Raw genomic sequence first — 57,671 nt, 5'->3', positions numbered from 1 at the left:
CTGCGGACCATCAAGCTGTTCGAAATGGACCTGACGGTTCTGGCCATGAGCAAGGAGGTGGATCTGGCCTACAACACGGTCTACAAGGCCGTGACCACCATCCGCTGCGCCATCGCCGCCAACGCCATCGACGCCAGGGACTTTTTCGGGGCGGAGCGTAGCATCGAGCTGAAAACCTCCGGCCGGGTCCTGAACGTGGTTCCGTCCTCCAAACTGGCCACGCCGGTTTTCGGCGTCATCGAGCACTCCGGAGTAGCCTTCGTCGACCTCGTTCCCGGCCTGCGGCCTGAAACGGTATTCCATTTTCACCAGAGCTTTGGCCTGGAACTTGGCCACTGGGGCAAAACCTACTACAGCGCCCCCTATCAACGCTACCATACCCTGCTATTCTGTACTACCGCCCCTCCACCCCGTTTCATGGAATTCACCCTCCCCTCGCAAACGCCCTCCTCCGGATCTTCCCCCGACTTCCTCACCTATCTCCTGGACAAGATCCGCCGCTACCGCGGCCTTTCTCCGGAAAAATTTCCCCTGTACGTCAAGGAACTGGAGTTTCGCTACAACCATCGCGACGCCTGCATCTTCTCCGAGACCGCCGACCTACTCTGCCGATTTGTGCCAAAATTTGGGTAATCAGCTTTTTTATTGACCGCTTTTGCGATTTCTTCCATGAGGTGGCTAACGGATCGAATCTAGAAAAAGTCTCATGGAGATCGTCATGTCCCAACTCGCTTCTTTTGCGAGTCTTCCCTTCGCCGGGCTCGGATTCCGGATCAGGCCGTTCGCGGCCCAAGTCCTGGACCGACTCCGGAAAGCCATGCTCTTGGCGTTCCGAAGCACTCTGGCTGGTTGCCGTTTGGGAAGCGAGCGCGAGACGGACATCCCCCGTGCCTCTGGATACGATCTGTTGGTTATGCAGGCTCGTGAGATCCGCGGTCAGTGATTTTTTCATCAACCGACTTTAGGCTAAGGAGGCCGTATGCAAATTAACCGCAGGAATTTTCTTAAATTTTCAGCCGTGGCCGGCTCTGCGCTGGCGTTCGGGGGGTTGGGGTTCGACCTCAAGCCCACCGTGGCTAAGGCGCAATTGCTCCAATTGAAGGAGGCCAAGGAAACAACCTCCATCTGTTGCTACTGTTCCGTGGGCTGTGGGCTGATCGTGCACACGGCCCAGAGCGGTCCCAACAAGGACCGGGCCGTGAACATCGAGGGCGACCCGGACCATCCCATCAACGAGGGTTCCCTGTGCGCCAAGGGTGCTTCCCTGTGGCAGCTCGTCGAAAATGACGACAGGATGACCAAGGTTCTCTACCGTGCTCCCAACTCCGACAAATTCGAGGAAAAGACCTGGGATTGGGCTCTGGATCAAATCGCCCGCAAGGTCAAAGACGCTCGGGACGCCACTTTCGTCGCCAAGAACGCCCAGGGCCAAGTGGTCAACCGCACCGACGGCATCGCCCACACCGGCTCCGCCGCCCTGGATAACGAAGAGTGCTGGTATCTTTCATCATTGATGCGTTGCTTCGGCTTGGTGTACATAGAGCACCAAGCCCGGATCTGACACAGCGCCACTGTAGCGGCTCTGGGAGAGTCGTTCGGACGCGGTGTGATGACCAATCACTACATCGACCTGATGAACAGTGATTGCATTTTGATGATGGGCGCCAACCCGGCGGAAAACCATCCGATCTCTTTTAAATGGGTTATGAAGGCCAAGGAAAAGGGCGCGACCCTGGTCAACGTGGATCCTCGCTTCAACAGGACATCCTCCAAGTCCGACCTGTACGTGACCATGCGTTCGGGAACGGACATCCCGATCCTGGGCGGCATGATCAAGTACATCCTGGACAACGAGTTGTACTTCAAGGACTACGTCCTTAATTACACCAACGCCAGCTTCCTGGTGAACCCTGATTTCGGCTTTGACGACGGGTTGTTCACCGGCTTCAAACCCGAGACGGCCTCCTACGACAAGACCACTTGGTCCTTCCAGATGGACGAACAGGGTATCCCCAAAAAGGATCCCAGCCTGAAGGATCCCAACTGCGTCTTCCAGTTGATGAAAAAGCATTACGAACGGTACGACCTGGACCGGATCGAGAAAACCTCGGGCACGCCCAAGGACCAGCTTCTGGCCCTGTACAAGACCTATACGGCCACAGGCGCTCCGGACAAGTCCGGGACCATCATGTACGCCATGGGCTGGACCCAGCACACCACCGGTGCGCAGATCATCCGAACCATGGCCATGATCCAGCTATTGCTGGGCAACATGGGCGTGGCCGGCGGCGGAGTGAACGCCCTGCGCGGCGAGTCCAACGTCCAGGGGTCCACGGACCAGGCCCTGCTGTTCCACATCATCCCCGGCTACAACCCCACTCCCCGAGCGGCCATGGCCACCTTTGATGACTATCAGAAGGCCACGACGCCGGTAAGCAACGACCCCAAGAGCGCCAACTGGTGGCAGAACCGGCCCAAGTACGTGGCCAGCCTGCTCAAGGCCATGTACCCGGGCAAGGATCCGGCCGAAAGTTACACCTACATGCCCAAGCTGGACGCCGGACAGAACGCTTCCTGGCTGGTGCTCTTCGACCACATGCTCCAGGGCAAGTTCAAAGGCTATTTCGCCTGGGGCCAGAACCCGGCTGCCTGCGGCGCGGACTCCAACAAGACCAGAAACGCCCTGGCCCAGCTGGACTGGTTGGTGGTAGTCAACCTGTTCGACAATGAAACCGCATCCTTCTGGCGTGGCCCGAACATGGACCCGGCCAAGGTCAAGACCGAAGTCTTCGTCCTGCCTCCGGCGGTCTGGTGCGAAAAGGAAGGCTCCATTTCCAACTCCGGACGCTGGGTCCAGTGGCGCTATGCCGGTCCCAAGCCCATGGGCGACTGCATCCCGGACGGCGACATGGCCCTGGAGCTGTGGCGCAGGGTCCGCGCCCTGTATGAAAAGGAAGGCGGCGCGTTCCCGGATCCGATCCTGAACTTCAACAGCAAAGACATCGTCAATCCGGACAAGAAGTTCCCCCATGACTTTGACCCGCACCGGGTGGCCAAGCTGCTCAACGGCTACTTCGTCAAAGACGTGAAGATCGGCGACACCACACACAAGGCCGGAACCCAGGTGCCCAACTTCACCGCACTCCAGGCCGACGGCTCCACGGCCTGCGGCAACTGGGTCTACAGCGGCTGCTACACCGAGGCCGGGAACATGATGGCCCGCCGCGACAAGACCCAGACTGAAATGCAGGCCAACATCGGCATCTTCCCGGCTTGGTCCTGGGCTTGGCCGTTGAACCGCCGCATCGTGTACAACCGGGCCTCCTGCGATCCGCAGGGCAAGCCGTACGCACCGAACAAGGCGGTCGTCGCCTGGGACGGCTCCAAGTGGGTCGGCGACGTACCGGACGGCGGATGGGCTCCCAGCGAGCGGCACCCCTTCATCATGACCGCCGAAGGCTACGGTCGTCTGTTCGGTCCGGGCATGGCCGACGGCCCGTTCCCAGAGCACTTCGAGGCCATGGAATGCCCCTTTGAGGAACATCCCTTCTCCAGCCAACTGCACAACCCCACGGCCCTGGAGTTCGTGGGCGAGGCCATCAAACGCGCCGTGTGCGATCCCCGGTACCCCTTCGTGGGCACCACCTACCGGGTCACCGAGCACTGGCAGTCCGGGGTAATGACCCGCTGGACGCCTTGGCTGACGGAGTGCATGCCGCAGAACTTCGTGGAAATTGATCCCGAGTTGGGTAAGTTGCGAGGCATTGAAAGCGGCGACAAAGTCATCGTGGAAAACATGCGCGGCAAAATCGAAGCCGTGGCCATTGTCACGCCTCGCCTGCAACCGATCAAGTCCATGGGCCAGACCATCCACATGGTCGGCACCACATGGCACTACGGATGGGTCCATCCCAAGAATGGAGGCGATTCGGCCAACCTGCTGACACCTTCCGTAGGCGACCCGAACACCTTCATTCCCGAGACCAAGACGTTCATGGTCAACATCCGCAAGGCCTAAGGAGGAGTGCGATATGCAAGGTAAAAGCTTTTTTATCGATCTGACAAAGTGCACGGCCTGCCGAGGCTGCCAGGTGGCTTGCAAGCAATGGAAGAAACTGCCCGCGGAGGAAACCCGAAACTGGGGTTCCTTCCAGAATCCCAAGGACCTCTCAGCCATCACCTATAAGCTGGTGCGGATGACCGAGGCCATGGAAGGCGAGAAGTTCAAGCAGTGGTATTTCTTTCCTGACCAGTGTCGGCACTGCGTCTACCCGCCCTGCAAAATGGTCGGCGACTATGACGACGACCAAGCCATTCTCCATGACGAGGAGACTGGGGCAATCCTGTTCACGGAACGGACCAAGAACCTGGATGGACAGCAGATCAGGGAATCGTGTCCCTACGACATCCCTCGCTGGAACGAGGAAACCAAGATTCAAACCAAGTGCGACATGTGTATTGACCGGGTTCAGAACGGCTTGCTCCCGGCCTGTGTGCTGAGCTGTCCCACGGGAACCATGCAGTTCGGGGACTCGGATGAAATCCTGGAAATCGCAAAAAAACGGTTGGAGGAAGTCAAGAAGTATAAGCCCAACGCCGCGCTGACCGATCCCAATGATGTCCGGGTGATCTTCCTGACCGAGGACAATCCCCGGGAATACTTCCGGTATGCCGTGGCTTCCGCGGATATTCCCAAGTACAGCCGTAAAGCCGCCCTGGCCAAGGTGACCTCGCCAGCCAAGCGGATTTTCGGATAGTCTCTTTTCTCTCACCCTCCTTCGTCTTGACCGGGGCCCTGTGGGCCCCGGTCGTTTTTTATTGCCTTTCCAGCACGATCACCCCGACTCCGGGAAGATCCACCTTCAGTCGGGTCGTCTCCACGATATCCCCGGTGATCACGCCTCCAGTCCGGGTATGCAGCCAGATCTCCTGCCCTCGCTGCTTCCAGCGAAACGAAACCACGTCGAAATCCGTCTCCCAGGTCCCCTGACCATTGGGTTGCAAGTCCAGCAACACAAAATGCTCCTCCTCAGGTGGACTTTGGTACTTGCCCACCAAGTGGGAAGGATCGGAGCAGGCAGTGGCCAACACAAAGGCCCAGCCCAATAGGCCGAGCAATAAAAACCTGCGCATCAGAAACCTCGCCATGAGTCAGGGATCAGAAGACAGAGGAATAGAATCAGGCAATTTTCTCGATCCTGGAGGTGAAATGGTTCTCCAGGTGCAAAATCTTGTCGAAGTAATAGATGTGGACCGTCATGCCCACCCAGATCAAGTCGCGAACAACCGTCCACCAGGATATCGGGTCTTCAACGCTGCTGAAGCAGCCACAGGGGATAGGCGAGTCGCGAAACAGGTTGATCACCACGGCAATGGTGAACATCACCAGCATCCCGCCGATGAGCACCACCGCGGACTTGGCCCGGAAGCCGATAATCAACAAAACGCCGCAAACCAACTCGAACCAAGGCATGAACACGGACAGGACATTCACCGCCCAGTAGGGAACTAACTGGTAGCTGGCGATGGTCTCGGCAAATTCAGCGGTATAGCTGATCTTGTACATGCTCGCGTAGATAAACAGCCCGCCAATGTACAATCGCAGCGCCAGGGCCACGTACTCATGGGTCAGCAGTCTGACCAGCGGATTTTTCGTCATGGCTCCACCGGAAGCCCGTTGCGTTGCCATTGCCGCAGACCTCCCTCCATGACCCGGACATTGACCATGCCGCGCTCCTTGAGCTTGGCCGCCACCTGCTCGTCATATCTTCTGCTGATGTTGCGGCCGTAGACGATGACGTCCTTTTCCGGGTCCAACATGGCGAAACGCATGGAATAGACGAAGTCGAACAGGTTCAAGGGCAGATTTTCCGCGCCGGCGATATGCGACTGGTTGAAAAACTCCGTTGGCCGGGCGTCTAAAAACAACGCGCCCTGCGACTCATGCTTGAGCCGGGCCCAGGCCACGTCGATATAATCGGGCCGAGGCTGAGCCCAGGTTTCCGGCAACAACGAAATCCCGCCGGGGCTGGAGGCGTTGAAGACCAACGCCAGAACCAGACTGACCAAGGCCAAGGCCAGGCAGTCGAAAAGGTTCACCTGTTTGATGCGCAAAGTTTCGGTGCGCAGCAGGGAACTGAAGCGATTGGCGGCTGCCTCCAGCAGGCTGATGGTCTGGCGGCTTTGTCGCAGTTCGTCGAGGGTTTGCTGTAGCTCAGCGTTTTTGCGCAGCAGGTCGCTGTTCAAATTTTCGATGGTTTCAAAAGCCAGAGCATTGTCCAGGCTGACCAGAAAACCCTGGAGCAGGGCGGGCAAAAGTTCCCGCTCCGCCTGGTCGTCCTCGGATCGGGCAAGACAGTTACCGATTCCCGCGAGCCCATACCAATTTTCGTCCACCAGAAAGGCGGCGCCGACTTGGGGCGTTTCGGCCAATTCCAGGGACTGAAGTTCGTCGTAGGTCAGGACCTGATAGTGCTTTTCTCCCTGAGCCGGAACAAAAGGGGGATGCAGCAGGGAACGGAAGACGGCGTCCAAGCGCTGAGCGTCGAAGGAGGGAGCGGCACCGTCGCTGAACCCACGAGTCGCGATCTCGAGACGGTCCTCCCGTCGATCCCACAGCACGATAAACCCACGTTGGGCGCTGAACGTGCCCATGACCGACAGAAGAAACGAGGAAAGAAGGGTCTTGGCGTGCAGGTTCCCGCTGAGTTCCCGAGTGGTGTCGCAGATGGACTTGAAGTGAAAGTAACGGCGGTCCAGCCGGGCTTGAATATCCTGGGAATCCAGCAGCGCGCGCTGAAGCTCGGTGTTTCTCGCTTGCAATTTCTCATTCAGGCCGCGAATGGTCTCATTCACGCTTGCGGAGGCCAGGGCGTCCATGAATGCCGTGACCAGTTGCAGCACGAAATCTTCATCCTGGTGGTCGTACGCCGAGCCGTTGACCTTGGAACCATAGCCCAGGACCCCGAAACGATGCTCGTCCAGATACCACTCCACCACGACGCGCAACGGCTCGGGCAGGCCGGGCTTTTCGGGAGACTCGTTGATCACCACGACCAGCACCTGCCGGGAAAGCATCCCGCCCTCGTCTCGGACTTTGGCGGACACGGACTGAACCGCCTCGGGCAGCCGCTCCTTGTCGGACTCGGGTAGGCCGCGCAAGACGAGATGCTGCCGGCCTGAACGGCGATCCTGGGCAACGAGCAATCCCTGGGCTGTTCCCAGGGCCCCCATGCTCATCAGGACGAAGGCCTCCATGACCTCCACCGGGTCGGTCAATCGACTCAGTTCACTGACCGTCTCGAACAGGGCGTCCAATTGAAAGGCGCGACGGTTTCCGAAAGACTCTCCAAAAGAGTCACGGGAGACCTCGGCTGAGGCCTCTATAGAGGCCTGTAAAGGCGGTCCAACTGAGAGATTCGGAGCCCGACGCTGATCCATGTGGTATCCTCGACCGTATCCCCGGCATCAAGCGCTGGGGAGGCCGATGGGCTGCAAGCAGGAAAATGAGATCAGGGCAACTGTTTGAGCCTGTTGAAGAGATTGTCGATATCCGTGCGGCCCAAGTGAGCGAAAAGAATGGAGCCGTCCCGATCCACGAGCAAGGTATACGGAGTGTCCGGTTCACCGATCATTTTGTGCAGGGCGTAATCCCCATCCTGAAGAATAGGGAAGGGAAAACGCCATGTCCGGTGGAGATGCTCGATTTCCATCGGGGTGGCCCCCGCGGCCACGGCGACCATGGCCACCTTGCCCGCAAGGTCCGCGTCACGCTGGATACGTTGATACAGGCGCAGCATGTCCGGAGCCTGATTATGGCAGACGGGACAGTAAACGCCGACGATCTCGATCAGAAAGAAGTCCTTGTCCATGTCCGCCAAAGCCACGCTGCCCTTACCTTCTCCGAGGCTCAGATAAGCTCGATGAGCCGGAACCTCCGGAGTGGGAAACGCAAAGGCCAAAATTTCCGGGTGTCGCTCTCCAACCCCCAGAGGCCCCATGGCGGAGGCCTGGCCGACGACCAAAGCCAGCGACAACCAGACCAGAACAAAAAAACTTCCCGCAAGTCCTCGCATATCCGTATTCTCCGATGCTTATGATGAAAGGCGATTTCAAGCCGACATACCGCTCAACACGGAGCGCGCCTCGGTTTCGTCCTGAACGATCCGAGCCAGTTTGGTCACCCCGACCATTTCGAACACTTTGCGAAAATTCTCGGCCAGTCCGGTGAGGATCACAGCTTGGCCGCGCTGCTTGCTTTCCGTAAGGAGCTGGATCAGCACGGCGATGCCGGCGCCGTTGATTGAGGCGTTCTCGTTAAAACGAAAGAGAATTTTGGGGACGCTCCACGTCGAGATCTGCCCGTAAGCCTCCAACAGCACCGGTTCGGAAGCGGCGTTGACGTTGCCGCGGATGTCGATGCAGGCCATGTCGTCCTCCTGGACCCAGGAAATTTCCTTTTCCTCGTTTTCGGCCATGGTCAGCCGCTCCTCGGCGCGCCGCAAGGCTTGGTCCAGGGCGGCTTTCTGAATCGGCTTGTTGATGAAATCCGTGGCGTTCATGTTCAACGCACGAATGGCCAGATCCAGGTCTCCGTGCCCGGTGATGATGATCACCTCGGCCAGAGGATTGAGTTCCTTGATGCGTTTGAGAACCTCCAGGCCGTCCATCCCAGGCATCTTGATGTCCGTGATCACGATGGCCGGTTGCTCTTTCTGAAAAACGACCAACCCGTCTTCCCCATTTTCCGCGGTGAACACCGTAAAGCCATAGGCGTTCAAAAAAAGGCGAAACATGGACAAGGTCGGTTTCTCATCGTCGATAACGAGTATCTTGCGCATCAGTCCAGCCTCCAATTATTCCTGAGCAATGGGGAATGAAAGGACGAAAATCGTCCCTTCGCCCTCTTCACTCTTGATATCGATGGTCCCATCATAGTCCTTGATGATGCCGTAGGAAATGGACAAACCAAGTCCCATGCCCATCCCTGTCTGCTTGGTTGTGTAAAACGGGTCGAAAATTTTCTCCGCCACGGAAGGACTCATCCCGCACCCGGTATCCGCCACGCTGAGACAAACCCGATCATGGTCCAGGAAGGAGCGAATCACAATCTCCCGGTGCCCTTCCTCTTCCAGGGTCTTGTAGCGGTCTTGAATCGCATCCCTGGCGTTGGTGACCAGATTGAACAAAACCTGCTCCAAACGATTCACATGAGCCGACACCGGAGGAATGCTTTCATCCAGGTCGAGGGTAACAACGATGTTTTGCAGGCTCAACTGATGGGCCATGATGGACATTACCCCACGCACCGGCTTGTTGATGTCGATGGGCTCCTTGGAAAAATCCGACTTGCGTCCGAATTCACGCAAATGATTGATGATCTCCGTTGCCCGATCCACCTGGGTGCTCATTTCGTTGCTGATCTCCCGCAAACTTTCATTAGAAAGCGGCATCTGCTCGTTTACCGCCATGTCCAGGAATTCGCTGCCCATCTTGATCATGTTCAACGGTTGATTCAACTCATGGGCGATCCCCGCGGAGAGCTGGCCCAGACTGGTCATTTTGCTGGCCTGGATCAACTGGGCGTCCTTTTCCAGCATTTCCGTGATGTCCGAAGTGGAAACGATAATGGCGTCGCGTTCCAGGTAGCGCGTTTTACAGGCCACCACGTTCACGTAAAAGGGAGATTCCCCTTTCTTGAAATGCATGGCCTTGGGATAAATAAAGCTCTCGGACTCCGGATTGTCACGGAAAAAAGCGGTGAAGCGGTTCTTGAACTCAGGCGCCAGCTCCAAAAACGACGTCTTCAGCATCTCCTCCTTGGAGTAGTCATAGGTGGCCAAAGCGCTGGGATTGGCGTCCAGAATCCGGAACGTGCGGGTGCTGAGCACGAAAATCGGGGCGGGGCCGCTTCGGAAGAGGGAGCGGTATTTTTCCTCGGACTCGCGCACCCGATTGCGATAGAGCTTGATACTGCGGACCATGTGCTTGAAGGAGTCCGCCAGTTGCTCCACCTCGTCGCCGGACTTTTTCTTTTTGACCACGCAGTCCGTGCAGTAGGCAGGCTTCTCAGGGGTATAATCCGGACTGAACCGGCCCAAGGTTTTATCCACGTACCAACAGGGCAGATCCATGTTGTAGTAAGCCGGACAATGCTCTTCCTTGTCCGACTCCTCCAAAGCCATGGGCTTCAGGTCCAGGTTGCCGCGGGTGATGTCGTCGGCCAGTTTGGTCAACTGCGTCAACGACCTGGTCACGTACTTGGAGAGTTTGTGGCTGACCAGGAAAATAATGATGATAATGGCGCTGATAAATCCGAGAAACGTGATGCGCAGCTTGCCGATGAGTTGATCGATGTGTTTTTGCTTCAACCCGACGTGAACGGTGCCGATGGGGTAGATGCCTTCCCAGATCGGTACGGCGATGTCGTAGACCGAGGCGTCGTCGATGATCAACCGGGCCACGCTGTACTGCTTGTCCGCTGGAATAGGGTTGGCGGAACTTAATGGTTCCGGAAACGGACGGATGAAGGTATGCGACAGGACGTTGCGTTCATCGTCCAGAATAAAGATGTACTCCACGAGCATCCGCCGCTCGCCGAGCTGTGCGTTGTCGAAGAGCAGGCTGACCAGGTTCGGGTGGTCCCGGGTCAACACGTAGCCGCGACCCTGGTCGGCGATGCTTTGGGCGATGGCAATGCCGCGCCCGGTCAGCTCATTGACCAAGCTGGAGATCAGAATCCATCTCGCCAACAGGGCGATGGTCGCGCTGATAACCAACACCATGGCCAGAGTGGAGAAAAAAATCTTGTTCTTAAGGCTGGCTTCTCGCAGGGAACTCATCATGCTCCTTGAAGTCGCGCCAAGCCCTCTGGTATTTTGCACGATTCCTACTCCGGACAAGCAGCCGGCGGGTCATGCTTGGCTTCCGCCGTGAGACGGTTCCAGTCGGTCAGGATCACCAGACGTCCGTTTTGGATGATCGTGAAGTAAACCCGCTCCAGCCCCTGATGATTCGTCGGTCCGAAAGACAAGGTGTTGGCGATGCCCAGGGAGTAATTCTGAATGGACTGAATGGCGTCGATAAAACGCGTCCTGCTCAGGTTGCGTCCGGCCCGGCGCAGCCCCTCCACCAAAACTTTGGCGTTGATGTAGCCTTCCAGGGCCACAAGGTTGGGCAGATCCTCCGGAAAGGCCCGTTTATGCCGTTCCAGATACTCCACCACTCCCCACAGCAAGGCCTGAGATTCCAGCGAGTCCGGAGGAGGAACCACCTGGGAGATGATTACCCCGTCCCCGTCCTTGCCCAGAATGCGGGCCAATTCCTCTGATCCCACGAACGAAACGTTGTGAAACAGTGGAGAAAACCCGCGAGAACGGGCCTGCTTGATGAACTTCGCGCAGGCGTCGTAGGTCCCGACCATGATCACGGCCTCGGCCTTGGATTCAATGATGGCTTCCAAGCCTTCCTCAATGTCCTGGGTGCCGCGGGTGTAACTGCTCCTGGCCACCGGCGCCAGATCATACGTCCTCAACGCCAGCTCGGTTCCCTTCAAGCCATCAAAACCATACGCGTCGTATTGATAAAATACGGCGATTTTCGTCAGGCCGAGATCCTCGACGAAATGGCGAACAACTTCATTTGTTTCCTGGTAGTACGAGGCCCGAATATTCACGATATTCCGGTTGAACGGCTCCCGAAACGCGTTCGCTCCACTAAAGATTCCCAGAAGGGGTACCTGGGCCTGCTCGATCAACGGGAGAATCTTGACAGTGGTCGGAGTGCCGACGTAACTGAAGAGCGCGAAAACTTGGTCGTCAACGATCAGCTTCTGCGTGTTCGCCAGGCACCGGGGCGGATCATATCCGTCATCATAGGCGATCACCCGAATCCTGCGCCCATGCACCCCGCCCTGCTCGTTGACATGGTTGATGTAGGACAAGGCCCCGTTCAGGGTCTGCGTTCCCAAAAAACCCGCATGTCCGCTAAGCGCCAACGACGAACCGATCAGGATTTCCGTCTCGCTCACCCCCGGAACCTCGTTCAGCGTCGGGTCGTCATGGACGCTCTGGGTGCAGGAGAGGAGAAGGCCGACCACGGCAACCATGAAAAAAATCCGGTGAATTCTCACGAACCTGATCTCCTTGAAGATGTTCGCAATTTGCTCTCGATATAATTGGCAAAATGAGTGAACCGCTTGTCGACGGGCAAATTTTCTCATAACTTAGTAATCCTGTAACTCATTCACCATATGTCTGACAACAACTTTCGAGAGGCACAATGATGATTTTACATCTATTTCGCGCGTTTTTTTTCATTTTCGCCACCCTGCTTCTGATTTCCTGCGGCGGGGGGAGTACGGTTACTTCGGTGACATTGAGTTCAGATCCCGCGGACGTACCCGTGGGCGGCAGGACCACCCTCATCGCCGAAGCCACGAACAGTGTAACCGGTGACGCCCTCGGCGAAAAGGTAACCTTTACCATCCGGCACAATGAAAGCGGCTCTCACTTGGACGTCGTCAACGATCGACTGGACGCCAATAACCAAGCACGGGCGATTTTTCACGCCGGTTCAAAAAGCGGCACGGATATCGTTGAGGCCTCCTTTGCCAGCGGTGCACGGGCCACGACGACCATCAAGGTCGGCGATGGCGTGGTCATTGGCGATATTCGGCTGGAAGCCTTCAGCCAGTCTGGAGGAGGCGTCTCTCAAGCTTGGCGAATTCGAGCCACGGTCACGGACACTCGAGGATTTCCGGCCCCTGGAATAACCGTTCTTTTCAGTACAAACAATGGGAACCTCGGACTCACAGGAGTGCCGACGAATAGCGCCGGCCTTGCGGAGACTATTCTTACACTGGCAGACGATACTCAAGGTGCCAGGGTTTGGGCCACCGCCGGAGGAATTTCTGTTTCCATAAATGTCGGCCCCAGAAACTAGCAATGATTTCATTGCAACCATCTTTATTTGCGAAACAAATACAAAATCAACTTATTGCAACAAATCAGAGCTTGCAGATTTTTTAGCTAAATGACTTGCTGGAATTGACTGCCTGGGCAAGTACCGTTTGTGGGCGAGGTGTTGCCACACGCCCCCATCGACACTATTCTGCCGACATGGTTGACTACGGATAGCAGTCCCTCAACCATGTCGGCAATCTTTTTTTCAGGAGGATTATGTTTATGTTTTTACTACGAGACGCATTACTTGCCTTGGTGCTTCTTTTTTTGTTCACCGCTCCGACTCAAGCCCGCCTACCCGAATTCACCGAACTGGCCGAAAAATCCGCCCCAGCAGTGGTGAACATCAGTTCAGTCCGGGTTGTGTCCGGCGAGAATCCCATGCGGCAGTTTTTCTCTCCCTTCCAACGCAGAGGGGGGCCTTTTGACGACTTTTTTGAACAGTTTGAGCGTTTTTTCGGGGAACAGGCTCCGACTAGGCGTTCCCAGTCCCTGGGGTCCGGGTTCATCATCTCCGCCGACGGGTACATTGTGACCAACAACCATGTAATCCGTGACGCTACGGAGATCACTGTCAACCTGTTGGACAACGACAACTCCTACACGGCCGAGGTGGTCGGACGGGACGCGGAGACGGACTTGGCCTTGCTGAAGATCGAGGCGGATCGGCCTCTGCCCGTATTGGAGTTCGGGGATTCAGAACAGGCCAAAGTCGGTCAGTGGGTGGTGGCCATTGGGAATCCTTTTGGCTTGGCCCATACGGTGACCGCCGGGATCGTCAGTGCCAAGGGCCGAATCATCGGCTCCGGCCCCTACGACGACTTCATCCAGACCGACGCCTCCATCAACCCCGGCAACAGCGGCGGTCCGTTGCTGGACATGCAAGGCCGGGTGATCGGAATCAACACGGCCATTGTCGCTTCCGGGCAGGGGATCGGCTTTGCCATTCCCAGCAACATGGCCCGCGGAATCATCGTCCAGCTGCAGGAAAACAAGATGGTTCAACGTGGGTGGCTGGGCGTGACCATTCAAGATTTGGACGATAACTCGGCCAGAGCCCTGGGTCTGACGTCCACTCGGGGCGCGTTGATCGCCGAGGTGATCCCGGATGAACCCGCCGCCAAAGCGGGATTGCGATCCGGGGACGTGGTGATTTCCATCAACGGGCAGGCGGTGGTTGATTCCAGTTCTCTGCTGCGGGTCGTGGCCCAACAGACTCCCGGCGAATCGGTCAAGGTCGATGTCATGCGTCAAGGCAAAAAGCAGTCGATCACCGTCGTTCTGGGCACCAGGGATCCGGAGCGTCTGGCCCAACGCGACGCACCGTCTCCCAGGGCGGGGGACCAGGAAACGTCCCTGGGCATTTCCCTGCGCCCCATCGACGACCGTGAGGCCAGGGCCATGGGCATGACCCGCCCGCAAGGCCTGCTGGTCACCGCCGTGGAGGCCGACTCCGAAGCCGCCCGGGCCGATGTTCGCGCCGGAGACATCGTCATGGAGGCCAACCAGCAGCCCGTCAATTCCATAGACGAATTTCAAAGGGTGCTGCGTGAAGACGCCACGGAAAAAGGCGTGATCATGTTGCTCATCCGCCGACAGGCCCAGACCATCTTTCGGACCATTCCCTTGGAATAGACTCTCTCGCTTCAAGCAACCTCATCAAAAGGGCGACGCGCCGAAGCGCCGCCCTTTTTTATTGTGATTTCTCCGTGGATCGACTATGCGGCGTGGTCATGTCCACGCATCATTGTTTGCCGACGAGACTGCTCGCGGGCTGCAAAGTCAATATTTTTCTGGAAATCCTCGGTCTTCGGGACGATGGATACCACGACTTGGCGACGTTGTTCCTGCCCCTGCCGACTCCGCACGACATTTTGACCGTTACCCAGGGCGCGCCCGGCACCGGACTGACGCTGACCTGCTCCGAGGATGCGGTGCCCCACGAAGAGAACATTCTCGCCAGGTGCTATGAGCATTTTGGAGGAACGACGGGTTTTCGCCCGGATGTGAACGTTCACCTGCAAAAAGAAATCCCCATGGGCGCCGGGCTTGGAGGTGGCAGCAGCGACGCGGCGGCCTTCCTGAGATACCTGAACAACGCAGCCGGCGCCTTCCGTTTAAATGACGCCGACCTCATTTCCTTGGCTGGCGACCTCGGAGCGGATGTTCCGTTTTTTTTGTTCAACCGCCCGGCATGGGCCACCGGACGAGGCGATCGCTTGACTCCGATCCGCCTTCCATTGGACGGCCTGACCGTGGTATTGGCCTGTCCCCGCGTCCATATTTCCACGGCCTGGGCCTACAAGGCCTGGGACGAAACCTGCGTGGGAAAAACACCACCTTCCTTTCCCTTGACACCGCAAATCGCTCCGGATATGTTTCCCGCTTTGCCAATTTCCGTCTTTCACAACAGCTTTGAGTTGCCGGTATTCACGACGCACCCTCAATTGCGGCTCGTCAAAGAAGCGCTATTGTCCTGCGGTGCAAGCGGCGCGGTCATGAGTGGAAGTGGAGCAAGCTTGTTCGCCGTGTTCCGCGCACCCGCCCAGGCGGAAAAAGCGGCCGGCCGCGTCCGGGAGTGGGACATTCCTACGTATGTCTATCCTCTCTAGCCCTCGAAACTCGGCAAAGTGATCAATTGGGGTGTCGCCAAGCGGTAAGGCACGGGTCTTTGGAATCCGCACTCGGAGGTTCGAATCCTCCCACCCCAGCCATTTTTTTCAAGGAATCTCTTCATGGCTCTCCATGGTGAATTAAAAATCCTCTCCGGTTCCGCGAACCCTCCCCTGGCCAAAGCCATCTGTGACCACCTGGGCACAAGATTGACGCCTTGCCTGGTTGAAACTTTCAGCGACGGAGAGATTCGCGTCGAGATCGGGGACAATGTCCGCGGGGATGATGTTTTCGTCGTGCAGCCCACCTGCGCCCCCGTCAACTACAACCTGATGGAACTGTGTCTTGTGCTGGACGCTCTGAAGCGAGCCAGCGCCAAGCGGGTTACCGCCGTGATTCCATATTACGGTTACGCCCGGCAAGACCGCAAGGTGGTTCCCCGTGCGCCCATCAGCGCGAAACTCGTGGCCGACTTCCTGACCGTGGCCGGCGTACATCGCCTGTTGACCATTGATCTCCATGCCGGGCAAATTCAGGGTTTTTTCAACATACCCGTGGACAATCTCTACGCGGCCCCGATTCTGCTCGACAATATCAAGAAATTGACCGACGGCCCCGACGATCTGGTTATCGTTTCACCCGACGCCGGCGGTACGGAGCGAGCCCGTGCCTACGCCAAACGTCTTTGCGCGGGCTTGGCTATCATCGATAAACGCAGGGTCTGCCCCAATCAGGCTGAAGCCATGAACGTCATCGGCGACGTGGAAAACAAGGTCGCGGTGGTGCTCGACGACATGATCGACACGGCCGGGACCATGGTCCAGGCCGCCAAGGTGCTCATGGACAAGGGCGCAAAAAGCGTCGTGGCCTGCGCCACGCATGGCGTTCTTTCCGGTCCCGCCGTGAAACGCTTACAGGATTCGGCCTTTAACCAAGTTTACGTCACGGACACGATTCCCTTGAAAAGCGAGGCCCAGGCCTGCGAGAAGATCCATGCGCTGTCCGTGGCCAGCATCCTGGCCAAGGCAGTGCACAACATCCACACCGAATCCTCGGTCAGCGTCCTTTTTGTCTAATCAATTCCCTTAAGGAGATACAGGCATGTCCAATCAATCAACCCTTAGCGTCGACGTCCGTTCTGAAACTGGTACGGGGCAATGTCGCAGGCTGCGCAACAAGGCTTTTGTACCGGGCATTTTTTACAATGCTCAAGGAGCGAACGTGCTCTTTTCCGCTGAGCGGACACCGCTTCAAAAACTGTACAACAAAGTCGGGCTTTCGCAAGTCTTTCAACTGGAAATCACGCAAGACGGAGAAGCCCGGCAACATCCGGCTATCATCCGTGATATTCAGTACCACCCCGTTAAGGGCTCCATCACCCATGTCGACTTTTTCGGAGTGGACTTGACCAAGAAGATCAATGTCTACATTCCCGTTGAAGTCACCGGTAAACCCAAAGGCGTTGTCCTCGGCGGCATGCTGGAGATCTTTCGGGACGAACTCGAAGTCGTTGGCCTGCCAATGTCCATCCCGGAGAAGATCGTCATCGACGTCACGGCGTTGGAAATCAACCACAACGTGCATGTTCAGGACCTGAAGCTCCCCGATAACGTGGAGTTCGTTTTTGAAGACAACTTCGCGGTGGTCGGCGTTGTCAGCCCCTCGGCCGGCGATTCCGAAACCGAGGAAAGCGAAGCCGAAAAAAGCGAGTAACCATTCTCCCGCCTTGGCCGAACTTTTTATCCTTTGGCCAAGGCGGTTTTTATCTCTCCGGGCGTCGCCGCCCTCTCTTTTTCCGGCAATTATCGTTACGGCAAACGAATTTCGCATAACGCCGCACTATACCCCACGGGTAAAGCCGCCAGAAATCCTTTCGCTCCTTTCTCCCTAGCTCCACATGCAAAGCCGAGGTTTTCACGGGCTCATCGTTGGTCTGGGCAATCCCGGTCCGGAATACGAGCGCACTCCGCACAACATGGGTTTTTTGGCCCTGGATGCCCTTTTTTCTGCTTCTCCAGGCGCATGGGGGGTTGTAAAGGCTCCCGTGGGGAAGTGCGAACTCCATCGGGGAGGGTTCAACGGCTCAACTTGGCTGGCCGTCAAACCCTTGACCTACATGAATCGCAGCGGAGACGCAGTTGGCACGCTGGCCCGATGGTACCGCATCCCTGCTGAGCAAATCCTCGTGGTTCATGATGAACTCGACCTCCCTCCCGGCACCCTGCGCTTTAAAATGGGAGGAGGCGCCGCCGGGCACAAGGGGATCTTGTCCATCGTTCAATCGTTGGGAACAAACGCTTTCCCCAGGCTGCGCATCGGCATAGGCCGCCCTCCGTCCGGCCATGACCCGGCGGGTTATGTCCTGCGCCCTTTTCATGCGGAAGGACTGACCGCCCTTCCAGATACGCTGACGACGGCGATCACGGCGATCACGCTGTTTTGCGCCAAGGGGTTGACCTTGGGAATGCAGGAATTACACGGCAGCCAACGAAAAAGCCTGGTTCCGGGCCAAGCTGATTAACCCCCTTTTGTTTTCTCATGAGAGAAAACCATGGACTCTTCGTCGATTTCAGGATATTGTGAAAAAAGTCATTAGGGGATTATGCTTGATCAGTACCTCATATCAGGAGTGGTGAACGTGTTCTCGGTTAACGATTTAGTAGTTTACCCGGCACAAGGTGTTGGAAAAATCGAGAAAATCGAAAATCAGGAAATCGGCGGTTGTCCGACGAACCTGTATATTATTCGTATCTTGAACAACAATGTCATGGTCATGGTTCCCGTGCACAATGCCGCGAACGTCGGCCTTCGCGCCTTATGCACCAGCGAGCAAGGCGAAGACATGTTGGAATACATCCGGGACCGATCCGACTTTACCGGCTACACTGGTCAAAACTGGAACCGAAGATACCGGGAATACTCTGAAAAACTAAAAAGCGAAAACCTTCGGGATGTCGCTTATGTTCTCAAGGAACTGATCCTGATCGGCAAGGACAAGGAGCTGTCCTTCGGAGAACGACGCTTACTGGAACAAGCTTTGCATTTAATTACCACGGAGCTTGGTTTTTGCCTGGACAGCACTCCTGCCGACATCCGCACCAAGATCTACTCTTTTTTTGAAGACATTCTCAAGCCCGCTGAAGATGATCAAAACACCGAGACGGAGCAGGAGGAAAAGTGATGCTTTGTCGTTCGGCAACACTACTCGACTCCCGGCCAAGGCCATTTTTACTCACGACGACGGCATTTCCCGGCTTCGTCCCGTCATGAGCCGGGTCTCGATCATCAGTAGCAATCCTAATCGGCTTTTTTTCACACCGAACGAAATGCTTCACGGGAGCTTGGGAAAAATCTTGCCAAAACATGCTGTTGTTCGGTAAGTTAAAGAATGCAGCATTTGGTTTCGAACTGTCCTGGTTTTTCATTTCCATTCCTTTCCGTCCACGCAATTTTTGATTCATCGCCTGCCCTTTTGCACCGACCACTTGTCATTTTTTTTTTTTCCATATAAGGCAATCTTCCATCCACGCATGACCACCTTCATACTTGGTTTCTCCGGCGCATAAGTCCGGGACACCGTGCAACGTCAAACGTTGATTTCACACGATTTACTATACTAGCGAAACATATCCGCTTTTTTCGCATATCACAATATCGTTGCCTATTTTCGACACACCACTCTTTTTTGTTTAAGGCCATTTCTTCTTTCCGGTGTTTTTGGATTAACACTGGTTATCCAGTCGTATTGCGACATGCTCCATGCTATGTCTAATATTTTTTTGTTCTTGTTTTGAGTAGATCAGCAATACGTTTTACTGAAACTTTTTGCGGGAGATGAGAGCGAAGGTACGAACTATGAACTTGTCCGAATTAAAAACCAAGTCCATGTATGAATTGACTGAACTGGCGAACCAGTTCAAGGTGGAGAACCCGAGCAACTTGCGGAAACAGGAGCTTATTTTCGCGCTTTTGCAAGCCTGCTCATCACAAAACGGCTCCATATTCGGAGAAGGTGTATTGGAGATCCTCCCAGACGGGTTCGGCTTTCTTCGTTCGCAGATGTACAGCTACATGCCGGGGCCGGATGACATCTATATATCTCCATCTCAAATTCGACGATTTGGCTTGCGTACAGGCGACGTCATCTCCGGTCAAATCCGTCCACCAAAAGACGGTGAGCGATATTTCGCCTTGCTTAAGGTCAAGGAAATCGGCTTTGCCCCTCCGGAAAAGTCCAAACAACTGGTCCTATTCGACAATTTGACTCCCATTTATCCGGACAAGCGCTTTGTCATCGAAAACGGCAAGGAAAACTACGCCTCGCGCATCATCGATCTGCTCACGCCCATCGGCATGGGGCAACGCGGCCTGATCGTCGCTCCGCCGCGAACCGGGAAAACCGTTCTGCTGCAAACCATCGCCAACTCCATCAGCGCCAACCATCCGGACATCTACCTGATCGTTCTCTTGATCGACGAACGCCCGGAAGAGGTCACGGACATGGCGAGGACCGTCAATGCGGAGGTTGTCAGCTCCACCTTCGACGAACCTCCGACCAGACATGTGCAGGTCGCCGAAATGGTTCTGGAAAAAGCCAAACGTTTGGTGGAACGCAAATACGACGTGGTGATCCTCCTCGACAGCATCACCCGCCTGGGACGCGCGTACAACACGGTCACCCCCTCTTCCGGCCGCGTCCTTTCCGGCGGTCTGGACGCCAATGCCCTCCAGCGCCCGAAACGATTTTTCGGTGCCGCGCGCAACATCGAGCAAGGTGGAAGCCTGAGCATCATAGCCACGGCATTGATCGACACGGGGTCGCGCATGGACGAGGTCATATTCGAAGAGTTTAAGGGAACCGGCAACATGGAGATATATCTGGACAGGCACCTGGCCGACAAACGCATGTTCCCGGCCATCGACATCAATCGCTCCGGGACCCGCAAAGAGGAACTCCTGCTCAGCGAGGACGTCCTGAATCGCGTCTGGATTTTACGCAAGGTGCTTTCTCCCATGAATACCCACGATTCCATGGACTTTCTGCTTGGCAAGATGCGCGGCAGCAAAGGCAACCGCGAGTTTTTGGACATGATGAACAAATAGCTTTCAGCGGCGTTCCGGTTAAACGTGCCAAAGGCGATACCGGTCGCCTTGCTCGCCGCCTTTTCATGACTATATCCGGAGGATGCCTCCGTTGCTCCCCCATCGCCTCCGAAAGGGCTTCCTAGCCCGACACCCGGCAATTCGGCCATCCACTGGAACCATCCGACGGTTTGATCATTTCCACGTCGCGTTCATCGGAATCGTCGTCCTGCTGGTGCTGGTCTTTTCCGCGATACGACCCTCCACTGCTATAGCCCAATTATCGTTGGGCCGTTTCACCATCTCCGATGAAATTGAATTGGGCCGGAAATTCAACATCCTGATCCGGTCCCGGATGCCCCTGGTCGAGGATCCGGAAATCCTCGCCTATGTCGAGGGCGTCGTGGAACGCCTTCGGGTCCATATGCCGCCGCAGCCATTTCCCATTCGGGTCGGGGTGATCCGGCATAGCGCGCTCAACGCCTTCGCCGGCCCCGGCGGCCACATCTTCGTCCATACCGGACTGTTGCAACATCTGGATAACGAATCGGAATTCGCCGGGGTCGTCGCCCACGAACTGGCCCACGTTTCCCAGCGCCACATCGCCAGCCGCATCGAAAAGGCCCAACTCGTCAATCTCGCGACCTTGCTTGGAATTCTAGCCGGTGTTTTCCTGGGAGGAGACGCCCAGTCCGCCTTGGTTTATGGGTCGGCGGCCGCCGGACAGAGCGCCATGCTCGCCTACAGCCGAGAGGACGAGAGAGAAGCCGACCAAGTCGGGATGAACTATCTCGTAGCCGCTGGTTTTCCGCCGCAAGGCATGGTCCAATCCTTCGAAACCATCCGAAAGCTCCGCTGGCTCGGCGGCTCGTTTCCTTTGTATCTGAGCACCCACCCCGGAGTTGAAGAGCGAATTTCCTATCTCAAGGATCGCGTGGACAGAATGCCCCCGGAAGTCAGGAACCGCCAGGATAACAACACCGCCTACCAGCGAGCTCGGATGCTGGTCATGGCTCGTTACACGGAACCGGACAAAGCCTTGGCCTTTTTCCGGGACGAAAAAATTGCCTCCTGTCTGAACACTCTCGGAAAAGCCATTGCCTTGGATCGAGCCAATCAAATCCATGAAGCCCGATCCGCTTTTGACCAGGCCTTGACCTGTGCCTCCGGGGATTCCCTGGTTCTGCGGGAAGCAGGCGATTTTTTTCTGCGTCAGGGGGATTTCGACGAAGCGGCCCGCAACCTCCAGGATGCGGTCTTGCGCAACCCCAGGGACCAAATGGCGCTCTACCACTACGCCAGAGCTCGAATAGCCCTCGGTCAACCCGCCGAGGCCATTCCCCTTTTGGAACGCATCCTGACCCAGCTTCCCGAACAGTCCGCGGTTCACGCCCTGTTGGGCAGAGTCTTGGGACAGGAAGGGCGTCTTTTTTCCGCGCATCTCCACCTCGCCTATGCCGCTCTCTACTCCAGGGACAAGCGTCAATACCAATTCCACCTGTCCCAGTCCCAGGAGCATTCACGTACCGCTCGAGACGAAGCCGATCTGAACAAACTTCGGGAGGCGTTCAAGGAACGTGAAGAGTTTTTGTAAGACGCCTTGAGGGGACCGGCAATAAAAAACGGCCGGGCGGCACCATTGCCGTCCGGCCGTTTTTGCGAGAAGGATGAAAGCCTAGATGGTTATTTTCGGGAGACCCCGGATCCGCTGAATTCCGGGTAGGCTTCCAGGCCGCACTCAGCCAAGTCCATGCCCTGGTATTCCATTTCCTCGTCCACGCGGATCCCCATGGTCGCCTTCAGGATCATCCAGATAATCAAGCTGGCGACGAATACGAACCCGAAGATGCATACGATACCGGCCAGCTGGCCCATCAGAGTCGCATCATCGTTGGAGAGGAGCACCGCAAGCAGCCCCCAGATACCGACCACGCCGTGCACGGAAATCGCGCCCACCGGGTCGTCGATGCGCAACTTGTCCAAGCCGACGATGGAGAAGACCACGATGACTCCGCCAATACCGCCGATAATGGTCGCCAGGAGCATGGAAGGCGTATCCGGCCCCGCGGTGATGGCCACCAGACCGGCCAAGGCTCCGTTCAGTCCCATGGTCAAGTCCGCCTTGCCGAAAAGTATTCGCGCGGTAAGCAGGCCGGCGACAACCCCGGCTGCAGCGGCCAAGTTGGTATTCGCGAAAACCATGGCCACGGCATTGGCCGACTCCACATCGGACACCTTCAACTCGGAACCGCCGTTGAACCCGAACCAACCCATCCAGAGGATGAACGTTCCCAAGGTTGCCAAAGGCATGTTCGCTCCAGGGATCGGATTGATCTGCCCATCAGGGCCGTACTTCCCCTTACGTGCTCCCAGCAATAGGACAGCGGCCAAGGCTGCGCTCGCGCCGGCCATGTGCACGATACCTGACCCGGCGTAATCCGAGTATCCCAGGCCGTCGAGAAAGCCTCCGCCCCAGCTCCAGTAACCCTGAATGGGATAAATGAAGCCAGTCAGGACCACGGCGAAGACGAAGAACGACCAGAGCTTCATCCGCTCAGCCACGGCGCCGGAAATGATCGACATGGCCGTGGCCACGAAAACGACCTGAAAGAAAAAGTCGGCGATGTTCGAATAATATGGAGCGTCCTCGCCACCAGCGACGACATCGGCGACGGAGTTGTCACCGCCGACCAGAAAACTCAGGCCGGGGATGATCGAACTGGAAGAGTCTCCATACATGATGTTGTAGCCCACAAGCATGTACATGATGCAGGCGATGGAATAGAGGCCGATGTTTTTGGTCAAGATTTCCACGGTATTTTTGGAGCGGACCAGTCCGGACTCCAGCATGGTGAACCCGGCGGCCATCCACATGACCAACATCCCGGACATCAGGAAATAAAAGGTATCCAGGGCGTAACTGACTTCAAGCAACATTTCCACGGTATATTCCCTCCACTTATAGCGAAAGCGTTACGTAACGACGAATCGATTCCCGCTTCTACTGATTACAGGGCTTCCGTTCCGGTTTCCCCGGTCCGAATCCGCAAGCACTTTTCCAGGTCAAAGACAAAAACCTTGCCGTCGCCTATTTTTCCGGTATGGGCGGCTTTCTGAATGGCCTGAATCACCTTGTCCAGTTGATCGTCGGCGATCGCCGCCTCCAACTTGAGCTTTGGCCGGAAGTCCACGACATACTCCGCCCCGCGATACACTTCCGTGTGCCCCTTCTGTCGCCCGAACCCTTTGACCTCGGTCACGGTCAACCCCTGAACGCCGATTTCCATGAGCGCGGTCCGGACATCGTCCAGCTTGAACGGCTTGATGACTGCTGTGATCCATTTCATAATCAAGTGCCTCCCTTACGTATGATAAAAATTTACAAAAACCGCATGACACATGCAAAAAGCAAACTCAGTAAACAGTCACTGAACTCGCCATGTTCGGAGGCAAAGCAAAGCGCGGACCAATATCTTTATTACGCTGAAATAAAACAAATTCTCCTGATTACCCGCGTTCAGCCACGCCTCGTGCGCAACATTTTTGTAATTTTACATGCACTCCACAACCGCCCACAGGCCAAACATGACGTTTTTGTATTTTTAGCTCCTTCCTGGATCGCAAAGACCGAGGAAGACACCTGAAGCCTTTCTCCCAGCACGGCATTTCCAGACAGACTGACATTATACACCTGACGCGAGCAACAAAATTTTCTTACGCGCATCTCCGACATGACGGGAGATGACCTCGACCAACCTTTACATTATTGTAGCAAAGTCCACCGAGGCGCGTTCGCGTTCACGATCGATCGACGCATCTTTGAACGAGTCGTGTTTCCACGCGAAACAAAAACCCTGTACATCCGCCATGATGTCATGTAGGAATTTGCCCGTTCAGGCACGCGGCAAACCAATTCAACGACTGGTCCGCGCGAAAAAGCCTCACTGGAAAGCCTGGAAGAGATTTATCCACATCAAGAACATTTAAGGAGTGCACGATGATTTTTGAACCAAGCCTGGCCTATGCCATGGGGGCCTCCGGGGCCGAAGCTCAAGGCAATCCGATCACCGCGTTCGTTCCGTTGATCGTCATGTTCGCGATCTTTTATTTTTTGCTGATCCGTCCTCAACAGAAAAAAGCCAAACAGCACCGCGAAGTCCTCTCCAACCTCAAGAAAGGCGACCGCGTCCTGACCGCCGGAGGTCTTTACGGACGCATCCATTCCATCAACGATGACGTGCTGACCCTTGAAATCGCCGACAACGTCAAGATCCAGGCCAACCGCAACTACATCGCCGGCCTTGCGGAGTCGGACGTCAAACCTGTCAGTCGGGACCCCAAATAACACTTCCCTACAACTCGTAGAGAGCGTCTCCGCGGCGACGCGCCGGACCATTCCGCGCGCTTTCCACGCCGGGAACGCTTGCCTGCCTGCTTGGAATCACTCTGAGGAACAACCATGAAGATGAGCTTGCGAATACGGATCGCCCTGGCCTTGATCGGCCTCTTGTTGGGCGGCCTGTATGCTTTGCCCGCCCTGACCAACCTCCAGGGCACGTTCTTGGGAAAAGTCCTGCCGGAAAGCGAGATCCGGCTCGGCCTGGACCTGCGGGGAGGGATGCATTTGACGCTGGGCGTGGACATCCCCAGAGGCGTGGCCAACACCATGGCCCAGTTCGGGCAGGACATCCGCTCAGAGGCCCAGGATGACGACATTTTCATCCTTCGGCCGCAGGTGGTGAACGACGTTAAATTGGAGTTCACGTTGGCCCGCGGTGCGCAGCAGGACCAGTTGGAGCGACTGCTCCGCAACCGCTTCGATAACTTGCAGATTCTTTCCAAGGAGACGCAGGAGGCGGGGCAGGTTCGCTACACTGTGGGCATGACCCAGGCATACCGGGCCCATGTCGAGGATCTGCTCGTGGAGCAGGCCATCAAGACCATCCGTAACCGCATCGACCAGTTCGGCGTGGCTGAACCGGACATCCGCCGCCAAGCCGAAGGACGGATTCAGGTCCAACTTCCCGGCCTTCAGGATCCGGAACGGGCCGTGGCCATCATCGGACAAACCGCGCACCTGGAATTCAAGCTGGTGGACGACCAGGCGGACATCGACCGCGCACTGCGCGGTATTTTGCCCCCGGACGCGGAACTGGCCTCCATGCATACCCGCAACCCGGACGGTTCGGTTTCTCAAACCCCCATCGTCATCAAGCGGGACACCCTGATGACCGGGGAATTCATCACCGACGCCCGGGTCAGCTTTGATCAGTTCAACCAGGCCTACGTCGGACTGAACTTCAATGCGCGAGGATCCAGGCTGTTCGAGCGGATCACCGGAGAGAACACCGGACGCCGGCTGGCCATCGTCCTGGACGGCAACGTCCATTCCGCGCCGGTGATCCAGGAACGCATCGCCGGAGGGCGGGCCAGCATCACCGGGCGCTTCACTACCGAGGAAGCCACGGACTTGGCCCTGGTGCTCCGGGCCGGGGCCCTGCCCGCTCCCGTGCACATAATGGAAGAGCGCACCGTTGGCCCTTCCCTGGGTCGGGAATCCATCGAGCGCGGCCTGCAAGCGGCCCTGATCGGCGGGGCGCTGATCCTTATCTTCATGCTTGTCTATTACAGCATGTCCGGCATCGTGGCCAACGCGGTCCTGTGTTTGAACATTCTGCTGGTCATGGCCGGCTTGGCGGCTTTCGGGGCCACGCTGACCCTGCCCGGCATCGCGGGCATCATCCTGACCATTGGTATCGCCGTGGACGCCAACGTGCTCATCTTCGAGCGCATTCGGGAAGAAATACGACGCGGCCTTACTCCGGCCATCGCCATCGACGAAGGCTACAAGCGTGCGCTGAAGGCCATCCTGGACGCCAATATCACCACCATCATCGCGGCCATCGTCCTGTACCAGTTCGGCACCGGACCGATCAGAGGCTTTGCCGTAACCCTATCCCTGGGTATTTTGGCCTCCATGTTCACCGCGATTTTCGTCTCGCGGATCTTCTTCGACTTCTGGCTGAAATGGCGCAAGCCCGGCACGCCGTTGAGCATATAAGGAACAGGTGACAGCATGGGACTGCAAATCATTCGTCCGGACACCCGGATCAACTTCTTGAAAATGCGGTATGGGGCCTTCCTCATATCCGGATTGCTGATTCTGGCCGGCCTCCTTTCCCTGGTCGTCAAGGGCGGGCCCCAACTGGGCATCGATTTTTCCGGCGGCATGATCATCCAGATCAAGTTCGACCAACCGGTGGAGTTGAGCCGCGTCCAGCAGGCCCTCCAAGGTGCCGACCTCCCCGGTCTCGGGGTCCAGCGCTTCGGCACGGCCCAGGACAATGAATTCCTCGTGCGGACCTCGTCCTCGGATCTTGTTTCCGACGAGGTCCGCCGGGATATCCAAAACAATCTGGATCAGAATTTGGCTGGCATCGGATTCGATATCCAGCGCCTGGAAATGGTCGGCCCACGAGTTGGCGCTGATCTCCGCGCCCAGGCCATGGAAGCGCTCTTCTACGCCATTTTGCTGATCGCGATCTACATCTCAGGCAGATTCGAACAACGCTGGTTCCCGGCCGTGATCATGGCCGCCGGCCTGACCGGGGGTATCGCGGCCTTGCGCTGGCTTGGCCTGCCCATGGAACTGCTGGTGGTGGCCGCGCTGCTGATCACCATCGGCCTTTGCTGGAAGCTCAAACTCTCCTACGCCCTGGGGGCCGTGGTCGCACTGGTCCACGACGTGTTCATCACCCTGGGAATGTTTTCCCTGCTGAACAAGGATTTGGATCTGGCCATCATTGCCGCCTTTTTGACCATCATCGGCTATTCCCTCAACGATACGATCATCGTCTATGACCGCATCCGGGAGAATATCCGAGACAAGGTGGACATGACCCTGCCCAAGGTGATCAACCTGAGCATCAACCAGACTCTGAGCAGAACCATCCTCACCTCCGGAACCACCCTGATGGTCGTGCTTTGCCTAGTCTTGCTGGGTGGCGGCGTGATCCACGACTTCGCCCTGGCCCTGCTCATCGGCATCGGTGTCGGGACCTTCTCCTCCATCTTCATCGCCAGCCCGATCCTGCTGGGCCTGTCCAAGATCGCGGATGTGGACCTGGAGGCCGAGGCCGGTCGGGAGGCGGATACCGTCGCCGTATAAACCACCGTAAGCATTGCACAGGCTTTCTCTTTATCGTTGAACGGCCCGGCGGATATCCGCCGGGCCGTTTTTTTTTTCGGCAAACAAAATCGCTCGAACTATGCACGAAATCCCGCCACCCTTTCTCATTAGCAATTGACCATGGCTGATCAGGACTTATTACTGACCGGAAGAAGACCTCCGCCACCCTTCAAAAAAGGATGCAGCCATGCTCAAACATACCCCGGAAATCAGCGCCCGCCTTTCCGGTGCGGTTTATGGATTCCTTATCGCCGACGCCCTGTCCATGCCGGTGCACTGGTATTATGATCGACTTTCCCTGCACAAGGATTACGGTCTGGTCCGGGACTACCAGCAGCCCCGGAATCCCCATCCGGACAGCATCCTCTGGCGCTCCCGCTACCGCCCGGCCGGTCCGGAGGCGGACATCCTGCACAATCAAGCCATGTTTTGGGGCGAACGGGGCGTACACTACCATCAATTTTTGCAGGCCGGTGAAAACACCCTGAACATCAAGCTGAGCCGGTTGCTCATGGACCACCTCCTGGAGTCCGAGGACTACGACCCTGACCGCTATCTCGCCAAATATGTCGCGTTCATGACCACCCCCGGCAAACATCACGATACCTACATTGAGGAATGTCACAGGGAGTTCTTCAAGGCCTGGGTCGTGCGCAAGAAAGGCATGGCGGCAACCGCACCGGAAGAGAAACACATCGGCGGACTGTGCCTGCCGATCCCGATCCTGCTTTTCTTCCACGACCAACCGAACAGAAGCCTCCTGCTCGGCCAACGCCACCTGGAACTGACCCACCCCGGCCGGCTCATGAGCGATGCCTTCACAGCTTTCAGCCTGACCCTGCAATCCGTTCTGGACGGCATGGACATCCGCCAAGCTCTGGAACAGGAACTTTCCGGAAAGCCGGGCTTTTTCACCGACCATCCCTTTGAGGACCTGGCGGATCGCGACGATGTGGACGTGGCGCTCAACGTCTTCAGCACGGCCTGTTACGTCCAGCAAGCCCTTCCGCTGGCATTTTATCTGGCTTGGAAATATCAGGACGATCCGGAGCAGGCCCTGATCGTGAACACCAACCTTGGCGGTGACAACTGCCACCGGGGCGCGGTGCTCGGGGCCCTGTTAGGGGCCATGCATGGAGAACGGGCCTGGCCAGAGCGTTGGCTTGACGGCTTACTGGTCCCCCCGACTCGATTCATGACCTACCTGACCGACGACGCCCGAATCCTCGCCTAGCAGCCAAAGTCGCGCGCCCAACATCGCTGGAACCAACGGGGGCTGAAGCCGCGCACGGCTCCAGCCCCCGTTTTTATGAAGACCGTTTTAAGCGACCCTGCTCACGTAAACGATCTTCTTATCCAGCCAAAGTGGGTCCCTTTTCAGGGGAGAGTGTGAGTCTGGGGCGTGCGGAGCGCTTCAGTGCAGCTACTTGGCTGCTTTTGAGCAACTTCCGACAAATTAATGCAACCCCCTTGATGCCGCATCCTTTTTTCGGCACAACGAGGCCTTTGCATTCCGGACCGGAACGCTCCAGCGACCGGGAACGCGGAAAAATGAGCATCGAGCGGAGGTTCATCATGGATTTGTGGCAGGAACAGATGCGAAATCACGTCAACACGCTGGATAAACTTAAGACCTACATCAACGTCACGGATCGGGAAGAACGGGCCATCACGGAAATGCCGACCCGTTGGGGAACAACCCCCTACTTCGCCGCGCTGATGGACCGGGACGACCCCGACTGTCCGATTCGCAGACAGGTGGTGCCCAGCATCCAGGAGCGAGAGAACACCTACGGCGTACCCAATTATTTGATCTGGAAGGAAAACAGGGACACCTCGGAAGTTCGGCCGGACTGCATCGCCAGACAATACGTGGATCGGGTTGCCTTCACCGTTTCCGATGCCTGCGCCATCTACTGCCGGCACTGTTTCCGCAAGGAACTGGTCGTGGACAGGGACCTGCAACTGCGCTTCGACGTCGAGGAGGGGTTAACGTGGATTCGGGAACACCCGGAAGTGCGGGACGTGTTGATCACCGGGGGTGATCCCTTCCTGTTTTCAGACGAGAAACTGGACTACCTGATCCGCAAGCTACGCGAAATGCCGCACTTGCAGATGATCCGCTTCGGAACGCGGACCCCCATCGTCCTGCCGCAACGGGTCACCGAAGGGCTGAAAAAGGTCCTTGCCGGACGCCATCGGGTGCCCATCTGGATCAACACCCAGTGCAATCATCCCAAGGAAATCACCGAACAAACCGCCCAGGCCGTTTACGACCTGCTGACCTGCGGGGTGAACGTCGGCAACCAGGCGGTGCTACTCAAGGGCATCAACGACGATCCGGCCACCTTTCGTGAGCTGCACCAGAAGCTGCTCACCGTGCGCATCCGGCCCTACTACGTCTTCTATTGCGAACCCGCGCCGGGCATCGACCACTTCCGAACCCCGGTGGAAAAAGGCGCGGAGCTGATCCGGGACGCCATTCGAGGCCACACCACCGGCCTGGCCCAGCCCATGTACGTCATCGCCACGAACATCGGCAAAATCCCGCTGATGCCCGACTACTACATTCAGGGCAAGGACGAAAAGGAATACACCCTGCGCAACTACCAGGGCAAAACCACCCAGTGGCCGAACATCCCGGAATAGCCGTCATGCGGTCCGGACCGGAGCACCGGCCCGGACCGCGTCTCGCTTCCATGTTCCCCTCGCGGGCCCCCGTTTTTTTCCCCTCGGGGCTCCCTCTATCACCTAACAGCTTAAATAATTTCCCAATTCACGGGGCGTAACGTGGGTGCGGTGCTCTTCCCAACTGGCGATCTTCAAGCACAGATAGTGGTTGTAGATGCTCTCGCCCAGAAGGTTGCGCAGGAATTCGCTGCGCTCCGCCTCCACCAAGGCCTCATACATGCTCCGGGGCAGGAAGCGTTCGTCCCAAACCCGACAATCGAAAAGACTGCGATAGACACTGCCCATGTCCGGCGGTCCGCACTCTTCTCCTTCCCGGAGCCCCTGAAGCCCCATTTCGATCAAAGCCGCCATCTGAAGGTACACGTTGCCGGACGGATCCGGGCTGCGTAGCTCCAGCCGGGTGCTTTCCGGGCTGACGCAGTAGGGCAGACGGACCATGGAGCTCCGGTTCTTGATCCCCCAACCCACCACCATGGGCGCTTCCCGCTCCGCCACATAGGCCTTGTAGGAATTGTACGTGGAGGCCATGATGATGGATGTCTGGCGGGCGTACTTCAGAATTCCGGCGATGAATTGCCGAGCTTGGCTGCTCAGCCGGTGCTCGCTTTGGGCGTCGTGGAACAGGTTTTCTCCTTCCTGATTCCACATGGAGATATGCAGGTGAAAGGCGTTGCGGTTCTGGCCGTCAAAGGGCTTGGGCATCAGGGTCATATGCATGCCCTGTTCCGCGGCCACCCGCTCCGCGACGTAGTTGAAAAGCAGGGTTCTGTCCGCGGCGGACAAGGCGTCCGTGTGCTCCAGATTGATTTCGTGCTGGGATGCCGTGACCTCGTGATGGGTTTTTTCGTGGCGGATGCCGCAGCGCTTGAGGGTGCGGATGATCTGGTTGCGCACGAACCCGCCCTTGTCATGGGGGTCGGAGTGAAAATAGCCTGCCTTGTCCGAATGGATGTTTTTAGTGAAGTCATCGCTTTTGAGGAGAAAAAACTCGTATTCCGGAGCCACCTGAAAGCGGACGCCGAATTCCTCCATGGCCCGCTCCAGGGTCCGTTCCAGAACAGCCCGCGGGTCGGACAGAGACCGCCCGCCCATCAGGTTTGAAATCTTGGCGATACAGAAACCGATCCGTTCACTGTTGAACTCCAGCACGCGGTAGCTCTCCGGAACGGGAAGCAACAGCCGGTCGCTGTCGTCCACCGTGGTGATCCCGGCAATGGAACTGCCGTCAAACCCCACTCCTTTTTCCACGATCTGGTCCATAAACTCCGGGTTGATGGTCAAGGCCCGAAGCCGTCCATTCAGGTCCGTGAAAAAAATCTTGATGAACTCCACATCCTCGTCCTTCCATGCCTCGGTCGCAGCCGTTTTCCCGACCGGATACAAAACCGTGTCCGAATCAATATTCGCTTCACCTTCCTGCCGCACGCCGCCCTCCTTGATCTCGGGTTGCCGATGACATAACGGAGTAACCATTTCTCCGTGTCCTTTGATGCCTCCCAGACCTAGTGGAAAAAACTCAGTTTCTCAACAACCCGATACAAACACATGCTCCACGTCCTGACCCGCACCCAGACCCTGCCGCTTTCCCTTGATCACGCCTGGGCCTTCTTTTCCAACCCGGCCAATCTCTGTCGAATCACCCCGGCCTGGCTGGGCTTTTGCCTGACCTGTCCGCCTCCAGCGACCATGTACGCCGGTCAAATTCTGACCTACTCCATCCGCCCTTTGCCCGGCCTTCATATGCGCTGGGTCACGGAAATCACCCATGTCCGCAAACCCCGCTTCTTCGTGGACGAACAGCGCATGGGGCCCTACAGGTTCTGGCACCACCAGCACCTGTTCCGGGAAACCCTCCAAGGCGTGGAGATGTCCGACATCGTCCATTACTCCTTGCCCCTGGGGCCACTGGGGGACATGGTTCATGCGCTCTGGGCGCGAGGCAGGCTGAACGCGATTTTTGACTTTCGCCAAAAACACCTGGCTGATCTTTTCCGTCCCGAAATCGAGTCCCCGGAGTCCTGAATGGAATGGCAATTCGTGGAGAACGGGCCCGCCCTGCTGGCTGCGGCTTTTTTTCTGTACTGGCTGGCGGTGCTGGTGGTCCTGGTCAACGACCAGCGAGACCCGACTAAAACCCTGGCTTGGCTGGTGCTGCTCTCCTTTCTGCCGCTTTTTGGCCTTGCTCTGTACTATTTTTTCGGCCGCAACTGGCGCAAGATTGCTGAACAGCGAGGACTGCATGAACGGCACAGGGCCATGGCCGACCCGACCATGCGCGCAGTGTACGACCGGTACGCTGACATGGCCGACGCTGGGCGAAATTGGGCCGAGGAGCGAGGCTATACGAGGTTGGTCCAGCTCATCGAGCGCACCGAGTCCACCCCGCCCCTGCCAGCCTGCGACGTGCGCATCCTACCCAGCGGCGCGGAGAAGTTCGCGCTCCTGAAGGAAGACCTGGCCCAGGCCAGAGAGACCATCAACATCCAGTACTTCATCTGGGAGCGGGACCGACTGACCGCTGAACTGTGCGCCATCCTTATGGAACGTTTGCGGTCCGGAGTGGAAGTGCGGATGCTCAACGACTTCATCGGCAACCTGCCCTACCGCAAGACCGAACTGAACCGGTTGGCCGCCGCGGGCGCCAAGGTCCGTTTCGACGTCAGACAACTCAACAGAGCCAACTACCGCAACCACCGCAAGATCGTGGTCATCGACGGGGTGCGCGGATACACCGGCGGGATCAACGTGGGCCAGGAGTACATCGACGGCGGAAGGCGCTTTCCGTCCTGGCGGGACACCCATGTCCGGTTTTGCGGTCCGGCGGTGGCCGAACTGCAGAAGCTCTTCGCCCTGCGCTGGTCCGAGACCAGCCGGGAAAATTTATTTTCTCCGCGCTTCTTCCCGGAGTCGTACCCCATGCCCGAAAGCTGCGTTCCGGTTCAGGTCACGGCCACCAGCGTGGAGGACAAATGGCAAACCGCCCGTCGGGCCCACGTGCTGGCCATGGGCCACGCCCGCAAGCGCATCTGGATCCAGTCGCCCTATTTCGTGCCGGATGAACAGATCTACGAAACCATGGTCAACGCGGCCCTGGCCGGGGTGGACGTCCGCCTGATGATGACCGGCCTGCCGGACAAGCGCACCGCCTGGTACGCGGCCCAGACCTATTTCGGTCCGCTCCTGGAGGCCGGCGGCCGGATCTATTACTACATGCAGGGCTTCCTGCACGCCAAAACCATGACCATCGACGGCAACCTGCTCTGCATCGGGACCATGAACATCGACATGCGCAGCCTGGAGCTGCATAAGGAATTGATGGTCTGGTTCCTGAACGATGACCTGGCCCGGCGCCACGACGCCATATTCGAGCAGGATCTGGAGTCCTGCGAGGAATACACCCCGGCCCGACTGCGCTCCCTCTCCAAACTCGCCGCGTTCCGCAACTCGGCCATGCGCCTGGCCTCCAATCTGCTTTGACGTTCCGCCCCGGATCAATACGCCGGGGCGGAACGCTGGTCCGTTCATCATCTCCCTTTACATCGATATACCTCCCGCACCGTCTTCTGGATCGTTTTCCAGCGCCTCTTTTCCTGAATCCTCAGCAGAACGTCCTGCTCTCGCTGATGAAACCTGATTTCCTTGCATTGGCGCAGCCAGCTCTCGTATCGCTCCATCTCCAGCAAGCCCTCCGCGAGAGCATCCTGCACGGCGCAGTCCGGCTCGCCATTATGCGAGCAATCCCGGAAACGGCATGAAGCCGCCAACTCGTCGATATCCCCGAAGGATCGGTCCAGGGATTTCTCATCGGCCAGAAGTTGAATCTCCCGCAGGCCGGGCGTGTCGATGAGAATCGCACCGGTCGGAAGGATCATAAGTTGCCTGTGCGTGGTCGTGTGCCGCCCCCTGCCGTCCGCCTCGCGCACGACCGAGGTCGTCCGGGCTTTCCGGCCGATAAGGGCGTTGATGATCGACGATTTACCCACTCCGGAAGAGCCCAACAACACGCCGGTCCGCCCAGGACCAAGGAGCGCAAGCGAGTCACGCAAACCATCTCCCGTGGCGGCGCTGACCAAATATACGGCAACACCCGGTGCAACGGCTTCGGCCTGGAGTCGGGCCTTTTCCGGCTGAGCGTGAAGATCCGCCTTGTTCAGAAGAATGACCGGGTCGGCCCCGGACTCCCAGGCCAGGGTCAAATACCGTTCGATGCGTCGAGGCTTGAATTCCCGGTCCAGCCCGCTGACCAGAAAAGCGATGTCCGCGTTGGCCGCGACCACCTGCCCCTGGCTTTGGCCGCCGGCCACGCGCCGGATAAAGGCCGACCTCCTGGGCAGGATTTCGTGGATCATGCCGCAGGAGAAGGCATCTCCCGGTTCCGCGACCACCCAATCGCCCACGGCCGGATAGTCGGTCCGGGCCGAGGTTCGATGCCTGAATTTTCCGCTCACTTCAGCCTGAAAGTGCCCTTGTTCAGACAAGAGGGCGTACACACCCCGGTCTTCACGGCTGACCCGCGCCGGAACAAGCCCGGGCCGCGACTTGGAAGCAACAGCATCCGCCAAGTTGGAGGTCCAGCCCAAGGAATGGAGGTTCATGGCTCCACCTCCTCGACGCCGGGTATCAGTCGGGGCAATTGGTCCATGGGGAACGGAGGCTTGCCCAAGGGGCGCACGGCCAAGGATAGCAGGGCCATGGGGTTGTCGTCGCCGGCGATGCGGTTCATGCGGATCAACCCGCAGGATTGGCAGCGATGGAGCAAGGCCCAGTCGCCATCATAGCGCACGGCAACGCCGACGGGTTCCATTCGTCCGTGACAACCGCTTCTCCGGTCGCCGGTGCGCAGGTCGACGTGGAGACTCCAGAGGCAGTGGGGGCAATGATTTCGATGCTGGGTGCCGGGAGCATCCCCGGGCACGGTGCGGTTGCAGTGACCGCAAAGAAAGGCGTTGGGAGACGGCAAAGCGCCGCCCCGACCGCGCATGTCGGAACTGGTTCGCATTGGTATTGTCCTGTATTTTGTCGTTGTTTGGATAAGGCGACGCCCCTTCGAACAGCCGGGGAGGCGGATCGAAATGGAGGACGCCTGCACGGGCCAAGGCCCGAACGGTCCAGGGACGGGGGGTGTGACGCGATGGGTCGGACGACCCGAAACGGGCGGGATCAGACGTAAGAAGCCAAGTACCGAAAAGTCGGAACTCGACGCCTACGCAGCCTCTGCCCTTGCGCCACTCTCAACGACAAACACGGACATGCAAAACCTTTGTGGGATGGTGTTGAAAAACAGCTGCGCTCTATTTCATGTGATCAGGAGGTTTGTCAAGGGGGATGATCGATATTTCAATAAGAGCACGACCACCGGCAACCATGCCCCGAATAAAAAAACGGCACGACCTTGGCGATCGCGCCGTTTTACTCCGTATTTCCTTACGTTCGGTCGGAGAAAAGGAATATCTTCATAAGGGCCCGTTGTTGGCCTGAAGTCGGCCTTGCCGAACTGCCACGCGCCGACTCACCGGACAAATCATTTGCCAGCCCCTTGCGGGGCATACGTAATGACGGACAGCACCGCCCCTTGCGGATCCTGAAGAACGCTGAACCGGCCCACGCCGGGGATGTCCGTGGGCGGCAGAAGCACCCGCCCTCCGAGTTCCGGGGCTTTGCGGGCCACGTCGTCCACGTCCGTTACCGTAACGTAGGTCCCCCAATGCGGCGGCATGCCCTCCGGCGCCTGAGGCGGCATGGCCATGATTCCGCCCACTTCCTCGCCTCCAGCCTTGACCACGGTGTAGTCCATGCCTTCCATGTGCATGTCCTCCGTCTCCCAGCCAAGCAAATCCCCATAAAACTTCTTGGCTCCCTCCACGTCGCTGGTCAGCAACTCGCTCCAGCTGAACGCTCCATGGGTCGTAAACCTGTCGCTCATGATTCGCCTCCTCTGTTATAGGATTGTTGAGAATTGAGCTTTGGGGCGAAGACCCAGCCGCGAAAAACTCAATCAACCTCGGGCAAATCAACCGCCTCCGCCAGATATGCGCTGAATAACTCGACTTTCGCGTCCAGTTCATAGCTTTTGCACGTTTCGAGAATCCCGTCCTCGCAGTTGTGACAGGCCACCACGACCATCTTCGCGCCCGTGGCCCGAATGCAGTCGGCCTTGGCCTTGAGGGCGGCGATCTTGGCCTGCTTGTATTCCGGCATCAGGCCCTGACCCCCGCCGTTGCCGCAGCAGTACGTCGCGTTGCCGTGGGGATGCATCTCCCGAAAGTCCGCGGCCACCACGGACATCAAATCCCTGGATTGCTGGAACATGCCGGCGTTTCGGATAAAATTGCAGGAATCCTGGAACGTGACCGGAGCTTCATGAAAACCGGACTTCAGCTTGAGTGTTCCGGCATGCAGGCACTCCGCCCAGACCTTGATCGGCGGCATGGCCTCGAAGGAAAATTTTCTGCCCAACCAGTATGGCGCCTCGAACCCGAGGGCCTTCATGGAGTGCCCTCACTCCGCGGTGATCACCGCCTTGGCCTTGAGTTTTTCGGCCGTGTCCGTCACGTTGGCCGCCAGCCTGGAAGCCTTGGCCACGTCTCCGGCGAAAAGCCCGAGATTGGTGGAATCCCAGGCCTTGGTGGACAGGGTGAAATCGATCCCAGCGGCGTTGTAAAGTTTGAGATAGTTGAAGAGATTTTGCGGATAAAACTTGATGTCCCGCGGATGAAAGGTCAACAGGTATTCCGCGCCCTCCTTGTCCATGGGCGCCTGGGCCGAAGGCATTTCCTCCTGAAGCTCCTCCAGTTGCCACTCCACGGTTTCCAGAAAATCTTCCTCGGTCACTCCGAGGTTGTTGCCGAACTCCAAGGCGTTCTCCAAGCCCTTGGCCAGACCGGGCGGAGTCAATCCCATGGCCACGGCCACGCCCCGGGCCGCGTGGACCAGGGAGGCGATGCCGATGCCGTGGGGGCAGAACATGGTGCAGCGCTGGCACATGGTGCAGGTGCCGTAGCAGACGTCGCGCAACGTTTCGAGCACCGCGGCGTCCACCCGCCCGCGTTTTTTGTACAGATTCACCAAAGGTTTGATCCGGTAGGCCGGAACATGCTCCGGCTTGGGATTGGATGCGTAGTAATGGCACCCCTCCGCGCACATTCCGCACCGGGAACAAATGGACAGCCACATTTCCAGCCGTGCTCCGGCCTTGTCGGCCAGGACGCGGGAAAGGGCCCGAGAATCAATGCTCATGGATTGCTCCTCATGCAGATGACGGTCACCATGCCCCCACCCGACGTTTGCCGAAATCGCTGCCCGTGGCCGCGCGAGAAACAAAAAAGAGCGCCATGTGCGAAAGCTTGGTGAACGGAATAAGCATCAGGAGAGTGTTGGCGCTGAGCACATGCAGAGTCAGCATCAGCGGATAATCGCCCCACTGCCGATGCGCGGCCAGCCCGGTGGCCAGAGGAAGTGCGACCAATAAAAGAATGAGCAGGTCCTTAGATTCCGTCAGCCCTCGCAACGCCGGATGAAACAACCGCTTCACGGCCAAAAACGCCAAGGCGGCCAGGGCAATGATGGTCAATACATCGGCCCAGACATCGGGGATGGTCGGCCAGGACACGCCCCAGCTTTGTTCCAGCATGATCACGTGGGCCGAAAGAAAAAAAACAAGAAGGAACAAAGGGATATGCAGCGCAAACCCGGCTGCCGCGGACCAGGGGCTGCTTTTAACCGTCCGGTTCAACGGCAACAAATAATGCATCAAAGAACCAACGGCCCAGATCGTCCGAAAATCCGAAGGCAGGCCTTTGCTTGCGGCCACGGCCTTGCGACGATAGCGGATCAGGCGATAGACCAGCCCCGCGATAAGTACTGTAAAGGCCAGCCAGACCATCGGCCCCACGGCGAAATTATAAACAACATACATCACGGCTTTCCTCCAACACCGTCGAGAACGCGGCATCCTCTCCGAACCCGGAAAAGGGCGTCCGTTCGGCCGGAGGCAAGTTATCCAAGACCCACCGGGGTGTCCAGTATGCCTGCATGAGCTTTCAATAGAGTATTTCCTGAACGAGGAATGATTTCTTGACTTGCATGGATTGGGAACCTACACCCAAAAACAGTGGCAAGAACAAAGGTCCAAACGATGAGGATTTCCGTAACCAATTCCCGAAAAACGTCGCGACGAATGGGAGATGCATTATGAAACTGTCCGCCCGCTCACGCTATGCCACCCGCATCCTGCTCGACCTGGCCGAGCACAACGAGGACAGGCCGCTGTGCGCGTCCGCTATCTCCGAAAGCACGGACATTTCGGTACCCTTCATCGAACAAATCCTCCGTCCCCTGAAAAAGGCCGGCTATATCAAAAGCGTCCGCGGAGCCTATGGCGGACACATTTTTCTCAAAGACCCTTCCTGTATCACCCTCGGCGACATCGTGCGCACCATGGAAGGCGAAATCAACATCAGCCAGTGTTGCTCGGCCCCGGAGTCCTGCGAACGAAGCGGCGGTTGCCGCACCCGCTTCGCCTGGGGCCATATCTCGCGGACGATCGAACGCGAACTGGACGCCATTACTTTGGCGGACTTGATGTTCAATCCGGAAAAAATCGCCGTTAAGTCAGCGGCCCTTCCCCCACCTCGCATCCACTGTCCAGAGGACGCCCAACCGAACTAACGTCCGCAAAAAGAGCGCACGACCTCACGAAAGCGACCACCAATGCCGACCGGCCTTGGGTAGCAAGGTTCCAAACGGAACCTTGACAGGCTTTCACGTTCGGCCTATGAGCCATCATCTTTTGTCGACATTTTTAATTTATATAAAATTAGTCTAGATTAAATAAGTCACAATTATTCCTCCAAACTCCACTTTCAGTGGCGGAAGAAGGAATTCTTTCATCACTCCAGGCAGGCGACTTTCTTCTCAATCCCAGGAAATCTAAAGAATATCCCCTAAGTACGATGCTTGAAGAACAAGTTTTCACCCGGCGATGCACGTCAATATGCTACAAATTTAATCTAGATTAATTATTATATAAACACAGTATCCCTTTTCACCCACCGGACAACCTGAAGAGACACAACATGCAACTCTCCTCGCGAACACGACATGGCGCACGTCTGCTGATGAATCTGGCCCACTTTGCCCAAAAAGGCCCTCTCCGGGCGGCCCACCTGTCCAACAATATCGGAATCTCCGTCAAATATCTGGAAAAAATAATCAAACCGCTGCGCCAAGCCGGATTGATCAAGGGACTGCGCGGCCCAGGCGGCGGCTACTTCCTCGGTCGCTCCCCTGAAGACATTACCCTGGGTGAAATCGTCCAGGCCTTGGACGGCGGGCCGCACCTGTCTTTTTGTACTGATCCGGACGCATGCTCGCCGTCCGACTTTTGCGGCTCCCCGGCCATTTGGGCCGATCTATCCAGCACGCTTCAAGGCAAACTGAATTCCATCACCTTGGGCGGGATGATGCGCCAGGATTCCATTTTCAAAACCGCGCCGACGACACGACGAGAACCCAAAGCGAACGTACTCCGTCGAGACACGGCCCAAGCAGCCTGAACGACCGCCAAGGCAACCGTCGACACACCGAGACGACAACGCATTCACAAGTCGTTTTTTCGACTTTTTGAACACGGACCGTTCCCTGAACGACCATTGAAAATCATAAACCTTTCAACAGGAGATGCTCGTCATGAAAAAATTGCTCATTCTTGGTTCCGGCTCCGGTGGAACCATGGTTGCCACGAAGATGCGCGAAAAGCTTCCGGAAAAGGAGTGGGAAATCACGGTCATCGACCGCGACTGGGAACACCACTACCAGGCCGGCTGGCTCTTCGTGCCCTTCGGCGTCTACACCCTGGAGGACTGCATCAAGCCCAAGGCCGATTTTATTCCCAAAGGCGTCAAGCTGGTTATGGACTCCATTGAGTCCATCGACCCGGCGAAAAAAGTCGTCACATGCAAGAACGGTAAGTACACCTATGACTGGGTGGTCGTGGGCACGGGGTGTCGCATCTGCCCGGAGGAAGTGGAAGGCATGATGGACGACTGGGGCGGCAACATTCACAACTTCTATACGCCCAACGGTGCCGTGGCGTTGTTCAAGAAGTGGAAGAACATGAAGGAAGGGCGCATCGTCCACCACATCGCGGAAATGCCCATCAAGTGCCCGGTGGCCCCGCTGGAATTCGTCTATCTCGCCGACTGGTTCTTCACCATCAACGGCGTGCGCCAGAACATCGAAATTGAACTGGTCACCCCGCTGACCGGCGCCTTTACCAAGCCCGTGGCCGCCAAGGTTCTGGGCAAGGTTTGCGAGGACAAGAACATCAAGGTCACGCCGAACTTCGTCATCGACAACGTCAACGTGGGCAAGAAGGCCCTGGAATCCGTCTCGGGCGAGGAAGTGCCCTACGATCTGCTGGTGTCCATTCCCCCGAACTTCGGCCAGCAGGTGATCATCGACTCCGGAATGGGCGACGCCATGGGCTACGTGGATACGGACAAACATACCCTGAAGGCCAAGAACTACGAAAACATGTACGTCATCGGCGACGCCACCAACGTCCCCACTTCCAAGGCCGGCAGCGTGGCCCACTACGAGTCCGACATCGTGGTGGACAACCTGATCCGGGAAATCGAAGGCGAAGAGCCTCGACCCGAATTTGACGGCCACTCCACCTGCTTCATCGTCTCCGGGTACGAGCAGGCTTACCTGATCGACTTCAACTACGAGGTCGAGCCGCTTCCGGGCAAGTACCCCTTCCCGGGGATCGGGCCTTTCTCCCTGCTCGGCGAGTCCCATATGAACTACTGGGGCAAGATGATGTTCAAGTGGGTCTATTTCGACATGATGCTCAAAGGCAGCGAACTGCCTCTGGAACCGCAGATGTTCATGGCCGGGAAAATGCGTCACTTGGCCAAAGCCTAACCAGGGAGGTTCATGCAGATGTCCAAAGAAGACCTCATCCTCAAACGCCTCGACGAGATCGAGGCCAAGGTCGCGTTGGTGCACGAACGCGCCGTGGCCGCCCAGAACCTCAGACGGGAACTCCAGCCGGTCATGAACGACGCCTTCAAACTCATGCTCCATGAGCTGGGCGACGTGGAGACCGGATTCCAGTTGGAGGACATGTTCGACCTGCTCAAGACCACGATGCGCAACGTCAAGAACATCACCTACACCGTCAAACAACTGGAAAACGTCATCGACCTCTGGCACACCTCCGAGCCCTTGCTCAAGTCCACGGTCCCCAAGGCCATCGCCTATCTCGACGACCTGGAACAACAAGGCGTTTTCCGCACCTACCAGGCCATGCTCGCCCTGCGTGCCAAGGTGGCCCAGGAGTATGGTCCGGAGGAAATCGAGCAGATGGGCGACGCGTTCGTGTTCCTGATCGGCATGCTCAACAAGCTCAAGGATCCCAAGGTTCGGGAGATGATCGAGAAAGCCTCCGAGGCGTTCACGTCCATGGACCTGAAGGAAGTCGAACCGTGCGGCATGTTCGGCATGATGAAGGCCATGTCCAGCCCGGAAGCCAAACAAGGGCTGGGTGTGATGGTCGAAATGACCAAGACCCTCGGCAAGCTGAAATAGACGTTTCGCGGCCACGGACCAGGATACTGGTCCGTGGCCGCTCTTGCTTCACGACGCACCCGTCACAAAGGAGGACCCCGTGGCCAAGAAAATTCTGATTGTCGACGACGACCCGGAAATTCTGGACTACCTGAGCGAACTGCTTCAGGACAACGGTTACGAGACCGTGACCGCGCACAACGGTTTGGACGGCCTGGAAAAAGTCCGTGCCGAGCAGCCGGCCCTGATCACCCTGGACATGGACATGCCCGAAAAGGGCGGAACCAATTTTTACGCCGGTCTGCGCAAGGACCAGGCCATCCGGGATATCCCGGTCATCGTCGTCAGCGGCGTGGGTCCGCGACCCCCGGTGCTGACCAAGGACGTCCCGACCATCTCCAAGCCCATCGATAACGCCAAGCTGCTCCAGCTTGTCTCTGAGATGACTCAATAACCTCGCTTTGCGCCGCGACCGATCCGCCGGGAGGTGGATCGGCGCGGCCTTTCAGCCCCCCCAGTCCCGTGAGTGCATTACATCTTCCTTCCGCCCCGGCATCCGGGACCTTGTCCGTCCTGATCGTGGACGACGAGCAGGATATCCGCGAAATGCTGGCGATCCTGCTCCAGGAACTCGGATTCACCACCCACCTCGCCGCCGACGGCGTCAAGGCCCTGGAAGCGTTTAACCGCCACCAGCCCGATATCGTGCTCACGGACATCAAGATGCCCGGCAAGGACGGCATCTCCGTGCTCAGGGAAATTAAGTCCACAGCCCCGGAAACCGAGGTGATCATGATTTCCGGGCACGGCGACATGCACTTGGCCATCCAAAGCCTCAAGCACGACGCCGCGGACTTCATCACCAAGCCCATCGACGAGGAGCTGCTGGAAATCGCCCTGGGCAAAGTTTCGGAACGGATTGGCCTGCGGCGCCAGGTGCACGAACATACGAAAAACCTGGAAGCCCTGGTCCGCGAAAAATCCGCGGCCCTGGTGGAAATGGAGCGAAAGCTGGCCGCGACGCAGATCATGGAAGGCATGGGCCGGGCCTTGACCATCCTGGCAGGTGATCCCGCTTCCGGAGATTATTTCCCGGAATTGCCGTTTTATGTCGCCATCCATGACGCAAAATGCCAAGTCGTGACCACCAACCAAGGATATCGCGAGCGCTTCGGCGACCGCTCCGGACTGGCCAGTTGCGGCGTGTACGAACGGTGCGTCGAGTCGGGATGGAAAAGTCCGGTCCGCGAGGCCGCGGAGGCTCGGGCCAGCATCCATCGGCACGAAACCATGGTCGTCTCGGACGGAACCGTGGTGCCGGTGATGGCCCATGTCTCACCGGTCATCGGCACGGCGGGCGAACTGGAGCTGCTGCTGGAAATCGCCGTGGACGTCTCGGAAATGCGTCGACTCCAGGCCGAACTGTCCCGCACCCAACGCAAATTCGAGTATTTCTTCAACATGGTGCCCTGCGCCATCAGCGTCCAGGACCGCGAGCTGCGCGTCGTGGAGGCCAACGCCACCTTTCACCGGGACTTCGGCGACCCTGGAGGCCGGACCTGCCACGAACTGTACAAGTACCGCGATGCTCCCTGCGACGACTGCCCGGTCCTGGCCAGTTTCGCCGACAACGCTCCGCACCAGTACGAAACCGTGGTCACCACCCGCGGCGGCGAGCAGCGTAACATCCTGGTCTGGACCGCGCCTCTGGCCGACGTCGACGGCACGGTGAACCACGTTCTGGAAGTGTCCACGGACATCACCAAGATTCGCCAACTACAGGACCACCTCGCTTCCCTGGGCATCATGCTCGGCTCCATGTCCCACGGCGTCAAAGGTTTGCTCATGGCCATCGACGGCGGGGCCTATCGGGTGGACAAGGGTCTGGAAAAGGGCGACGTGCAACGAATTGCCGCGGGCTGGAAAACTGTTCGCCACCGGCTGGACCACATGCGCCGGACCGTGATGGACATTTTGTATTACTCCAAGTCCCGTGAACCCAACCTCGTCCCGCACTCCCTGCACGGCGTGGCCGAACATTTGGCTGAAACCGTTTCCGCCAAGGCGAGCAAGTCCGGAATCCTCTTTCAAACAGATTTTTCTCAAGCGGGCGGACAAATCCTGATCGATGACGTCGCCTTCTACTCAGCCATGGCCAATATTCTGGAAAACGCCGTGGACGCCTGCCTGTTCAACCGCGACGCCGCGGAACATCGAATTGATTTTCACGTCGCCCAAGCCGACGGACACGCCGTATTCACCATCCGGGACAACGGCATCGGCATGGACAGGGAGACCATGGACAACATGTTCACCCTGTTCTTCTCCTCCAAGGGCGCCCTGGGCACGGGGATCGGCATGTTCGTCTCCCATGAGATCATCACCGGGCATAGTGGAACCATCACCGTGGACTCCGCGCCCGGAAAGGGAACCACGTTCCGGATCACGCTTCCCCAGGCTGCCCCCTCGGTTTCCGGGGACGAGCCGACCAGCAACCATGCCCCATCCCTCTCCTGATCGCCCCTTTCCGTCTTTTTTTCGCTCCCTGACGTTCAAACTCTGCTTGGCCATGGCGCTTGGAATGGCGGCGCTCATGGCCGCCTACTTTCTTTTGGCGCTCGCTCAGGCCGATCCGAAGGTTCGCTGGACGATCGCCACCCAGGAACTGCTCCAGGTCCTGCCAATATCCCTGCTGATCCTGACCGGCTTCGGCTTCCTGGTCGCTCATCGCCTGACCCGGCCGCTGCATGAATTACAAGAGGCATTGACGTCCAAGTCACGGGGAACAGCCTGGGCAGGTCTGGACGAAACCAAGGCCGGGGACTTCCGGGAGCTGACCGAGACTGTCAACCGCATCGCCGCCTCAGTTCGTCAACGCCGCCTGGATCTGGACGAGCAGTTAAACATGTATCAAAGTCTGTTTCACAACGTCCCCTGTCTGATTACGGTTCACGACCGGGAATATCGGCTGCTTCGATACAACAGAATGTTCTGGGAATTGTTCGACGCCAAACCCATGGAGCATTGCTACAAGGTCTATAAAAACCGGATTACGCAATGCGAGAACTGCCCCGTTGAGCGGACCTTCAACGACGGCAAGTCACACACCACGGAGGAAAAGGGTTTTTACAAGGACGGCACCCCGGCGCACTGGATCGTCCGCACGGCTCCCATCCGGGACGTCGACGGCAGAGTCACCGCGGTGATGGAAATGTGTCTGGACATTACCGACCGGAAACTTCTGGAGCAAAAGCTTCGCAAGTCGGAGAAGAAATACTCCACGATTTTCGACAACATTCCCGTCGCGGTCTTCGAGTTGAACGCTGAAACTCTGGATGTACGCAACTGCAATCGGGGCATGTCCCAGCTTTACGGCTACTGCAAGGGAGAGGTGATCGGCAAATCCTTCTCCATGCTCTTCGCGCCGAACTCCACGGACGCCCATCTCACGGCCTTACGCAGCCCAGGGCACATCCCGCAGGCCAGGCACATGGACAAGGACGGCCAAGAATTTTTCGTCTCCATCGACACCTCCCGGACCGCTCTGGAGGGCAAGGAGATTCTGCTGGCCGTGGTTTTCGACGTCACGGACCGCATCCGGGCCGAGCAGCAGGTCATCCAATCCAGCAAGATGGCCACCCTGGGCGAGATGGCCGCGGGGGTAGCCCACGAGTTGAACCAGCCCCTGGCCGTGTTAAAGATGGTCGCCAACTTTTTCAGTCGTCAGACGAATAAAGGGTTGACTCCGGACCAGGACCAGCTGCGCCAGATGACCGCCAAGATCGTCAACAACGTGGACCGGGCCACCAAGATCATCGAGCACATGCGCGAGTTCGGACGCAAACCCAACCTGGAAAGTACGGAGGTCCAGGTCAACGACGTCCTGCGCCGGGCCTGCGACTTTTTCAGCGAGCAGCTCAAAATCCGGGACATTACCGTCAACTGGGAGCTGGACGCGGACCAGCCGACAGTGCTGGCCGACCCGAACCGCCTGGAACAGGTGTTCATCAACCTGCTGGTCAACGCCCGGGACGCTATCGAGGACAAATGTTCCGGCAAGGAATGCATGGAGGACGACCGGATGATCACTCTCCGCACGCGCTCCAACGCCCGGCACGTGGTGACCGAGGTCGTGGACACCGGACCGGGCATCCCCAAGGCCGTGATCGGGCGCATATTTGAACCGTTCTTCTCCACCAAGGAAGTCGGCCGCGGCACCGGCCTCGGCCTGTCCATCTGCTACGACATCGTCACGGACTACGACGGCACCATCCATGTCTTTTCCAAGCCAGGCCACGGCGCCCGCTTCGTCGTCACCCTGCCCATCGCCGGAACCATGCGCAATGGCTTCACCACGACATCCGCATAGCTATGTGCTGAAAATGCCCTTTGCAGGCCTGCTTCCAACACTCATCGCGACCCGTCAGGCTCGCCGCCGCAAGCCCGGCCCTTGAACCCGAAGAAAAACTTCAGGGTCTTCTTCACGCCGTCCGAGAAAATCTTCTCGCTCAGATGCTTTCCGGCCACCTTTTTGTTGATCTCGGCCAGGGTCGGATACGGGTGAACCGATCCGGCCAGGGTGCTCAACTTGACCTTACCGCCCAGCACCGCCACCCATTCGGCCAAAAGTTCCCCGGCATGCGGCCCGACGATCTGCACCCCCAACGGCTTGCTTTTCTTGTCCAACAGCAGCTTGATCCGCCCTTCTCGCTCCTCTTCGGCCTGGCTGCGGTCGTTTTCGACGAATTCCTCGGTCCAGACCGTATAATCCAGCCCCTGTTTTTGAGCTTGTTTCTCGTTCAGTCCCAGGCTGGCAAACTCCGGGTCCGTGTAGGTGCAGGCAGGCATCCAGGTATAGTCCGCCTTGCGGGGCAGGTGAAACACGGCATTGGTCACCACCACCCCGCCCTCGTACCCGGCGGCGTGGGTGAACTGGTACGCCCCGGTCACGTCGCCGCAGGCATAGATGTGCTTCTGGGAGGTGCGCAACCGGGCGTCCACCGAGATGCCCTTGCTACCGATCTCCACCCCGGCGTTCTTCAAACCGAGGCCACGCGTCGTAGCGCTGCGGCCCAAGGCCACCAGCAGGGCAGCGCCTCTCACCGACGTCTCCATCCCATCCTGGGCCCTGAAGTCCACCTCCCGCTCCTGCCCAAGATCCCTAACGCGGAGCAGTTCCGTGCCGAGATGGAACGTCACCCCTTCGCGCTCCAGAACGCTCTGCACCAAACCAGCCATGTCCGCGTCCTCACGGGAGAGGATTTGCGGGCTGCGCTGGATCACATGCACTCGGGAGCCTAGCCGGGCGAAGGCCTGGGCCATCTCCACGGCAATGGGGCCGCCGCCGATAATCATCAGGGAGGACGGCAGGGAGTCCAGGGAAAAAATCTCCCGGTTCGTCAGGTAAGGCGTACTGTCCAGCCCTTCCAGCCTGGGCACGGCCGAGGTGGAGCCCGTGGCCACGACCCAGCTTTTGGCCGAAACCTTACGAACCTCTCCAGCGTTGGTCGTGATTCGGGCCTGGTGCTCGTCCAGAAATTCGGCCCGACCGAATGCCACCTCCGCACCCAGCTTGCAGAACCGCTCCGGGGAATCGTGCGGCTGGATGGTGGCGATGACCCGTTGGATGCGCTCCCGGACCCGGCTAAAATCCACGGCAGGGACCGCGACTTCGGGTAAGCCGTAACGGGCCGCCTGCTTCATCTGGTGATATATGTGGGCCGATTTGATCAACGTCTTGCTGGGCACGCAGCCGTAATGCAGGCAGTCCCCGCCCATGGCCGGTTCCTTTTCCACAATCAGCGTCTTGGCCCCGGCCTGGGCCGCGCCCGCGGCCACGGTCAACCCGGCGGCCCCTGCCCCGATCACGGCGATGTCATAGTCGTATTGCGGCATGGCGTCTCCTTGTTGCCGAAATTTATGTGACGATTGTTGGCTTGTTCTGCCTGGCACGGTACCAGGCCATGATCTTTTTCGTGGCCAGGGGAAAGGTGCCCAGCAGGACAAAAGAAAAAATCAAGCCCGGCGAAAGAATCCCTCCCAGGGAATCGATCCGCCCCAGCTCCCGACCGGCGTTGACGTAGACCAGGGTACCGGGGAGCATGCCCACCTGGGAGACCCAGAAGAAGGTGCGCAGCTTCATCCGGGTCAGGCCCATGACCAGATTGATCATCCAGAATGGAAAAAGAGGCACCAAGCGCAGAGTGAACAGATAAAACGCTCCTTCCCGCGCAATGCCCTGGTTGATCGTATCCAGACGCTGCCCGAACCGGCGCTGGACCCAATCCTGAAGAACGAACCGGGAAACGAAGCAGGCCAGCGTGGCCCCGATGGTGCTGGCAAAGGAGACCACCACCGTCCCCACCACCAGGCCGAACAAGGCCCCACCGGCAAGGGTCATGATGGCGGCTCCGGGCAGAGACAGGGAGGTGACCAGAATATAGACGACCATGTACACGGCGATCACCTTGGCGGTCTTTTCCACGTACAAGGTCTGAAACCGCTGCTGAGAATCCTTGATGTAGTCCAGGGAGAGATACTGCCCCAGGTCAAAGAGGAAAAACACGCCCACCAAGGCGGACAGAGCAAGGACAAGAACGATTTTCTGGACGTATTTTGATTGCATTTTTGTCCACGTGATGGTTTCAGGTTTCTTGAGCAGGCGACCGCGAATGGACACGGTTTGAGGGCGACCACGGGTCGCCCCTCCGGTTCCGCCCATCTGCAATGGGTAAGCTCATCATCGATAGTCACCCCAATCTGGCAAGCGACCGACCGGCCGCCTCTAGGTTGCCGCGATGCTTCCCCCTCAGGTGAACCCGGCACCCGCGGTGCAGGCGTAGCAATGCTCGGCGGTGGCAATGGTCGCGCCGGGAATGGGGGGGCAGTCCATTTTTGTGACGTGGTGTCGTATCCCGCCCAGGGGAATGCCCTTGGCCAGATGAAAATCGCAGTCGTGCAGTTCCCCGTTCCAATCCACGGAAACCAGATTCCGACACATCAGACCGGTCACGGCCTCGGGATTGAAGGCCTCAGTCAGGCGAGCCATGTACTGCTCGTAATTGCCTGAAGCCTCGAGCCATGTCCGAAATCGGCCCAACGGCACATTGGCAAAGGTGTACAGGCTGTTGAAGACGATACCCCACTTGCGTTGCAGATCCCGGCGAAAACGCTCCTCTGTCCGACCCTGGTCCGGCGGCATGAACGCCCCAGCCGGATTGGAAACCAGGTTGAGTTCCAGCCCGGTTCCGGGCTGTCCGTAGCCCAGGGAATTCAACCACTGCAGGGCGCTTACGCTGCAATCCATGACCCCACTGCCGCGCTGGGCGTCGGTCTGGGAGGCGTGGGTCGCCGGGAGCGAACAGACGAGAACAATCTTCAAGTCGCGACAGAGCAGTCCGAGGTGCTCCCGGTCCGAGTCAGTGATGGCGGTGAGGTTGGAGCGGAGCATGACCCTTGGCACTGCCGCGGCCAGACGGGTCAGGAGATGATCGATTCCCGGAACCATTTCCGGCGCGCCACCGGTCACGTCGGCCGTCTGGAACCCGCCTCGGGCCGCGTAGTCCGCGACCTGATCCATGGTTTCCCGATTCATGATCTCTTTGCGCGACGGCCCGGCCTCCAGGTGGCAGTGTCGACAGGCCTGGTTGCACAGCAGCCCGGTGTTAATCTGCAGGGTGTGGGTCTGCTCACGCTCCAGGCGCAGCCCGTGCTGGGCCAGGGTCTGGGCAAAACCGACACCGGCGGAAGGGCAAGATGCTGGTTGGATTTCCTGCATGACACGCTCTTGCGGTTCCAACGTCATGTCCAGATCATCCGACATGCCTACAAGGAAAGCTTGTCCACGACATTGCGCATCTGTAATCCATGGACGAGAGACGCGCCCCCGCGGATCGCAGCCGCCACGTGCACGGCTTCGGTCATCTCCGCCGTGTTCGAGCCCTGCTCCAGGCATTCCTTGGCATAGGCGTCGATGCAGTAGGGGCACTGTACGGCATGGGCCACGGCCAGGGCAATCAGGCTCTTTTCCCGGGCCGTGAGTTCCCCCTCGGCCATGACGGCACCGTAGTACTCGAAAAATTTCTTGGCCAGTTCCGGGGCGTCTTTGCCGATTTCAGAAAACCGGGGCAGGTCCTTGGAATCATAATAGGATGTCATCGGCGTCTCCTTGTGGTTGTTCGATGCGGTGCAAAAAAATCGTAACTTCTCAGTACATCCTAGAGTAGAGGCTCATTCCGGCGCTGGATTCCCGCCTTCGCGGGAATGACGTGTTTTTCAGTGCCGTCTCCGATTCAGTCATGCCCGTGAAGGCGGGGATCCGGTCTGCTTTCGCACGAATGAGCTGAGTAGTTACAAAAAATCCCTCTCTGACGTTCAAAATGAGAGATCATTTCAGCCCCGACAAGGAAATGCAACACCCGCTCCGTGACGGAGCATGTGCTGAGGTTTGGTTGTGTGGCTCCGCCGCTCGTTTTCAGGGCAACATGAAAAACAAAACGGCGGCCTACTGGATGTAAGCCGCCGTTCTTGATTCACTCGAGTATGCGCGTCGACGCTGATCAGACCTTGCGCACCGTGACGAAGTGCTCCTGCATGGCGATGGCTCCACCGGCCGGGTCCCATTTTTCGATGCCGCCTGGCATCAGCATGTGGTCCGCCACGCCTTTGCCTCTGGCCCGGCTCTCCACCGGGAGAGTATGCCCGAACCCGTGAATCATGAACACGGCTTCGGGGTGGATAAACTCGGTCAGGAAGGTTTTGATCTTTCCGGAATAGCCGTTGGCCGCGACTTCCACGGTCTGGCCTTCGGCGATGCCCATGGCCTTGGCTGTCTCATTGTTCATCCAGAGCACGTTCTCCGACATCTGACCAGCCAGAATCGTGTTGTTCACGGTATGGCCCTGGGTATGCACGCCGCAACGCCCGAACGTGATCCTGAACTGACCTTCTCCCGGCTTTTCCGGGCTGACGTAGGGTTTGAGCGAGGGAAGGCCCTGCTTTTCCCACTTCTGGTTGACCATTTCGATCTTCTTGGACGGCGTCTTGAAGGCGTACTCGTCCGGGGTGAAGTACTTGGGCTTGTCAGCCAGGGAAACCGAGCCCTTGGCCTGGAAATCCTCAATTTTCACGCCGGTGCCGTCCAACTGATAGGCCCAGATGTCTTCGATGGAGTCAAAAGCCAGCTTGTCCATGCCCAGGCGCTTGGCCAGTCCTCCCAGTATCTCCCAATCCGCCTTGGTTTCAAAACGAGGAGGTACCGCACGATGGCGGACGAACATGGACGGCTTCAGCCCGCCCTTGCCGGCCAGGATGCTTTCCCGCTCCAGGTAGGTGGACAGCGGCAGGACCACATCGGAATACCAAGCCGTGTCCGACCAACTGAAGGTCACGGAAACCATCAGATCCAGCTTGTCGAAGACCTTCTTCAAGGCCTCGGGGTCCGGATAGGCCATCAGTGGGTCGTGACGGTAGGCGATGTAGGCCTTGACCGGGTAGGGCTCCTCGGTCTCGATGGCCTTGAAGGCCAGATGCAGCAGCCCAGGGCCCGCATCGAAATGCGGATACTTCCAGCCCACGCCGTCCGCGCGTTTGTCTTCGGGTTTGGGATAAAGATCAACAAGCTTTTTCAACCCTTTGCGGCCGACATCCTTGGGCGTGGCCGCGATGGGCAGCCCGCCCTTGGCCCCGATGGAGCCCAGCAGCGCGTTGATGATGTAGGCGGTGCGGGACATGTAGAAGGAGTCGGAGTAGCGGGCGTTCATCCAGCCGGGATGCCAGATCACCGAAGGGCTGGCCGCGGCCAGTTCCCGGACGAAGACGCGTAGTTCCTTTGCCGACACTCCGGTTTCAGTCTCGGCCCACTCCGGAGTGTACTGGGCGGTGAAGGCCCGAAGCGCGTCCAGATCCTGGATGAACCGGGAGGCGTACTCCGCGTCGAAGAGCTGTTTATTCAAAATTTCGTGGATAACCGCCAAGTTGAATGCGTAGTCCGTACCCGGACGAACCATGAAGAACCGGCTGGCCTTGCTTGCGGAAACGGTTCCCCGAATGTCGATGACGGTCAATTTGCAGCCATTGTCCAAGGCGTCCATGGTGTCGTTGACTTCCTTGACATTGATGGCCTCAAACAAATTCCGGGTTTGCAGGACGATATGCTTGGCGTTCTTGTAGTCGTAGACCACGGCCTTGCGACCGAAGCCGAACACGGATTGGGCCGCGTGCTGCACGTTGCGGGCGCAGGCCGAGTCGTGGTTGCAGTAGTTGGGGGAGCCCAGGCCGCGCATGAAGGCTTGGTGCAGATCAATGAACGGCCCGCCTCGGTCGCTCCAGAGCACGCCTTTTCCACCGTGCGCGTCCGTCACCGCCTTGATCTTTTCGGCGACGTAATCCAGGGCCTCGTCCCAAGTCACCCGTTTCCACTTGCCCTCACCGCGCTCGCCTTGGCGGATCATAGGGAACTGCGGTCGCTCGGCGTCATTGAGCAAGGCCAGCCCCGCCCCGCCGCGTGCGCACAAGGCTCCCTGCAAGCCCGGCGCATGGGGATTACCCTGGATGTATGTACACTCACCGTCCTCCACGTCCACCTGGATGGGACAGCGGACCGTGCACATTCCGCAAACACTGAAAACTTTTTCCTTGGCCATTCGTTCCTCCCTGACTATTTTTGTAATCCCCCTGAAACAATCTCCTGAGCCATAGCACCTTGCAACGGTACGACGTAACAATGGACAATAAATCAAAAAACAATTCGTACTATTTAAGTACAAATTTATATTAACACAAGTTGACTCGCCAATGCAATATACTTTTTCAAATCCCATTAAAGTATTTTTTTCACAAAGCGAACATCCCCTTGACACCGATTTCCAAAATATGCTTAACACTGCTTAATTCAAAAACGACAAACTTTTATCGATTTTCAAATATTTAATATCATTCATTTTTGAAAAACCTGTTTCACTAATTTCATATCCTGAATATTTCTATGGTTTACTGCCTCGCTATCAGAAAATGAATATTTTCATATTCTAAAAAAATAACTGTTTTAATTTTCGTTGCGTAGAACTTTGATACGGGATTTTTAACGTACATTTTCTAAATAGATTTATATCAATATAAAAATACTCTGCTATTAAAAAGGCACATCATGGTTTTTACTTGGTTTCACTTCGCTCTATTGCTCTTTCTTATCGCCGGGATTCTGTTCGCCGCCGTTCCGTTACTTGTATCCCGCCTCATCGCCCCCCGCTATAAAGGCGGGGATCTGTCCATGCCCTATGAATGCGGCTTGCCGCCCCACGGTTCCGCATGGACCAGGTTCGGGGTCAACTACTATTTCTACGCTCTGATCTTTTTAGCTTTCGAAGTAGACATTTTGTACCTGTTCCCCGTTGCAACCTTCTACCCGCACAGCGACGGCTGGGTGCCTCTGGTCAAGTTACTCATCTTCCTCTTCATCCTTGGCATTTCCGTGATCTATTTTTGGCGCAAAGGAGTTTTTACATGGCCGAGACGGGTTTCTCTTTAAAGCCAGCGGCGCTGGATCAGGATCCACCGCTGCTGAATTTCGCATTGCCCAACAAGGTGGTGGATCTGTGCCGCTCCATGTCCCTCTGGCCCATGACCTTCGGCCTGGCCTGCTGCGCCATTGAAATGATGGCCGTGGGCATGGCTCGCTTTGACGTGGCCCGCTACGGAGCGGAGGTCTTTCGTCCTTCACCGCGCCAATCCGACCTGATGATCGTGGCCGGGACCGTGTCCCTGAAAATGGCCCCGGCTCTTGTCCGACTCTACGAGCAGATGCCCTCGCCCAAGTGGGTCATCGCCATGGGCAACTGCGCTATTTCCGGCGGCCCCTTCGCCTATGAGGATCAGTACGCCATCGTCGAAGGCGTGGACAAACTCGTCCCTGTAGACGTCTTCGTCCCCGGCTGTCCGCCTCGTCCGGAAGGATTGCTGGAAGGCATCTTCAAGCTCCAGGAAAAGATCACCGGTCGTCGTTGGTGGCCCCTGCCCCAGGAGGCCGAGGCATGAACCTGGAATGGTTGAAGGATTGCAACCCGTTGGCCCTCGCCGAGACCTCGGCCTGGGGCGAGGGAAAGACCGTATCCGTGCTCATCACGTCGGACTCGTTGCTCAGGGCCGCCCAAGTCCTGAAAGACAAGGGCCTTTTTCTCGACTTCATGACCGCCCTGGATGTTCAGGAAGGTTTTTTCCTGAATTATCTGTTCTGCTCCTGGAAAACCCCTCTCCGGATCGTTTTGCGCGTCCAGATTTCCCATGATGACCCACGGGTCCCCTCCCTGGCCGGGATTCATTCCGGCGCGGACTGGCACGAACGGGAATGCCGTGATTTTTTCGGCGTCCTGTTCGTTGACCATCCCAACCTGGACCCGTTGCTCCTCCCCCCGGAAATGGAATTGCGGCCACTGCTCAAGAAGTCGGCCCAACGCAAGCCCCTGACCGCCATCATGCCCTTGGAGCAGGTCGTTCCCGCATCTGCCGGGGTTCAAGATCGTTTATTCGTCGCGACCCGGACGGAAACCGCCTGACATCGTTCTCAACGGATCGAAACGAGGTACGCATGCTTTTTGACACCCAGCCCCATCAGCAGGACGGCGACTTCTACACCCGGTCTTTCCAGACCGAGGCCAAGGAAGGCAACCTGATCCTGAACATGGGCCCGCAGCATCCCTCCACCCACGGCGTGCTGCGGATCATCGTGGAACTGGAAGGCGAATACGTCCGCCGTGCCGAACCCGTCCTGGGCTACATCCACCGGATGCAGGAAAAAATGGGCGAGGTGAAGACATGGCAGCAGTACCTGCCCAACATGGGCCGGGTGGATTACCTGCACGCCCTGGCCTGGAACTGGGGCTACGTAGGGGCCGTGGAACGCCTGATCGGCCTGGAGGTTCCGGAACGGGCCGAATTCATCCGGGTGATCACCTGCGAGTTGAACCGGATCAACTCGCATCTGCTTTGGTGGGGCGCCTACCTGCTGGACCTGGGCGCATTCACCCCGATCATGTACGCCTTCGCCGACCGGGAAGAAGTCATGGACATGCTCCAGATCGTCACCGGTTCACGGCTGACATACTGCTATTACCGCATCGGCGGCGTCAGCAATGACATCACACCGGAATTCATCGACCAGCTCAAACGGTTCTGTACGCACTTCAAGGCCCGTTTGCCCCTGTTCCGGGACCTGGTCACGGACAACATGATCCTGCGCTACCGGACCGAAGGCATTGGGCACATGTCCCTGGACGTAATCCAGCGTTACGGGGCCACCGGCCCGGTTATCCGAGGTTCCGGAGAACCCTACGACATACGCCGGGTCGAACCGTATTCGGTTTACGACCGGTTTGACTTCGATATCCCTGTTTTCCATGAGGCTGATGCCTTCGCCCGCTACATGGTCCGGATGCACGAGATGGAGCAGAGCGTCCGAATCATTGAGCAGGCCCTGGAACAGCTCCCGGATGGTCCGGTGATGAACCCCAAGGCCCCGCTACAGCTGGCCTCGCCACCCGGTGAAGCCTATTTCGCCGTGGAAAGCGCCCGGGGCAAGGTCGGGGTCTACGTGGTCAGCGACGGCGGCCCTAAGCCGTACCGGGTCAAGTTGCGCGCCCCCAGCTTCTCCAATCTGCACCTTTTCGCCGAGGTCTCCAAGGGCGTGCTTCTGTCGGACGCCGTGTCCATCCTGGGCAGCCTTGACCTGGTCATCCCGGAAATCGACAGGTGAGCCCCATGACTCCTCCCTTTGGCATTCCCGTTGAACTGTTCGCCATCTTTCTGGCCCTGGCCCTGCTGGCCGGGTTCGTGGGCCTCAACGGCCTGGTCCTGGTCTACCTGGAGCGGAAAGTCGCCGGGCACATTCAGCGTCGGCCCGGCCCCTTCGAGGTCGGTCCCCACGGCCTGCTCCAGCCCCTGGCCGACGCCCTGAAGCTGGTGGGCAAGCAGTTGATCACCCCCCGGGGTGCTGACAAATGGCTGTTCTGGACCGCGCCGATCATCTCCTTCGCCCCGGTCTTCGTCCTGTTCCTGCCCATTCCCTTCGGCCCGATCCTCACGGCCATGGAGCTGGACCTGGGATTGCTGCTGATCCTGGCCTTCGCCGGAATCAACGTCCTGGCCCTGTGTCTGGCCGGATGGAGTTCGGAGAACAAATGGTCGCTCCTGGGCGCGGCCCGGGCCGTGGCCCAGTCCGTGGCCTATGAGATTCCGCTGCTGCTGGCCGTGCTGGCCATTGCCTTTCAATACGGTTCCCTGAACCTGTCCACCATTGTCTCCGGACAGGGCGCCTGGCCCTGGCAGTGGAACATCATGGTCCAGCCACTGGCTTTTTTCATCTACTTCGTTTGCGCCCTGGCCGAGACCAACCGCGCCCCCTTTGACCTACCCGAGGCGGAGAGCGAGCTGACCGCCGGGTTTCACACCGAATACTCGGGCATGGGCTTCGGCATCTTCTTCCTGGCCGAATACGCGAACATGATCGTGGTCTGCTCCGTAGCCACGGCCCTGTTCCTGGGCGGATGGCACGGCCCCGTGGCCTCGGGCGTGTGGTGGTTCCTGGCTAAGGTCTATCTGCTGTTGCTGGTGATGATGTGGTTCCGCTGGACCTACCCACGGGTGCGTTTCGACCAGCTCCTGAACCTGAGTTGGAAGTGGCTCCTGCCCCTGGCTCTGGTCAACCTGATCGTGACCCTCGTTCTTGTAAAACTTTGATGGTGACCTGATGACCATGTTCCAAGAAATCCGCAAGGCGATCCAAGGGCTCTGGAGCCTGTTGGTCGGTTTGAAAATCACCGGACATGCCTTTTTCCAAAAACAGTCCACGGTGCATTATCCCCGCAAGACCGTTCCGAACCTGGCCACCTATCGAGGACATATCGAACTGGTCGGCCGGGAGGACGCCCCGGGAACCCCCAAGTGCATCTCCTGCTACAAGTGCGCGGTCGGCTGTCCGTCGAACTGCATCTCCCTATCCTGTCCAGAGGATCAGCCCTCGGCCAAGACCAGAGCCCAGGTTGTTCCGGACCCCTTGGGCCAGGATCCTGCTTTTCGGCTGACCCCGTTCAAGGTTCCGCCTCCGGAAGGTGTCGGTGCTCCGTCCAAGCGCACTCCGGCGACTTTTCACCTGGACTACAACTATTGCAGTCTGTGCGGCCTGTGCGTGCAAAACTGTCCCGTGGACTCCCTGCGTTTTTCCGAGGACGTCTATCTGGCCGGATTTACGAAACAGGAGTTCGAATATGACCTGCTGACCCGACTTCGCGGCCAGGCTGGAAATTCCTGACCATGTTCGTCGCTTCACCTTCAGATCGCATGATGTAAGGACATCCTGATGCAAACACTGGCATATGTAACTTTCGGCGTCTACGTGCTGATCATTTTGTTCGGCGGCCTGCTGGCTGTCTTCAGCCGCAACCTGGTCCGTGCCCTCGTCGGCCTGGTGCTGACGCTGTTCGGGGTGGCGGGGTGTTATTTGCTGATGGCCGCGCCGTTCATGGCCTTGATGCAGATTCTGATCTACGTGGCCACGGTAAGCATCATGATCT

At 57.9% G+C, this 57,671-nt stretch carries 54 protein-coding genes and 1 tRNA gene (2 of these 55 only partly in view); 35 read left to right on the top strand and 20 right to left on the bottom strand.

Annotation, left to right across the window (positions count from 1 at the left end):
* From GY33_RS0111630 to GY33_RS0111610, 4 genes are all read left to right on the top strand, one after another.
* A protein-coding gene (locus GY33_RS0111630; protein WP_031387499.1) for a transposase crosses the window boundary here: on the top strand, positions 1 to 633 show its 3' portion. The gene continues 225 nt to the left of window position 1, outside the view; only the last 633 of its 858 coding nucleotides appear in the window; its start codon lies off the left edge, out of view; the stop codon is at positions 631 to 633.
* An 85-nt stretch (positions 634 to 718) separates the two neighbouring features.
* Complete coding sequence (locus GY33_RS0111625) at positions 719 to 943, top strand: hypothetical protein (RefSeq protein ID WP_152555176.1); 225 nt, start codon at positions 719 to 721, stop codon at positions 941 to 943.
* Positions 944 to 979: 36 nt separating this feature from the next.
* Entirely contained in the window at positions 980 to 4,018 is a 3,039-nt protein-coding gene (gene fdnG, locus GY33_RS0111615) for a formate dehydrogenase-N subunit alpha (RefSeq protein ID WP_084185121.1), read from the top strand.
* Between the two features lie 13 nt (positions 4,019 to 4,031).
* Entirely contained in the window at positions 4,032 to 4,757 is a 726-nt protein-coding gene (locus GY33_RS0111610; protein ID WP_031387495.1) for a 4Fe-4S dicluster domain-containing protein, read from the top strand.
* A 58-nt stretch (positions 4,758 to 4,815) separates the two neighbouring features.
* Here the strand turns inward: GY33_RS0111610 and GY33_RS0111605 are convergent, their stop codons facing one another.
* The 7 genes from GY33_RS0111605 to GY33_RS0111575 all read right to left on the bottom strand — a co-directional run bounded on the left by GY33_RS0111605 (position 4,816) and on the right by GY33_RS0111575 (position 12,130).
* The gene (locus tag GY33_RS0111605; protein ID WP_051822549.1) at positions 4,816 to 5,133 is read right to left on the bottom strand and encodes a hypothetical protein; all 318 of its coding nucleotides are present in this window, start codon (positions 5,131 to 5,133) and stop codon (positions 4,816 to 4,818) included.
* Positions 5,134 to 5,179: 46 nt separating this feature from the next.
* Positions 5,180 to 5,659 carry a MauE/DoxX family redox-associated membrane protein gene (locus GY33_RS0111600; RefSeq protein WP_031387493.1) on the bottom strand — a complete coding sequence of 160 codons (480 nt, stop codon included), beginning with the start codon at positions 5,657 to 5,659 and terminating at the stop codon, positions 5,180 to 5,182.
* A complete protein-coding gene (locus tag GY33_RS19880; RefSeq protein ID WP_084185120.1) occupies positions 5,656 to 7,440 on the bottom strand; it encodes a rhodanese-like domain-containing protein in 1,785 nt (594 codons plus the stop codon). Before GY33_RS19880 ends, GY33_RS0111600 begins: the two co-directional genes overlap by 4 nt.
* A gap of 71 nt (positions 7,441 to 7,511) precedes the next feature.
* Positions 7,512 to 8,075 (bottom strand): peroxiredoxin family protein, encoded by a 564-nt coding sequence (locus tag GY33_RS0111590; protein WP_051822547.1) that lies wholly within the window; start codon positions 8,073 to 8,075, stop codon positions 7,512 to 7,514.
* Between the two features lie 36 nt (positions 8,076 to 8,111).
* Positions 8,112 to 8,840 carry a response regulator gene (locus tag GY33_RS0111585; protein WP_031387490.1) on the bottom strand — a complete coding sequence of 243 codons (729 nt, stop codon included), beginning with the start codon at positions 8,838 to 8,840 and terminating at the stop codon, positions 8,112 to 8,114.
* Between the two features lie 15 nt (positions 8,841 to 8,855).
* A complete protein-coding gene (locus tag GY33_RS0111580; protein ID WP_326923846.1) occupies positions 8,856 to 10,883 on the bottom strand; it encodes an ATP-binding protein in 2,028 nt (675 codons plus the stop codon).
* A gap of 5 nt (positions 10,884 to 10,888) precedes the next feature.
* Positions 10,889 to 12,130: an ABC transporter substrate-binding protein gene (locus GY33_RS0111575; protein ID WP_235185509.1), complete on the bottom strand. Its 1,242-nt coding sequence runs from the start codon at positions 12,128 to 12,130 to the stop codon at positions 10,889 to 10,891.
* A gap of 149 nt (positions 12,131 to 12,279) precedes the next feature.
* On the opposite strand from GY33_RS0111575, the gene GY33_RS0111570 reads away from it, so the two are divergent.
* The 10 genes from GY33_RS0111570 to GY33_RS0111525 all read left to right on the top strand — a co-directional run bounded on the left by GY33_RS0111570 (position 12,280) and on the right by GY33_RS0111525 (position 22,251).
* On the top strand, positions 12,280 to 12,942 hold the full coding sequence (locus GY33_RS0111570) for an Ig-like domain-containing protein (RefSeq protein ID WP_031387487.1): 663 nt from the start codon (positions 12,280 to 12,282) through the stop codon (positions 12,940 to 12,942).
* A gap of 242 nt (positions 12,943 to 13,184) precedes the next feature.
* A complete protein-coding gene (locus tag GY33_RS0111565; protein ID WP_152555175.1) occupies positions 13,185 to 14,597 on the top strand; it encodes a DegQ family serine endoprotease in 1,413 nt (470 codons plus the stop codon).
* Between the two features lie 98 nt (positions 14,598 to 14,695).
* On the top strand, positions 14,696 to 15,574 hold the full coding sequence (gene ispE / locus GY33_RS0111560; protein WP_031387485.1) for a 4-(cytidine 5'-diphospho)-2-C-methyl-D-erythritol kinase: 879 nt from the start codon (positions 14,696 to 14,698) through the stop codon (positions 15,572 to 15,574).
* Positions 15,575 to 15,601: 27 nt separating this feature from the next.
* Positions 15,602 to 15,676, top strand: a tRNA-Gln gene (locus tag GY33_RS0111555).
* 21 nt (positions 15,677 to 15,697) lie between these two features.
* On the top strand, positions 15,698 to 16,651 hold the full coding sequence (locus GY33_RS0111550) for a ribose-phosphate pyrophosphokinase (protein WP_031387484.1): 954 nt from the start codon (positions 15,698 to 15,700) through the stop codon (positions 16,649 to 16,651).
* A gap of 25 nt (positions 16,652 to 16,676) precedes the next feature.
* Positions 16,677 to 17,288, top strand: a complete 612-nt coding sequence (locus GY33_RS0111545) for a 50S ribosomal protein L25/general stress protein Ctc (protein ID WP_031387483.1) — start codon at positions 16,677 to 16,679, stop codon at positions 17,286 to 17,288.
* 184 nt (positions 17,289 to 17,472) lie between these two features.
* Positions 17,473 to 18,096, top strand: coding sequence for an aminoacyl-tRNA hydrolase (gene pth / locus GY33_RS0111540; protein WP_031387482.1), 624 nt, complete (start codon positions 17,473 to 17,475; stop codon positions 18,094 to 18,096).
* A 117-nt stretch (positions 18,097 to 18,213) separates the two neighbouring features.
* On the top strand, positions 18,214 to 18,756 hold the full coding sequence (locus tag GY33_RS0111535) for a CarD family transcriptional regulator (RefSeq protein ID WP_031387481.1): 543 nt from the start codon (positions 18,214 to 18,216) through the stop codon (positions 18,754 to 18,756).
* Between the two features lie 674 nt (positions 18,757 to 19,430).
* The gene (gene rho, locus GY33_RS0111530) at positions 19,431 to 20,678 is read left to right on the top strand and encodes a transcription termination factor Rho (protein ID WP_031387480.1); all 1,248 of its coding nucleotides are present in this window, start codon (positions 19,431 to 19,433) and stop codon (positions 20,676 to 20,678) included.
* A 91-nt stretch (positions 20,679 to 20,769) separates the two neighbouring features.
* Positions 20,770 to 22,251 (top strand): beta-barrel assembly-enhancing protease, encoded by a 1,482-nt coding sequence (locus GY33_RS0111525; RefSeq protein WP_161788471.1) that lies wholly within the window; start codon positions 20,770 to 20,772, stop codon positions 22,249 to 22,251.
* Positions 22,252 to 22,340: 89 nt separating this feature from the next.
* Here GY33_RS0111525 and GY33_RS0111520 read toward each other — a convergent pair whose 3' ends face one another.
* Both GY33_RS0111520 and GY33_RS0111515 read right to left on the bottom strand, forming a co-directional pair.
* Positions 22,341 to 23,594: an ammonium transporter gene (locus GY33_RS0111520; RefSeq protein WP_031387478.1), complete on the bottom strand. Its 1,254-nt coding sequence runs from the start codon at positions 23,592 to 23,594 to the stop codon at positions 22,341 to 22,343.
* 71 nt (positions 23,595 to 23,665) lie between these two features.
* Positions 23,666 to 24,004: a P-II family nitrogen regulator gene (locus GY33_RS0111515; RefSeq protein WP_031387477.1), complete on the bottom strand. Its 339-nt coding sequence runs from the start codon at positions 24,002 to 24,004 to the stop codon at positions 23,666 to 23,668.
* A 650-nt stretch (positions 24,005 to 24,654) separates the two neighbouring features.
* Between GY33_RS0111515 and yajC the strand changes: the two genes are divergently transcribed.
* The 5 genes from yajC to GY33_RS0111490 all read left to right on the top strand — a co-directional run bounded on the left by yajC (position 24,655) and on the right by GY33_RS0111490 (position 30,495).
* Positions 24,655 to 25,002 (top strand): preprotein translocase subunit YajC, encoded by a 348-nt coding sequence (yajC, locus tag GY33_RS0111510; protein WP_031387476.1) that lies wholly within the window; start codon positions 24,655 to 24,657, stop codon positions 25,000 to 25,002.
* Positions 25,003 to 25,116: 114 nt separating this feature from the next.
* Positions 25,117 to 26,718 carry a protein translocase subunit SecD gene (gene secD, locus GY33_RS0111505; RefSeq protein WP_031387475.1) on the top strand — a complete coding sequence of 534 codons (1,602 nt, stop codon included), beginning with the start codon at positions 25,117 to 25,119 and terminating at the stop codon, positions 26,716 to 26,718.
* A gap of 15 nt (positions 26,719 to 26,733) precedes the next feature.
* Positions 26,734 to 27,825: a protein translocase subunit SecF gene (gene secF, locus GY33_RS0111500; RefSeq protein WP_031387474.1), complete on the top strand. Its 1,092-nt coding sequence runs from the start codon at positions 26,734 to 26,736 to the stop codon at positions 27,823 to 27,825.
* 208 nt (positions 27,826 to 28,033) lie between these two features.
* Positions 28,034 to 29,080 carry an ADP-ribosylglycohydrolase family protein gene (locus GY33_RS0111495; protein WP_051822546.1) on the top strand — a complete coding sequence of 349 codons (1,047 nt, stop codon included), beginning with the start codon at positions 28,034 to 28,036 and terminating at the stop codon, positions 29,078 to 29,080.
* A gap of 341 nt (positions 29,081 to 29,421) precedes the next feature.
* A complete protein-coding gene (locus tag GY33_RS0111490; protein ID WP_031387472.1) occupies positions 29,422 to 30,495 on the top strand; it encodes a KamA family radical SAM protein in 1,074 nt (357 codons plus the stop codon).
* A gap of 102 nt (positions 30,496 to 30,597) precedes the next feature.
* On the opposite strand, the gene GY33_RS0111485 is transcribed toward GY33_RS0111490, so the two are convergent.
* Positions 30,598 to 32,010 carry a glutamine synthetase family protein gene (locus tag GY33_RS0111485; protein ID WP_084185117.1) on the bottom strand — a complete coding sequence of 471 codons (1,413 nt, stop codon included), beginning with the start codon at positions 32,008 to 32,010 and terminating at the stop codon, positions 30,598 to 30,600.
* A 72-nt stretch (positions 32,011 to 32,082) separates the two neighbouring features.
* Here GY33_RS0111485 and GY33_RS0111480 point away from each other — a divergent pair, with 72 nt between their 5' ends.
* On the top strand, positions 32,083 to 32,559 hold the full coding sequence (locus tag GY33_RS0111480; RefSeq protein ID WP_031387470.1) for an SRPBCC family protein: 477 nt from the start codon (positions 32,083 to 32,085) through the stop codon (positions 32,557 to 32,559).
* Positions 32,560 to 34,014, top strand: a complete 1,455-nt coding sequence (gene cls, locus GY33_RS0111475; RefSeq protein ID WP_051822545.1) for a cardiolipin synthase — start codon at positions 32,560 to 32,562, stop codon at positions 34,012 to 34,014.
* Positions 34,015 to 34,061: 47 nt separating this feature from the next.
* Here cls and rsgA read toward each other — a convergent pair whose 3' ends face one another.
* The 5 genes from rsgA to GY33_RS0111445 form a co-directional block, all read right to left on the bottom strand.
* Positions 34,062 to 35,132, bottom strand: a complete 1,071-nt coding sequence (rsgA, locus tag GY33_RS0111470) for a ribosome small subunit-dependent GTPase A (protein WP_031387468.1) — start codon at positions 35,130 to 35,132, stop codon at positions 34,062 to 34,064.
* Positions 35,129 to 35,536 carry an RNHCP domain-containing protein gene (locus tag GY33_RS0111465; protein ID WP_084185116.1) on the bottom strand — a complete coding sequence of 136 codons (408 nt, stop codon included), beginning with the start codon at positions 35,534 to 35,536 and terminating at the stop codon, positions 35,129 to 35,131. The genes rsgA and GY33_RS0111465 overlap by 4 nt, the downstream gene beginning before the upstream one ends.
* A gap of 522 nt (positions 35,537 to 36,058) precedes the next feature.
* Complete coding sequence (locus GY33_RS0111460) at positions 36,059 to 36,460, bottom strand: VOC family protein (RefSeq protein WP_031387466.1); 402 nt, start codon at positions 36,458 to 36,460, stop codon at positions 36,059 to 36,061.
* Positions 36,461 to 36,528: 68 nt separating this feature from the next.
* The gene (locus GY33_RS21985; RefSeq protein ID WP_407637387.1) at positions 36,529 to 37,773 is read right to left on the bottom strand and encodes a (Fe-S)-binding protein; all 1,245 of its coding nucleotides are present in this window, start codon (positions 37,771 to 37,773) and stop codon (positions 36,529 to 36,531) included.
* Positions 37,774 to 37,798: 25 nt separating this feature from the next.
* Positions 37,799 to 38,455, bottom strand: coding sequence for a nitrate reductase (locus GY33_RS0111445; RefSeq protein ID WP_152555174.1), 657 nt, complete (start codon positions 38,453 to 38,455; stop codon positions 37,799 to 37,801).
* Positions 38,456 to 38,727: 272 nt separating this feature from the next.
* Here GY33_RS0111445 and GY33_RS0111440 point away from each other — a divergent pair, with 272 nt between their 5' ends.
* The 7 genes from GY33_RS0111440 (at position 38,728) to GY33_RS0111410 (ending at position 46,477) form a co-directional block, all read left to right on the top strand.
* A complete protein-coding gene (locus GY33_RS0111440; protein ID WP_051822544.1) occupies positions 38,728 to 39,204 on the top strand; it encodes an RrF2 family transcriptional regulator in 477 nt (158 codons plus the stop codon).
* A 407-nt stretch (positions 39,205 to 39,611) separates the two neighbouring features.
* A complete protein-coding gene (locus GY33_RS0111435) occupies positions 39,612 to 40,091 on the top strand; it encodes an RrF2 family transcriptional regulator (RefSeq protein WP_084185115.1) in 480 nt (159 codons plus the stop codon).
* A 133-nt stretch (positions 40,092 to 40,224) separates the two neighbouring features.
* Positions 40,225 to 41,463 (top strand): type III sulfide quinone reductase, selenoprotein subtype, encoded by a 1,239-nt coding sequence (gene sqr / locus GY33_RS0111430; protein WP_031387460.1) that lies wholly within the window; start codon positions 40,225 to 40,227, stop codon positions 41,461 to 41,463.
* Positions 41,464 to 41,481: 18 nt separating this feature from the next.
* Positions 41,482 to 42,129, top strand: a complete 648-nt coding sequence (locus GY33_RS0111425; protein WP_035271986.1) for a DUF1641 domain-containing protein — start codon at positions 41,482 to 41,484, stop codon at positions 42,127 to 42,129.
* Between the two features lie 79 nt (positions 42,130 to 42,208).
* A complete protein-coding gene (locus tag GY33_RS0111420; RefSeq protein WP_031387458.1) occupies positions 42,209 to 42,562 on the top strand; it encodes a response regulator in 354 nt (117 codons plus the stop codon).
* 68 nt (positions 42,563 to 42,630) lie between these two features.
* Positions 42,631 to 44,625, top strand: coding sequence for a hybrid sensor histidine kinase/response regulator (locus GY33_RS0111415; RefSeq protein WP_051822542.1), 1,995 nt, complete (start codon positions 42,631 to 42,633; stop codon positions 44,623 to 44,625).
* A complete protein-coding gene (locus GY33_RS0111410) occupies positions 44,606 to 46,477 on the top strand; it encodes a PAS domain-containing sensor histidine kinase (RefSeq protein ID WP_051822541.1) in 1,872 nt (623 codons plus the stop codon). The genes GY33_RS0111415 and GY33_RS0111410 overlap by 20 nt, the downstream gene beginning before the upstream one ends.
* Before the next feature lie 41 nt (positions 46,478 to 46,518).
* On the opposite strand, the gene GY33_RS0111405 is transcribed toward GY33_RS0111410, so the two are convergent.
* The 5 genes from GY33_RS0111405 to GY33_RS0111385 all read right to left on the bottom strand — a co-directional run bounded on the left by GY33_RS0111405 (position 46,519) and on the right by GY33_RS0111385 (position 52,751).
* A complete protein-coding gene (locus GY33_RS0111405; RefSeq protein ID WP_031387455.1) occupies positions 46,519 to 48,003 on the bottom strand; it encodes a dihydrolipoyl dehydrogenase family protein in 1,485 nt (494 codons plus the stop codon).
* 22 nt (positions 48,004 to 48,025) lie between these two features.
* A complete protein-coding gene (locus GY33_RS0111400; protein ID WP_031387454.1) occupies positions 48,026 to 48,733 on the bottom strand; it encodes a TVP38/TMEM64 family protein in 708 nt (235 codons plus the stop codon).
* Between the two features lie 183 nt (positions 48,734 to 48,916).
* Entirely contained in the window at positions 48,917 to 49,885 is a 969-nt protein-coding gene (gene arsS / locus GY33_RS0111395; RefSeq protein ID WP_031387453.1) for an arsenosugar biosynthesis radical SAM (seleno)protein ArsS, read from the bottom strand.
* 47 nt (positions 49,886 to 49,932) lie between these two features.
* Positions 49,933 to 50,265, bottom strand: coding sequence for an arsenosugar biosynthesis-associated peroxidase-like protein (locus GY33_RS0111390; protein ID WP_031387452.1), 333 nt, complete (start codon positions 50,263 to 50,265; stop codon positions 49,933 to 49,935).
* A gap of 401 nt (positions 50,266 to 50,666) precedes the next feature.
* Entirely contained in the window at positions 50,667 to 52,751 is a 2,085-nt protein-coding gene (locus GY33_RS0111385) for a molybdopterin-dependent oxidoreductase (protein WP_031387451.1), read from the bottom strand.
* Positions 52,752 to 53,254: 503 nt separating this feature from the next.
* On the opposite strand from GY33_RS0111385, the gene GY33_RS0111380 reads away from it, so the two are divergent.
* The 7 genes in view from GY33_RS0111380 to GY33_RS0111350 are tightly spaced (at most 48 nt apart) and all read left to right on the top strand, a layout consistent with a single transcriptional unit that may run on beyond the window.
* Positions 53,255 to 53,635: an NADH-quinone oxidoreductase subunit A gene (locus tag GY33_RS0111380; protein ID WP_031387450.1), complete on the top strand. Its 381-nt coding sequence runs from the start codon at positions 53,255 to 53,257 to the stop codon at positions 53,633 to 53,635.
* Positions 53,611 to 54,141 carry an NADH-quinone oxidoreductase subunit B gene (locus GY33_RS0111375; RefSeq protein ID WP_031387449.1) on the top strand — a complete coding sequence of 177 codons (531 nt, stop codon included), beginning with the start codon at positions 53,611 to 53,613 and terminating at the stop codon, positions 54,139 to 54,141. The genes GY33_RS0111380 and GY33_RS0111375 overlap by 25 nt, the downstream gene beginning before the upstream one ends.
* Positions 54,138 to 54,659 carry an NADH-quinone oxidoreductase subunit C gene (locus GY33_RS0111370; protein WP_051822540.1) on the top strand — a complete coding sequence of 174 codons (522 nt, stop codon included), beginning with the start codon at positions 54,138 to 54,140 and terminating at the stop codon, positions 54,657 to 54,659. Before GY33_RS0111375 ends, GY33_RS0111370 begins: the two co-directional genes overlap by 4 nt.
* Before the next feature lie 32 nt (positions 54,660 to 54,691).
* Positions 54,692 to 55,855, top strand: coding sequence for an NADH-quinone oxidoreductase subunit D (locus GY33_RS0111365; RefSeq protein ID WP_031387447.1), 1,164 nt, complete (start codon positions 54,692 to 54,694; stop codon positions 55,853 to 55,855).
* A 5-nt stretch (positions 55,856 to 55,860) separates the two neighbouring features.
* Positions 55,861 to 56,838, top strand: a complete 978-nt coding sequence (gene nuoH / locus GY33_RS0111360; RefSeq protein WP_051822571.1) for an NADH-quinone oxidoreductase subunit NuoH — start codon at positions 55,861 to 55,863, stop codon at positions 56,836 to 56,838.
* Positions 56,839 to 56,848: 10 nt separating this feature from the next.
* Positions 56,849 to 57,409: a 4Fe-4S binding protein gene (locus GY33_RS0111355; protein ID WP_031387445.1), complete on the top strand. Its 561-nt coding sequence runs from the start codon at positions 56,849 to 56,851 to the stop codon at positions 57,407 to 57,409.
* A gap of 48 nt (positions 57,410 to 57,457) precedes the next feature.
* A protein-coding gene (locus GY33_RS0111350; RefSeq protein WP_031387444.1) for an NADH-quinone oxidoreductase subunit J family protein crosses the window boundary here: on the top strand, positions 57,458 to 57,671 show its start. The gene runs 296 nt beyond the window's last position; the window shows 214 of its 510 coding nt (coding positions 1-214); the start codon lies at positions 57,458 to 57,460; its stop codon lies off the right edge, out of view.

It is taken from the genome of Desulfonatronum thiodismutans, assembly GCF_000717475.1.
Classification (GTDB): Bacteria; Desulfobacterota; Desulfovibrionia; order Desulfovibrionales; family Desulfonatronaceae; genus Desulfonatronum; species Desulfonatronum thiodismutans.
The sequence above is the reverse complement of the archived record's forward strand: the minus strand, read 5'-3'. Positions and strand labels throughout refer to the sequence as shown.

Bases quoted from the DNA above. Each gene is read 5' to 3' on its own strand.
- GY33_RS0111625 (WP_152555176.1), top strand. From the start codon at position 719: ATGTCCCAACTCGCTTCTTTTGCGAGTCTTCCCTTCGCCGGGCTCGGA.
- GY33_RS0111610 (WP_031387495.1), top strand. From the start codon at position 4,032: ATGCAAGGTAAAAGCTTTTTTATCGATCTGACAAAGTGCACGGCCTGC.
- GY33_RS0111605 (WP_051822549.1), bottom strand. From the start codon at position 5,133: ATGCGCAGGTTTTTATTGCTCGGCCTATTGGGCTGGGCCTTTGTGTTG.
- GY33_RS0111600 (WP_031387493.1), bottom strand. From the start codon at position 5,659: ATGACGAAAAATCCGCTGGTCAGACTGCTGACCCATGAGTACGTGGCC.
- GY33_RS19880 (WP_084185120.1), bottom strand. From the start codon at position 7,440: ATGGATCAGCGTCGGGCTCCGAATCTCTCAGTTGGACCGCCTTTACAG.
- GY33_RS0111590 (WP_051822547.1), bottom strand. From the start codon at position 8,075: ATGCGAGGACTTGCGGGAAGTTTTTTTGTTCTGGTCTGGTTGTCGCTG.
- GY33_RS0111585 (WP_031387490.1), bottom strand. From the start codon at position 8,840: ATGCGCAAGATACTCGTTATCGACGATGAGAAACCGACCTTGTCCATG.
- GY33_RS0111570 (WP_031387487.1), top strand. From the start codon at position 12,280: ATGATGATTTTACATCTATTTCGCGCGTTTTTTTTCATTTTCGCCACC.
- GY33_RS0111565 (WP_152555175.1), top strand. From the start codon at position 13,185: ATGTTTTTACTACGAGACGCATTACTTGCCTTGGTGCTTCTTTTTTTG.
- ispE (WP_031387485.1), top strand. From the start codon at position 14,696: ATGTCCACGCATCATTGTTTGCCGACGAGACTGCTCGCGGGCTGCAAA.
- GY33_RS0111550 (WP_031387484.1), top strand. From the start codon at position 15,698: ATGGCTCTCCATGGTGAATTAAAAATCCTCTCCGGTTCCGCGAACCCT.
- GY33_RS0111545 (WP_031387483.1), top strand. From the start codon at position 16,677: ATGTCCAATCAATCAACCCTTAGCGTCGACGTCCGTTCTGAAACTGGT.
- pth (WP_031387482.1), top strand. From the start codon at position 17,473: ATGCAAAGCCGAGGTTTTCACGGGCTCATCGTTGGTCTGGGCAATCCC.
- rho (WP_031387480.1), top strand. From the start codon at position 19,431: ATGAACTTGTCCGAATTAAAAACCAAGTCCATGTATGAATTGACTGAA.
- GY33_RS0111520 (WP_031387478.1), bottom strand. From the start codon at position 23,594: ATGTTGCTTGAAGTCAGTTACGCCCTGGATACCTTTTATTTCCTGATG.
- GY33_RS0111515 (WP_031387477.1), bottom strand. From the start codon at position 24,004: ATGAAATGGATCACAGCAGTCATCAAGCCGTTCAAGCTGGACGATGTC.
- yajC (WP_031387476.1), top strand. From the start codon at position 24,655: ATGATTTTTGAACCAAGCCTGGCCTATGCCATGGGGGCCTCCGGGGCC.
- secD (WP_031387475.1), top strand. From the start codon at position 25,117: ATGAAGATGAGCTTGCGAATACGGATCGCCCTGGCCTTGATCGGCCTC.
- secF (WP_031387474.1), top strand. From the start codon at position 26,734: ATGGGACTGCAAATCATTCGTCCGGACACCCGGATCAACTTCTTGAAA.
- GY33_RS0111495 (WP_051822546.1), top strand. From the start codon at position 28,034: ATGCTCAAACATACCCCGGAAATCAGCGCCCGCCTTTCCGGTGCGGTT.
- GY33_RS0111490 (WP_031387472.1), top strand. From the start codon at position 29,422: ATGGATTTGTGGCAGGAACAGATGCGAAATCACGTCAACACGCTGGAT.
- GY33_RS0111485 (WP_084185117.1), bottom strand. From the start codon at position 32,010: ATGGTTACTCCGTTATGTCATCGGCAACCCGAGATCAAGGAGGGCGGC.
- GY33_RS0111480 (WP_031387470.1), top strand. From the start codon at position 32,083: ATGCTCCACGTCCTGACCCGCACCCAGACCCTGCCGCTTTCCCTTGAT.
- cls (WP_051822545.1), top strand. From the start codon at position 32,560: ATGGAATGGCAATTCGTGGAGAACGGGCCCGCCCTGCTGGCTGCGGCT.
- rsgA (WP_031387468.1), bottom strand. From the start codon at position 35,132: ATGAACCTCCATTCCTTGGGCTGGACCTCCAACTTGGCGGATGCTGTT.
- GY33_RS0111465 (WP_084185116.1), bottom strand. From the start codon at position 35,536: ATGCGAACCAGTTCCGACATGCGCGGTCGGGGCGGCGCTTTGCCGTCT.
- GY33_RS0111460 (WP_031387466.1), bottom strand. From the start codon at position 36,460: ATGAGCGACAGGTTTACGACCCATGGAGCGTTCAGCTGGAGCGAGTTG.
- GY33_RS0111440 (WP_051822544.1), top strand. From the start codon at position 38,728: ATGAAACTGTCCGCCCGCTCACGCTATGCCACCCGCATCCTGCTCGAC.
- GY33_RS0111435 (WP_084185115.1), top strand. From the start codon at position 39,612: ATGCAACTCTCCTCGCGAACACGACATGGCGCACGTCTGCTGATGAAT.
- sqr (WP_031387460.1), top strand. From the start codon at position 40,225: ATGAAAAAATTGCTCATTCTTGGTTCCGGCTCCGGTGGAACCATGGTT.
- GY33_RS0111425 (WP_035271986.1), top strand. From the start codon at position 41,482: ATGTCCAAAGAAGACCTCATCCTCAAACGCCTCGACGAGATCGAGGCC.
- GY33_RS0111410 (WP_051822541.1), top strand. From the start codon at position 44,606: ATGCCCCATCCCTCTCCTGATCGCCCCTTTCCGTCTTTTTTTCGCTCC.
- GY33_RS0111405 (WP_031387455.1), bottom strand. From the start codon at position 48,003: ATGCCGCAATACGACTATGACATCGCCGTGATCGGGGCAGGGGCCGCC.
- GY33_RS0111400 (WP_031387454.1), bottom strand. From the start codon at position 48,733: ATGCAATCAAAATACGTCCAGAAAATCGTTCTTGTCCTTGCTCTGTCC.
- arsS (WP_031387453.1), bottom strand. From the start codon at position 49,885: ATGCAGGAAATCCAACCAGCATCTTGCCCTTCCGCCGGTGTCGGTTTT.
- GY33_RS0111390 (WP_031387452.1), bottom strand. From the start codon at position 50,265: ATGACATCCTATTATGATTCCAAGGACCTGCCCCGGTTTTCTGAAATC.
- GY33_RS0111385 (WP_031387451.1), bottom strand. From the start codon at position 52,751: ATGGCCAAGGAAAAAGTTTTCAGTGTTTGCGGAATGTGCACGGTCCGC.
- GY33_RS0111380 (WP_031387450.1), top strand. From the start codon at position 53,255: ATGGTTTTTACTTGGTTTCACTTCGCTCTATTGCTCTTTCTTATCGCC.
- GY33_RS0111375 (WP_031387449.1), top strand. From the start codon at position 53,611: ATGGCCGAGACGGGTTTCTCTTTAAAGCCAGCGGCGCTGGATCAGGAT.
- GY33_RS0111370 (WP_051822540.1), top strand. From the start codon at position 54,138: ATGAACCTGGAATGGTTGAAGGATTGCAACCCGTTGGCCCTCGCCGAG.
- GY33_RS0111365 (WP_031387447.1), top strand. From the start codon at position 54,692: ATGCTTTTTGACACCCAGCCCCATCAGCAGGACGGCGACTTCTACACC.
- nuoH (WP_051822571.1), top strand. From the start codon at position 55,861: ATGACTCCTCCCTTTGGCATTCCCGTTGAACTGTTCGCCATCTTTCTG.
- GY33_RS0111355 (WP_031387445.1), top strand. From the start codon at position 56,849: ATGACCATGTTCCAAGAAATCCGCAAGGCGATCCAAGGGCTCTGGAGC.